This is a genomic window from Pigmentiphaga sp. GD03639, from assembly GCF_029845405.1.
Classification (GTDB): domain Bacteria; phylum Pseudomonadota; class Gammaproteobacteria; order Burkholderiales; family Burkholderiaceae_B; genus Pigmentiphaga; species Pigmentiphaga daeguensis.
The window spans coordinates 54788-110876 of record NZ_JAOCLR010000014.1 but is presented as its reverse complement, the minus strand read 5'-3'; the positions used below and the strand labels follow the sequence as shown (position 1 = coordinate 110876).

Annotated in this window: 49 protein-coding genes and 2 pseudogenes (2 of these 51 cut by a window edge); 27 read left to right on the top strand and 24 right to left on the bottom strand. The window is 68.5% G+C overall.

Translation table 11 applies throughout. The annotated features are described in order from the left end of the window. Positions 1-188 carry the start of a hypothetical protein gene (locus N5K27_RS16345; RefSeq protein WP_279817552.1) on the bottom strand. Its footprint begins 364 nt before the window's first position, so 188 of the gene's 552 nt are visible here — the first part of the coding sequence; it begins with the start codon at positions 186-188; its stop codon lies off the left edge, out of view. 10 nt (positions 189-198) lie between these two features. Further along, positions 199-606, bottom strand: a complete 408-nt coding sequence (locus N5K27_RS16340; RefSeq protein ID WP_132979878.1) for a VOC family protein — start codon at positions 604-606, stop codon at positions 199-201. 466 nt (positions 607-1072) lie between these two features. Between N5K27_RS16340 and N5K27_RS16335 the strand changes: the two genes are divergently transcribed. From N5K27_RS16335 to N5K27_RS16305, 7 genes are all read left to right on the top strand, one after another. Continuing rightward, positions 1073-1519 carry a MaoC/PaaZ C-terminal domain-containing protein gene (locus tag N5K27_RS16335; protein WP_087837828.1) on the top strand — a complete coding sequence of 149 codons (447 nt, stop codon included), beginning with the start codon at positions 1073-1075 and terminating at the stop codon, positions 1517-1519. 30 nt (positions 1520-1549) lie between these two features. Beyond that, complete coding sequence (locus N5K27_RS16330) at positions 1550-2689, top strand: acyl-CoA dehydrogenase family protein (protein WP_087837827.1); 1140 nt, start codon at positions 1550-1552, stop codon at positions 2687-2689. A gap of 67 nt (positions 2690-2756) precedes the next feature. After that, complete coding sequence (locus N5K27_RS16325; protein WP_087837826.1) at positions 2757-3737, top strand: tripartite tricarboxylate transporter substrate binding protein; 981 nt, start codon at positions 2757-2759, stop codon at positions 3735-3737. 153 nt (positions 3738-3890) lie between these two features. Then, complete coding sequence (locus N5K27_RS16320) at positions 3891-4802, top strand: bestrophin family ion channel (protein ID WP_087837825.1); 912 nt, start codon at positions 3891-3893, stop codon at positions 4800-4802. 30 nt (positions 4803-4832) lie between these two features. Continuing rightward, on the top strand, positions 4833-5492 hold the full coding sequence (locus tag N5K27_RS16315; protein ID WP_087837824.1) for a heme-binding beta-barrel domain-containing protein: 660 nt from the start codon (positions 4833-4835) through the stop codon (positions 5490-5492). 176 nt (positions 5493-5668) lie between these two features. Beyond that, a complete protein-coding gene (locus N5K27_RS16310) occupies positions 5669-7975 on the top strand; it encodes a PKD domain-containing protein (protein WP_087837823.1) in 2307 nt (768 codons plus the stop codon). A 1-nt stretch (position 7976) separates the two neighbouring features. Beyond that, the gene (locus N5K27_RS16305; protein WP_087837822.1) at positions 7977-8663 is read left to right on the top strand and encodes a cohesin domain-containing protein; all 687 of its coding nucleotides are present in this window, start codon (positions 7977-7979) and stop codon (positions 8661-8663) included. Positions 8664-8698: 35 nt separating this feature from the next. On the opposite strand, the gene N5K27_RS16300 is transcribed toward N5K27_RS16305, so the two are convergent. Continuing rightward, entirely contained in the window at positions 8699-9004 is a 306-nt protein-coding gene (locus tag N5K27_RS16300) for a hypothetical protein (RefSeq protein WP_087837821.1), read from the bottom strand. 184 nt (positions 9005-9188) lie between these two features. Here N5K27_RS16300 and N5K27_RS16295 point away from each other — a divergent pair, with 184 nt between their 5' ends. Beyond that, a complete protein-coding gene (locus tag N5K27_RS16295; RefSeq protein ID WP_087837820.1) occupies positions 9189-9908 on the top strand; it encodes a hypothetical protein in 720 nt (239 codons plus the stop codon). A gap of 131 nt (positions 9909-10039) precedes the next feature. Here the strand turns inward: N5K27_RS16295 and N5K27_RS16290 are convergent, their stop codons facing one another. Together N5K27_RS16290 and N5K27_RS16285 are read right to left on the bottom strand one after the other, a co-directional pair. Continuing rightward, positions 10040-10936: a hypothetical protein gene (locus tag N5K27_RS16290; RefSeq protein WP_087837819.1), complete on the bottom strand. Its 897-nt coding sequence runs from the start codon at positions 10934-10936 to the stop codon at positions 10040-10042. 100 nt (positions 10937-11036) lie between these two features. After that, the gene (locus N5K27_RS16285; protein ID WP_087837818.1) at positions 11037-11957 is read right to left on the bottom strand and encodes a LysR family transcriptional regulator; all 921 of its coding nucleotides are present in this window, start codon (positions 11955-11957) and stop codon (positions 11037-11039) included. A 130-nt stretch (positions 11958-12087) separates the two neighbouring features. Between N5K27_RS16285 and N5K27_RS16280 the strand changes: the two genes are divergently transcribed. From N5K27_RS16280 to N5K27_RS16265, 4 genes are all read left to right on the top strand, one after another. Beyond that, entirely contained in the window at positions 12088-12789 is a 702-nt protein-coding gene (locus tag N5K27_RS16280) for a pirin family protein (protein WP_087837817.1), read from the top strand. Positions 12790-12825: 36 nt separating this feature from the next. After that, positions 12826-13506, top strand: coding sequence for a hydrolase (locus tag N5K27_RS16275; protein WP_087837816.1), 681 nt, complete (start codon positions 12826-12828; stop codon positions 13504-13506). 68 nt (positions 13507-13574) lie between these two features. Continuing rightward, on the top strand, positions 13575-15461 hold the full coding sequence (locus N5K27_RS16270; protein ID WP_087837815.1) for an amidohydrolase: 1887 nt from the start codon (positions 13575-13577) through the stop codon (positions 15459-15461). Between the two features lie 12 nt (positions 15462-15473). Beyond that, complete coding sequence (locus tag N5K27_RS16265) at positions 15474-17078, top strand: MFS transporter (RefSeq protein WP_087837814.1); 1605 nt, start codon at positions 15474-15476, stop codon at positions 17076-17078. Between the two features lie 80 nt (positions 17079-17158). Here the strand turns inward: N5K27_RS16265 and N5K27_RS16260 are convergent. Further along, positions 17159-18904 (bottom strand): annotated as a pseudogene (locus tag N5K27_RS16260) (penicillin acylase family protein); the annotation flags it as partial. On the opposite strand from N5K27_RS16260, the pseudogene N5K27_RS16255 reads away from it, so the two are divergent. Beyond that, a pseudogene (locus N5K27_RS16255) lies at positions 18900-19361 on the top strand (MFS transporter); the annotation flags it as partial. The pseudogenes N5K27_RS16260 and N5K27_RS16255 sit on opposite strands and share 5 nt — an antisense overlap. A 24-nt stretch (positions 19362-19385) precedes the next feature. Here N5K27_RS16255 and N5K27_RS16250 read toward each other — a convergent pair. Next, positions 19386-21677: an NADP-dependent malic enzyme gene (locus N5K27_RS16250; protein WP_087837812.1), complete on the bottom strand. Its 2292-nt coding sequence runs from the start codon at positions 21675-21677 to the stop codon at positions 19386-19388. A gap of 132 nt (positions 21678-21809) precedes the next feature. Between N5K27_RS16250 and N5K27_RS16245 the strand changes: the two genes are divergently transcribed. Beyond that, a complete protein-coding gene (locus N5K27_RS16245) occupies positions 21810-22808 on the top strand; it encodes a LysR substrate-binding domain-containing protein (RefSeq protein WP_279817546.1) in 999 nt (332 codons plus the stop codon). A 9-nt stretch (positions 22809-22817) separates the two neighbouring features. Here N5K27_RS16245 and N5K27_RS16240 read toward each other — a convergent pair whose 3' ends face one another. The 6 genes from N5K27_RS16240 to N5K27_RS16215 form a co-directional block, all read right to left on the bottom strand. After that, positions 22818-23492: an ankyrin repeat domain-containing protein gene (locus tag N5K27_RS16240; protein WP_087837810.1), complete on the bottom strand. Its 675-nt coding sequence runs from the start codon at positions 23490-23492 to the stop codon at positions 22818-22820. Positions 23493-23585: 93 nt separating this feature from the next. Then, positions 23586-25493: an ATP-binding protein gene (locus N5K27_RS16235; protein ID WP_279817544.1), complete on the bottom strand. Its 1908-nt coding sequence runs from the start codon at positions 25491-25493 to the stop codon at positions 23586-23588. Next, positions 25406-26068 carry a response regulator transcription factor gene (locus N5K27_RS16230; protein ID WP_087837808.1) on the bottom strand — a complete coding sequence of 221 codons (663 nt, stop codon included), beginning with the start codon at positions 26066-26068 and terminating at the stop codon, positions 25406-25408. Before N5K27_RS16230 ends, N5K27_RS16235 begins: the two co-directional genes overlap by 88 nt. A 158-nt stretch (positions 26069-26226) precedes the next feature. Continuing rightward, the gene (locus N5K27_RS16225; RefSeq protein ID WP_087837976.1) at positions 26227-27318 is read right to left on the bottom strand and encodes a 4-oxalomesaconate tautomerase; all 1092 of its coding nucleotides are present in this window, start codon (positions 27316-27318) and stop codon (positions 26227-26229) included. Positions 27319-27320: 2 nt separating this feature from the next. Next, positions 27321-28331, bottom strand: coding sequence for a tripartite tricarboxylate transporter substrate binding protein (locus N5K27_RS16220; RefSeq protein ID WP_279817541.1), 1011 nt, complete (start codon positions 28329-28331; stop codon positions 27321-27323). Between the two features lie 195 nt (positions 28332-28526). Further along, positions 28527-29672 carry a PrpF domain-containing protein gene (locus N5K27_RS16215; protein ID WP_279817540.1) on the bottom strand — a complete coding sequence of 382 codons (1146 nt, stop codon included), beginning with the start codon at positions 29670-29672 and terminating at the stop codon, positions 28527-28529. Between the two features lie 143 nt (positions 29673-29815). Here N5K27_RS16215 and prpR point away from each other — a divergent pair, with 143 nt between their 5' ends. Beyond that, entirely contained in the window at positions 29816-31744 is a 1929-nt protein-coding gene (gene prpR / locus N5K27_RS16210; protein WP_279817539.1) for a propionate catabolism operon regulatory protein PrpR, read from the top strand. 6 nt (positions 31745-31750) lie between these two features. On the opposite strand, the gene N5K27_RS16205 is transcribed toward prpR, so the two are convergent. Then, positions 31751-32662: a LysR family transcriptional regulator gene (locus N5K27_RS16205; RefSeq protein WP_087837804.1), complete on the bottom strand. Its 912-nt coding sequence runs from the start codon at positions 32660-32662 to the stop codon at positions 31751-31753. Between the two features lie 474 nt (positions 32663-33136). On the opposite strand from N5K27_RS16205, the gene N5K27_RS16200 reads away from it, so the two are divergent. From N5K27_RS16200 to N5K27_RS16170, 7 genes are all read left to right on the top strand, one after another. Next, positions 33137-33976 (top strand): porin, encoded by an 840-nt coding sequence (locus N5K27_RS16200; protein WP_279817537.1) that lies wholly within the window; start codon positions 33137-33139, stop codon positions 33974-33976. Continuing rightward, positions 33966-35153, top strand: a complete 1188-nt coding sequence (locus N5K27_RS16195; RefSeq protein WP_279817535.1) for an MFS transporter — start codon at positions 33966-33968, stop codon at positions 35151-35153. The genes N5K27_RS16200 and N5K27_RS16195 overlap by 11 nt, the downstream gene beginning before the upstream one ends. 114 nt (positions 35154-35267) lie before the next feature. Beyond that, positions 35268-36146, top strand: a complete 879-nt coding sequence (locus N5K27_RS16190; protein WP_279817533.1) for an MBL fold metallo-hydrolase — start codon at positions 35268-35270, stop codon at positions 36144-36146. A 14-nt stretch (positions 36147-36160) separates the two neighbouring features. Then, complete coding sequence (locus N5K27_RS16185) at positions 36161-37144, top strand: MBL fold metallo-hydrolase (RefSeq protein ID WP_279817532.1); 984 nt, start codon at positions 36161-36163, stop codon at positions 37142-37144. Positions 37145-37160: 16 nt separating this feature from the next. Beyond that, positions 37161-38396: an amidohydrolase family protein gene (locus tag N5K27_RS16180; protein WP_087837801.1), complete on the top strand. Its 1236-nt coding sequence runs from the start codon at positions 37161-37163 to the stop codon at positions 38394-38396. Beyond that, positions 38393-39379, top strand: a complete 987-nt coding sequence (locus tag N5K27_RS16175; RefSeq protein ID WP_243724532.1) for an alpha/beta hydrolase — start codon at positions 38393-38395, stop codon at positions 39377-39379. Before N5K27_RS16180 ends, N5K27_RS16175 begins: the two co-directional genes overlap by 4 nt. A gap of 112 nt (positions 39380-39491) precedes the next feature. After that, a complete protein-coding gene (locus N5K27_RS16170; protein WP_279817530.1) occupies positions 39492-40421 on the top strand; it encodes a LysR family transcriptional regulator in 930 nt (309 codons plus the stop codon). Between the two features lie 8 nt (positions 40422-40429). On the opposite strand, the gene N5K27_RS16165 is transcribed toward N5K27_RS16170, so the two are convergent. The 5 genes from N5K27_RS16165 to N5K27_RS16145 all read right to left on the bottom strand — a co-directional run bounded on the left by N5K27_RS16165 (position 40430) and on the right by N5K27_RS16145 (position 46111). Continuing rightward, positions 40430-40585 carry a hypothetical protein gene (locus tag N5K27_RS16165; protein WP_165963175.1) on the bottom strand — a complete coding sequence of 52 codons (156 nt, stop codon included), beginning with the start codon at positions 40583-40585 and terminating at the stop codon, positions 40430-40432. Positions 40586-40602: 17 nt separating this feature from the next. Continuing rightward, the gene (locus N5K27_RS16160) at positions 40603-43548 is read right to left on the bottom strand and encodes an EAL domain-containing protein (protein ID WP_279817529.1); all 2946 of its coding nucleotides are present in this window, start codon (positions 43546-43548) and stop codon (positions 40603-40605) included. Between the two features lie 78 nt (positions 43549-43626). Next, entirely contained in the window at positions 43627-44379 is a 753-nt protein-coding gene (locus N5K27_RS16155; protein WP_087837798.1) for a hypothetical protein, read from the bottom strand. A gap of 153 nt (positions 44380-44532) precedes the next feature. After that, positions 44533-45285: a sulfite exporter TauE/SafE family protein gene (locus N5K27_RS16150; RefSeq protein WP_279817527.1), complete on the bottom strand. Its 753-nt coding sequence runs from the start codon at positions 45283-45285 to the stop codon at positions 44533-44535. Positions 45286-45340: 55 nt separating this feature from the next. Continuing rightward, positions 45341-46111, bottom strand: coding sequence for an IclR family transcriptional regulator (locus N5K27_RS16145; protein ID WP_087837796.1), 771 nt, complete (start codon positions 46109-46111; stop codon positions 45341-45343). Between the two features lie 117 nt (positions 46112-46228). Here N5K27_RS16145 and N5K27_RS16140 point away from each other — a divergent pair, with 117 nt between their 5' ends. Beyond that, on the top strand, positions 46229-47200 hold the full coding sequence (locus N5K27_RS16140) for a tripartite tricarboxylate transporter substrate binding protein (RefSeq protein ID WP_279817526.1): 972 nt from the start codon (positions 46229-46231) through the stop codon (positions 47198-47200). A 15-nt stretch (positions 47201-47215) separates the two neighbouring features. On the opposite strand, the gene N5K27_RS16135 is transcribed toward N5K27_RS16140, so the two are convergent. Continuing rightward, positions 47216-48709 (bottom strand): AMP-binding protein, encoded by a 1494-nt coding sequence (locus tag N5K27_RS16135; protein WP_279817524.1) that lies wholly within the window; start codon positions 48707-48709, stop codon positions 47216-47218. Beyond that, positions 48706-49734, bottom strand: coding sequence for an alcohol dehydrogenase catalytic domain-containing protein (locus N5K27_RS16130; protein WP_279817523.1), 1029 nt, complete (start codon positions 49732-49734; stop codon positions 48706-48708). The genes N5K27_RS16135 and N5K27_RS16130 overlap by 4 nt, the downstream gene beginning before the upstream one ends. A 131-nt stretch (positions 49735-49865) precedes the next feature. Between N5K27_RS16130 and N5K27_RS16125 the strand changes: the two genes are divergently transcribed. Next, positions 49866-50615: an enoyl-CoA hydratase/isomerase family protein gene (locus tag N5K27_RS16125; RefSeq protein WP_087837792.1), complete on the top strand. Its 750-nt coding sequence runs from the start codon at positions 49866-49868 to the stop codon at positions 50613-50615. Between the two features lie 7 nt (positions 50616-50622). Here the strand turns inward: N5K27_RS16125 and N5K27_RS16120 are convergent, their stop codons facing one another. Next, a complete protein-coding gene (locus N5K27_RS16120) occupies positions 50623-51549 on the bottom strand; it encodes a LysR substrate-binding domain-containing protein (RefSeq protein ID WP_087837791.1) in 927 nt (308 codons plus the stop codon). 132 nt (positions 51550-51681) lie between these two features. On the opposite strand from N5K27_RS16120, the gene N5K27_RS16115 reads away from it, so the two are divergent. From N5K27_RS16115 to N5K27_RS16105, 3 genes are read left to right on the top strand one after another with little or no spacing between them, the layout of a single operon-like run. Further along, on the top strand, positions 51682-52656 hold the full coding sequence (locus N5K27_RS16115; RefSeq protein ID WP_087837790.1) for a tripartite tricarboxylate transporter substrate binding protein: 975 nt from the start codon (positions 51682-51684) through the stop codon (positions 52654-52656). A gap of 34 nt (positions 52657-52690) precedes the next feature. Then, positions 52691-53317 carry a hypothetical protein gene (locus tag N5K27_RS16110; protein WP_132979894.1) on the top strand — a complete coding sequence of 209 codons (627 nt, stop codon included), beginning with the start codon at positions 52691-52693 and terminating at the stop codon, positions 53315-53317. Then, complete coding sequence (locus N5K27_RS16105; protein ID WP_279817520.1) at positions 53314-54474, top strand: mandelate racemase/muconate lactonizing enzyme family protein; 1161 nt, start codon at positions 53314-53316, stop codon at positions 54472-54474. The genes N5K27_RS16110 and N5K27_RS16105 overlap by 4 nt, the downstream gene beginning before the upstream one ends. 11 nt (positions 54475-54485) lie before the next feature. On the opposite strand, the gene N5K27_RS16100 is transcribed toward N5K27_RS16105, so the two are convergent. Together N5K27_RS16100 and N5K27_RS16095 are read right to left on the bottom strand one after the other, a co-directional pair. Further along, entirely contained in the window at positions 54486-55841 is a 1356-nt protein-coding gene (locus N5K27_RS16100; RefSeq protein WP_279817518.1) for an amidase, read from the bottom strand. A gap of 48 nt (positions 55842-55889) precedes the next feature. Beyond that, positions 55890-56089, bottom strand: partial view of a cupin gene (locus N5K27_RS16095; protein WP_087837786.1) — the 3' portion only. 187 nt of this gene lie beyond the right edge of the window; 200 of the gene's 387 nt are visible here — the last part of the coding sequence; the start codon falls outside the window, past its right edge — the gene reads right to left on this strand; it ends in the stop codon at positions 55890-55892.

Genomic DNA, 56089 nt, shown 5'->3' with positions numbered 1-56089 from the left:
TCGGTATGGACGCGGTACAGCTTGCGTTCGAGCTCCGGCGCGCAGTACTTGTCGACGAATGCCGGCGATTGCAGCAGCCGTTCGAAATCGGCGCAGACGCGCTCCTGGCCGGCGCGGCCGGGATCCTGGCGCAGCGTGGCACGGGTGTTCTCGCAGAATTGCTCGAGCGTGTACGGATGATTCGGCATGGGGTTCTCCTTACACGATCTGCGGCAGGCACCACACGCGTTCGGCGTGCTCGCGCGTGACGATGTCGAACACGATGCCGTTCGGGTCGCGGTACTTGCGCTCGGTGGCCGGGCCCTTGCCCACGCCGTTGATCTGGCCGTGGTACTGGGCGCCGGCGCCCAGTACCCGGTCCGCGGCGTTTTCGATCTCGTCGATCAGGAAGCCCATGTGATGAAGGCCCTCGCGTTCTTCCGCGTTGGGATTCTTGGTCGAGCTGATGATGGCCAGGCTGACCACGCCGTCGGACATCATGACGGCGACGTTGGACTGGCGCACGCGGAACATGCCGAATGCCTGTTCGTAGAAGCGTGCGGTTTCTTCGATGTCCTTCACCGAAAGGGAGATGTGGCGGAGCTTGCCAAGCAGGGGTTGAGTCATGGTGGGGTGGTCCTTGTCATGTGTACCGAGTGCGCCCGCCGGCCCGGCATCGCGTAAATTCCAAATATTGGACCGACTGTTCTAAAATATTAATTGTCTGCTTAGACCAGGGTCAAGCGCGAAAAACTCATGAAGAAGTGCCCGGGCGCGTCCGGGGCGGCGATACAAGGGGGCGTCCATCGGCGCGGGTTCACGGACAGGGACATCGTCATGCCCATGACCTAGGGAAAGTCCTAGCGTGTCGCTCGCGAAGCGGGATTCGACGCGGCGGAAGCGAGATGCTCCGGAGAATTTCCCAGAAATATCAATGGTTTGGTATCGATGACACGCCTCATGTCTGGCCGGAATTGGCTTGCTCCGGACGCTTTTTCACCTGCCGATCAAATAATTAAAATGAAATTAGACTTTTAAAAACGAAATAAGAATCTAGAATTCGGCCATCCGCTCGAATGGAGGCCCGGATTCGATGATTACCCAGCCTTTCGACGAACTGTCCCTGGGCCAGCGCCGCCGCTCCGGCGGCCGCACCATGACCGAGACGGACGTCGTCAATTTCTGCGGCCTGACCGGCAACTGGCTGGCCATCCATGCGGACGCGGAGTTTTCCAAGCGATCTCTTTACGGCCAGCGCGTCGTACAGGGCGGCCTGGTGTTCGTGGTCGTGAATGCGTTGCTCGGTTTCGATTCGAGCGTCGTCGAAGCCTTCTACGGCGTGGACAAGCTGCGTTTCCTCAAGCCTACGTTCATCGGCGACACCCTGCATGCCGAGAGCGAAATCATCAACCTGCGCGACAAAGGCGAGAGGCACGGCATCGCGACGACGAAGCTCGTCGCGGTCAACCAGCGCGACGAAACCGTGCTGAGTTGCGAGTTCAGCCTGCTCGTGCGGCGCCAGCGCCTGCCGGCCCAATGATCATTGCCATCTTTCCATCGAGAGAACGACATGGATTTCCTGAACGAAGAGCAGGTCTTGTGGCGCGACACCGTCGCGCGCGTGATGGAGCAGGAGATCGGCCGCGAGTATGTGCGCAAGTGCGACATTGACCGCGCCTATCCCTACGAAGCCTATGAAAAAGTGGCCAAGCTGGGCTGGCTGCGCCTGCTGATACCCGAGGAGCAGGGCGGCGACGGCGGCACGATCTTCGACTACGCATTGATGTGCGAGGGACTGGCGCGCTATGGCTTCGACTTCGCGACGGCTTTCATGGTCGCGACGTTCACCGGCATGAACATCGTCAAGTTCGGCACCCCGGAGCAGAAAGAGCGCTATCTTCCCGCGTTCATGCGGGGAGACCTGCGTTTCTCGATCTCGATCTCCGAGCCCCAGGCCGGCTCCGACGCGGCGTCGACGCGCACGCGGGCCGAGCCGCGCGACCAGGGCTGGGTGATCCGGGGCCAGAAGCTGTGGTGTTCCGGCGCGGCGGCAAGGAACGTGGTGATCGCGATGCTGGTGCGCACAGACAAGGAAGCGAAGAAGCACAAGGGCCTGTCGGTGCTGCTGGTGCCCAACGACACGAAGGGGCTGGATATCCGGCGCCTGCCGACGATGGCGCGCCGCGCCACCGGTACCACCGAGATATTCGTGGACGACGCATGGGTGCCCGATGCCAACATGTTGGGCGAGCCGGGGGACGGCTGGCGCATCATCACCGATCATCTGGAGCTCGAGCGGATAGCCGTGTCGGCCGCCTACGTCGGCAACGCGCAGCAGGCCGTCAGCGATGCCCTGCGTTATGCGCACGAGCGCATCCAGTTCGACCAGCCGATATACGACTTCCAGGTGATCCGCCACATGCTGGCCGACATGCAGACCGCGGTCGACGCGTCGCGCCTGATGGTGTATCGCGCCGCCGACATGGCCTCGCGGGGCTTGCCTTGCTCGCGGGAAGTCAGCATGGCCAAGCTGATGGCGTCCGAGACCCTGCAGACGGTGACGCGCCAGGGCATGCAGATCCTGGGCGGACACAGCATGCTGCCCGAGTCCGACATGGAGCGCTATTTCCGCGAGGGCATGCAATCGACCATAGGCGGGGGAACTTCCCAGATCCAGCGCAGCATCATCGCCAAGGCGATGCGCATGTGACTGCCGGGATGCGGTCCGGGCGGTCACCCGCCGGACGTGCACGGACGGACACCAAAGGAGACACGACATGAGAACGATCCAGAAATTGCAGGCGCTCGTGCTGGCGGGGCCGCTGGCCCTGGCCGCCTCGCCGCAGGCGCAGGCCCAGGCCGGGAACTTCCCCAGCAAGCCCATCACCATCGTCGTGCCGTTCGGCGCCGGCACGACGACGGACCTGGCTGCCCGCTTCCTCGGCAAGCACATCACCGAGATCACCAAGCAGCCGGTGATCGTCGACAACAAGCCCGGCGCCAGCGGATTCATCGCCTTGCAACACGTCCTGCGCCAGCCCGCGGACGGATACACCATCGTCGTCGGGACGAATACGACGCATGCCGCGAACCTCGCGCTCTTCAAGAAGCTTCCGTACGACCCCGTGGCGGATTTCGTGCCCATCACCGCGATGATCGTGGGTGGCGTGGTACTGACGGTCGCGCCCGGCGCGCCTTACCAGAACGTGCAGGAGCTGATCGCCGCGGCCCGGAAGAATCCCGGCAAGCTGACGTTCGGCTCCGGCAATTCCTCGTCCAGGGCCGGCGGCGAAGTGCTCAAGGAGCTTGCCGGCATCGACATCCTGCATGTGCCGTACAAGACGCTGCCGTTGGCCGTCACGGACGTGATGGGGGGGCAGATCGACATCGTGTTCGGCGACGCGCCGGCGGTGATGCCGCACGTGCGCGCGGGCAAGCTCAAGGCCCTGGGCGTGTCCACGCCCACGCGCATGCCCGGCTATGAGGACATTCCGACGATAGCCGAGCAGGGCGTTCCCGGCTACGAGGCCAGCGGCTGGCTGGCGGTGTTCGCGCCCAAGGGTACCCCGGACGACGTCGCCGACAAGCTCAACGCGCTCATCGTTCCCATCATGCGATCGCAGGAGGCCGCCCGGTACTTCGGCGACAACGCATGGAAGCCGATTGCGGGAACCCGCCAGGAGCTGGCGGAGTTCCAGAAAGTCGAAATCGCCCGATGGACGAAGCTCGTCAAGGCGGCGGGCATCGAGCAGCAGTGACGGGGAGGGGGACCGGCCGCCAGCTGCGGGGGTAGCAAGAGCGGCAGATCGACACGGCAACGGGCGCCTGGGGACGGCCCATGTACGGGCGGGTCTTCCGACCTACGTATAATCCGCCCATTCTGTTCTGTTGATCTTCGACGGCGAGCACGCATGATCATCCGGCCCCGCCCGCACTGGCTGCGCATGCTGTTCATCGTGCGCGGCTCGGTGCTGCCCGGCATCCTGCCGCAACTGGCAGCGGCGACGCTGTTCGCCGTCCTGGTCACCGTGCTGCACGGCCAGGTCTTCGAATGGAAGGTGCAGCTCAATTTCGTGCCGTTCTCGCTGATCGGGTTGACGCTGGCCATTTTTCTCGGCTTTCGCAACAGCACCAGCTACGCGCGTTATTGGGAGGCCCGCAGCCTGTGGGGCACGCTGCTGAACGAGACGCGCTCGCTGGTCCGGCAGGCCCTGACCCTGGCCGACGCGCCGGACAAGGCGCGCGAGTTCGCCATGTGCCTGGCGGCCTTTGTGCACGCCTTGCGTCATCAATTGCGGAACAGCGATGCCGGCGGCGATTTGCGGCGCCTGCTGGGCGACGAGGGCGCGGCCTTCATCGGCCAGGCTCGCTACAAGCCCGCCATGCTGTTGCTACAGGCCGGACGCTGGGTGGGTGAACGGCGCCGCGACGGCTCCCTGGACCCCGTGCTCGTGCCACCGATGGAAGCGTCGCTGCGCAAGCTGAGCGAGGCGCTGGGCGGCTGCGAGCGGATCGCGTCGACGCCCATCCCTTTCACCTACGCGGTGCTGATCCATCGCACCATCTATCTGTATTGCCTGCTGCTGCCGTTCGGCCTGATCGATGCCATCGGCGCCATGACGCCGGTGATCGTGGCCTTCATCGCCTATACGTTCTTCGCGTTGGAAGCCCTGGCGGCCGAGATCGAAGAGCCTTTCGGCCTGGAGCCGAACGACCTCGCCCTGGACGCGATGTCCGGCATGATCGAATCGACCCTGCGCGAGATGCTGGGCGAGAAGCTGCCGCCCGAAGCCGACCGGTCGGACACCATCGTGCTGAGCTGATATCTTTCATCCCCACCCCCTGGACCCACCATGGAAAACTATCCCAAGGACATCTATACCGAGCCGGAACCGGATGTTCACACGCTGGCCAACCTCGGGCCGCTGACCGGCATGGCCGGCATCTGGACGGGCGCGCGCGGGCTGGACATCAACCCCAAGGCGGACGGCCCCGAGAAGCAGGCGTTCATCGAGCACATGGAGCTCCAGCCCATCGATGCGCAGACCAACGGTCCGCAATTGTTCTACGGGTTGCGCTATCACACCCGCATCGTCAAGCCGGATGACGTCGAAACTTTCCACGACCAGGTGGGCTATTGGCTGTGGGAGCCCGCGACGGGGGCGGTGATGCAGACGCTGTCGATCCCGCGAGGGCAGACGGCGATGGCGGTGGGCCAGGCCTCACCCGACGCGCGGCGCTTCACGCTCCATGCCGTGCGGGGTTCGCTGACGAACGGGATCGTGTCGAATCCGTTCCTGGAATACGCATTCAAGACCGAGAGCTACACCATCACGGTCACGATCAACGACGACGGCACCTGGTCCTACGAGCAGGACACGATACTGGTCATCCCCGGCCAGGCGGAGCCGTTCCACCATACCGACCGGAACACGCTGCGCAAGATCGGCGAGCCCACGCCGAATCCCACGGCGCAGGCGGCTGCCAAGCGAGGGCTGGCCGGGGGCGCGTGAGAGAAAGTCTCCTCGATCCTACTTCATTCATGCGTGTTAGCGCTTGCTACCTCTTGTAGCATCTAAATTCAAAGAGTTACGAGAAAGCGGGTACTTTTACGTGCGATGGCAGGGGTATTGCCAGAACACCGAAAACAAACCGCAACACATACCGGGGGGATCCTATGAAGGGATCGATGAGCACCGGCGTTCGCCGTCTATGGTGGACGCTGGCGGGTAGTATCGTGCTGACGCTGGCCGCCTGCGGCGGCGACGGCGCCAAGCCGGGCGGCGAGGAGCCGCCTCCGGCATCAAGCAGCAAGGCCGTGATCGAAGTTCAAGCCGATCGCAGCAATGTGTCGGTGGGCAAGCCGGTAGGCTTCAGTGTCGCCGCCGTGACGGACGGCACGAAGATCGACCAATACCGCTGGACGTTCAGCGATGGACAGCGAGCCACGGGGCAGCGCGTCTCGGCGTCCTTCGGCAAGGCGGGCCCGGTAACGGCCACCGTGCAGGCCATCTCGGGCGGTCAGTCCGTGGCCGAGGCCAGCGCCGCAGTCGTGGTGATGGATGCCGGTAACTCGCCGTATGCCGAATTCGGCATTCCCTCGAAGATCGGCAACATCGCCGGCAATGCGAAGCCCGGCCTGGTCGACGCCATGCGCCTGGGCCAGTACGTCGGGGGCCTGAACACGCTGGACGAGATCCAGGTCGCGCGTGCCGACATCAATCTGGACGGCAAGGTCGACGACGCCGATGTCGCGCTGGCCATGCAGGCGGCCGCCGCCGGCCAGGAACTGCCGTCGGCCCTGCTGAATCCCCAGGCCTATCCGGGAGCCGTGGTGGCGATGGTGTCGCCGGCGCTGTTGGATCCGGAAGCCCAGGTGGCCATCAAGGTGGACGGCGTCGCCTCGCCCCAGGTATTCCGCATGCTGCCGGGCTACGCGTCGTTCCTCGTTCCGGCCGGCCTGGCACGCAACGCGCAGGCGCAGGTCGTCGTGTCGGTCAACGGCGCGGCCAGCGAGACCCTGGCGCTGGACTTGCTGGCGCCGCTCCAGCCGGCGGTGCCTGCGGCCCAGGACGTTCGCGCTTTCTTCGATCGGATCGATCGCCTGATGCAGGCGCAGCACGATGCCATCGTGGCCGAGCCGAGCGGCCTGAGCGCGCAGGACGCCGAGCAGCTGCGCAAGGTCGCGGCCGCCGGCCGCAGCGCCTTCGGCAACGCCAGGCTGGAGCTCGAGCGCGTGCTGGCCGGGCCCAATGGCGACACGCTGGCCAAGGTGTTCCAGAAAGCGCTGCTGGCCAACGGCATGCGCGAGTTCCAGGCCCAGAGCCAGGAGGTGCTGGGCAAGGTGTCCGCGAACGCCGCGGCCGGCCCCATGGCGGCCGCCATCTCGCCGGACCAGATCTGCGACTTCGTGCTGCCCGAGCTTTGCCGGCTGAAGAAGACCGCCGACATGCTGGGCGAGGCCTCGTCGATCGCCAGCGCGGCTTGCAGCGCGGTCACCGCCACCATCTTCATCGCGGGCGCGGTGATCCCCGCCGACGGTCCCGCCATCGAGATCGGCGCCGTGGCGGCGTTCGTGAAGTTCTGCGTGCCGATCAGCGCGACGCTGTCGGTGGCGTCCACCTTGGGCGAGATCGTCAAGCCCATCGATCCCAAGCTGTACCTGACCGTGAGTCCGCTCAGCCTGAAGCCGGGCGAGTCGGCGCTGGTCAAGCCGGAAGTGGCTTTCATCGGACTGCAGCATCTGTGCGGCATGGGTGCCAGCCAGGGGGCGGGGTACCTGGTCAAGCAGATCATCGGCAAGCGCGTGGTCGCGGGCATCCTGCGCAGCAATACGGCGGCTCGCACGCTGGCGGATTTCTTCGCGAAATATGCGGAGGATCTCTACGTGAAGCTGCTGGATGGCCTGGCCGATGCCGCCGGCAATGCGCTGGACGCCGCCGGCGTAATGGGCGCAATCGAGAGTTTCGTGACCAACCGCTGCGCGGTGGTGCCGGCGGGCCGGGCCACGATGCCGGCGAATCGCGTCCTGATGCCGTTGAGCGCGGACAAGGGCAGCTACAGCTTCAACTCGGACGGGACGGCGAACTACAACTGCCCGAGCGCGTCGCCCACGTCGGTCAGCACGGCCACGCTGGAGGCGTCGTGGCCGATGTGCGACGGATTGGGCAAGGCGACCGAGATCGTCGGGTGCAGCACGTCGGACGTCCTGATCACCATGGGAGACAACGGTTCAGCGCTGGACGACATCTTCGAGGTCATCGTCGCCGGCCAGACGGTACTGACCAGCAGTGCGCCGGTGCGCAGCGTTTCCGCTTCGGTGCCGATCCCGGGGGGGCAGACCGAAGTGCTGATGCGCGGCCTGGCCGCGCCGGACGGAGTCGGCACCTATTTCATCACCTTCAGCAGTAATGCGAGGGTGGTGGGCGGGGATTCCCTGTCCGGCAGCGACCTGACCCCGGGCGTGACCAAGCGATTCATCATCGAGGTGCAATGACATGCGTATTCGTTCGTTCATCCTCCGGTCCCTGTTGGCCGGTCTGCCGCTGGCGGCAGCCATGAGTGGCACCGCGCATGCCCAGTTCGTCGGCGATGCCTTCTTCGTCGATCCTTCGGTGACGGCCGTGACCGGCGCCGAAGGCGCCATACAAGTGGCCGTGTTCTCCGGCACCCACGCGGTAGGGGCGGCCCATGCCACGGTTACCTACGATCCGGCGGCGCTGGAGATCCTGGCCATCGATCCCGTCGCGGCCGGCCGCGTCACGCCGGCGGTTCAATGGCGCAAGGACGGCAACGTCCTGCACATCGTGATGGTCAACGGCACGTCGCTCACGCAGCCCATCGGAACCGTGCCGCTGGGCAACATCCGCTTCAAGGTGCTGGGCCCGGCGCGGGCCACGACCACGCTCACGGCCAAGGCGACCGAGATCCTGATGCCGGATGCGACGGCCATTCCACCGGGCCTCAAGAGCTACGACGGCGAAGTGACCTTCGTCGAAGCGGTGGCCTCGCCGATGCCCCGGTTGGCTGGGCTGGCCCAGAAGTCATCGAGTCCCGATCTGGTGGAGCGGGCGCGGCGGATGCGGCCGGCCGGCGGTACGGTGACGCTGCAGGTCCCGAATGGGTCGGGGCAGGCCCAGCCTGTGGAGGTCCGGATACCGGCCGCCACGGTGCCGCGAGAGTAGGACAGAAGGAAGGTCCGAGCCGGCATCCCGCCGGCTCATCCAGCCGCCAGGCTGTCCAGCAACTGGACGGCCAGGTACGCCAGCAGTGTCAGCACGAGGACGGCCTGGAACACAGCCACGAACCAGAACAGCAGGGGCGTTTCCCGGCGCCGGATGGTGCGCGGCGGAATGACGAGTTCCCCCTCGCGCAGCCCTTGCAGGTACAGAGGAAGAAACGCCAGCGGCAGGCATAGCAGGAGGGCCTGCATGAGACTGTCGGGCAGCGCGATCCAGCCTTGCTGCCTGGCCCAGGCGGCAAGCACGATGAGGACGAGCACCCCGCCGAAGATGGCCTGGCGCATGGAACGGCTCCTGGGAAGACCGGAGGATGAGGGAGTCTACCAGTCCCTGGCGGTTGCGCGCTTCGGTTCCCGGCACGGTGATGGTACGCTTGCCCGCGGCCGGAGTCCGACCGTGCGGGGGAGCATGGAAGATCGATGCACGGACTTGCCGGCCATATGCCAACAAGAACTGCGGAGACTTCCCGTGAACGTTTTTCCTCGCATCATCCCGCTAGTCTGTGGCCTGGCCATGGCCGGAGCCAGCCTGGCGGCGGATCCCGACCCATTGGGCATGCTCGAAAGCGCCAATACGCAGACCGCGCAGGTCCAGGCGGCGTTGGACTTCTGCAAGCGGGATGCGGGCCCGGTCGTCCGGGCACTGGACGGATTGATAGGGGCGGCCGGCCTGTCCTCGTCGCAGCGTGACAAACTGCGGCGCGCTTACGAACAGGCGATGCGCGACGAATCGGCCCGCATCGCCGGCATCGCGAACCAGAAAGGTTTTTCCCAGGGGGCCTGCCCGGCGGCGACGCTCGATACGCTGGACAAGCAGGCGCCGGTCATCGTCAAGTCGCTGGACGACATGCGCCGTGGCTGGCGGCCCGCCCCGGTCCAGGCCCCGGCGCAGAGCGCGCCTCCTCCCGCGCAGGCCGCCGACATCGCCCCCGGCAAGTACACCTGCTACACCTTCGATGCCGGTCAGCTGAACTACGCGTATACCGACGTCGTGGTGCAGAAGAGCGGCCAGTACGCGGTGGGTGCCAAGGGCGGCAGTTATCAGTTGAAGGACGGACGCGTCAGCTTCACCGGGCCGCTGTCCAACGCGAGCGGACGCTATGCGGTGAAGCAGACCGGCGTGCCGCAACTGGACCTGGTGTTCAACGGCGACAACCGGGCGTCGATGACCTGTCCGCGCGGGCGCTGAGCGCCGATCCGTGGCCGGTCAGCGTCTCCCCTCGGGCTGGCCGGCCGAGCTTGCCGCAGCCGGAGCCGCCGCGGCCGGTACATCGTTGCGCGCGAGCTCGGACGCCCCGGTTCGTGCCGGGGCGCCGGCAATCAGAACGGCTGCGCCGTGGCCGACGCTTCGATTTCCGCGCCCTGGCCGCTCGAGCAGAACGACGGGTTGTACTGATAGACCCAGTTCGTCTTCGGAATGGCGGTGGGCGCCGTCCAGGAACTCATCTGGGTCATGGTGTTGAAGATGAGCTCGGAGCGCTGGGTGACCTTGTTGGTGAAGTCGCCGCCGCTGGCCTCGACCGTGAACGAGGCTTCGGCCACGACGGGCGTGGTGTCGCTCTCGTTGAGGTACCAGAGCGAGACGGTGAAATCGGCCCCTTGCTGGCCGAGGTCGCTGTCCGGGCCGTCGTAGGTCTTTTCCCAGATCGACAGGCCACCCACGACGACGAGCGGGTCGTCCCGCACGATGTCCAGGCCGGTCGCGACGGGGTAGAGGTCGGTGACGTCCTTCATCTTGTTCAGGTTCTTGCCGCTCGAGAAGTTCTGCTTGGTCGAGCGGGAATAGGCCGTGGCCGAGGCGGTCTTGTCCATCTCGAACTTGGAGTCGGCGCCGGATTCGCTGCCGGTGATGGTGACGCCCGCGGCCGCGGACTGGGAGGTCGAGCGGAACTTCAGCGTGGATTCGCGCTTGTCGCTGACGCGTTCGCGGAAGGAATAGGACTGCGCACGCAGCTGGCAGCTGCCCGGCGAGTCGTAGAAGCGCACGGTGCGCTCCTTGTCCTTGGCGAAGCTGCCGTCGATGCTGCGGTCGAAGCCGGCGGAGGCCAGCGCGGCCTTCAGGTCGGCCAGGTACGCGTTGGATGCGTTCTTGGGGTGGTCCGCGAACAATGCGGGCTTGAGCAACACCTTGTATTCCCGCGATGTCGGGACGTCGGCCTGCGCCGCTCCGACCACCGCCCACGCCGCGCCCAGCGCCGCGATCTTCAGCCATGCCATGGTTTTCTCCTTTGTATGGACCTCGCGCCCGCGGGAATGATCGTCGGCGCGTGTGTCAGGCATGTGTCGGCCGCCTGGGCCGATGACGCGGCGGGCCGGGTCAGTCGATGGCCCGTGCCCACGGTTCGCCGACGAAGTGCGCCGTCAGGTACTCCATCAGCGCCTGCACGCGTGCCGGCCTGCCGCGTCCGGGCGGCGTGACCAGGTGCAGCGCGATGGGGTCCACCTGCCAGTCGTCCATGGCCGTTTCCAGCGCGCCCGACTGCAGGTCCTGCCAGGCCAGGAATTCCGGCTGCAGGGCCAGGCCGGCGCCCGCGCGCAAGGCGGGCGCCAGCGCCTCGGCATTGTTCACCCGCAGCGGCGTGGGCATGGCCTGGGTGAATTCGCCATGACGGGCATGGCGGAAGCGCCAGCTCGATCCGCCGCGCGCGTAGGCGTACTGCAGGGCGCGGTGCCCGGCGAGTTCGCGCGGGTGCCGGGGCCGGCCGTGCTGCTCGAAGTAGGCGGGGGAGCCGACCAGCAGGATGCGCACGGTGCACAGCCGGCGCACCAGCAGGCTGGAGTCGGCCAGCGTGGAGATGCGCAGCGCCAGGTCGAAGCGCTTCTCGATCAGGTCGACCTGTTCGTCGCTGAAGTGCACGTCCAGGGTGACCTCGGGATAGCGCGCCATGAACGCCGGCAGCACCGGCGCCACGTGCGAGATGCCGAAGGACATGGGGGCCGTCATCCGTATCGGTCCGCGCGGGCTGCTGGACTGCTCGGTCACTTCGGATTCGACGGCCTCGCCTTCTTCCAGAATGCGCGAGGCGCGTTCCAGGGCGGCCAGTCCGCTTTCCGTCAGCGAGATGCGACGCGAGGTGCGATGGAACAGCACGGTCTTCATCCGCCCTTCCAGGCGCGAGACGGCCTTGGAGACGGTGGCCTGCGACAGCGACAGTTCGGCCGCGGCCCGGGCGAACGAACCGGTTTCGGCCACCTTGGCGAAGATGGCCCAGGCTTCCAGGTCGGGGAGTCGGCTCATGGATGCGTTTCCGGCGTGTGGATATGTTGACCTAAAAAATGGAAAGTATGGTTTTCAATTAATTCTATTTCAATCATGTCGGCAAGTTTCTATAGTTCTCTTCATCGAAGCAACGAAAGCGGAGAACATCATGATCGAACGTCGTCCCTACGAGAGCCTGGGTGGTGCCAACCACGGATGGCTCGATGCCAAGCACCACTTCTCGTTCGCCGGCTATGCCGACCCGGCCCGCATGAACTGGGGCGCGCTGCGCGTCTGGAACGATGACACCATCGCCCCGGGCACCGGCTTCCCGCCGCATCCGCATGCCGACATGGAAATCATCACCTATGTCCGGGAAGGCGCCATCACCCACCAGGACAGCCTGGGCAGCCGCGGCCGTACCGAGGCGGGCGACGTCCAGGTCATGAGCGCGGGCTCGGGCATCCGGCACTCGGAATACAACCTGGAGCCCGGCGTGACCCGCATCTTCCAGATCTGGATCTTTCCGGACAGCCGTGGCGGCCAGCCGTCTTGGGGTGCCAAGCCGTTTCCCAAGGGCGACCGTTCGGGTCAGTTCGTCGCCCTGGCCAGCGGTATGCAGGGGGACGAGGATGCCCTGCCCATTCGTGCCGATGCGCGGGTTTCCGGCGCCACGCTGAAGGCGGGCGAGACCGCGGAGTACCGCTTGGGAGCCGGCCGCTACGGCTACCTGGTGCCGGCCACGGGCCGCGTGGACGTCAACGGCGTGGAGTTGCGGGCGCGGGACGGCGCCGCGATCCGGGACGAGGACGTGATACGCCTGACCGCCATCGAAGATACCGAACTCGTCCTCGTGGACGTGGCCGGCTGACACATTTCCTGATCGTTTCCCCAACGGAGAACCGCCATGTCTCATTATCTAGACGTCCTGACCCCGCAGAACAGCCAGATCATCTTCATCGACCAGCAGCCGCAGATGGCCTTCGGCGTGCAGTCGATCGACCGCCAGGTCCTGAAGAACAACGTCGTGGCGCTGGCCAAGGCGGCCAGGGTTTTCGATATCCCCACCACCATCACCACGGTGGAAACCGACAGCTTCTCGGGCAACACCTATCCCGAGCTGCTGGCGGTGTTTCCGCAGAACAAGATTCTCGAACGCACCTCGATGAACTCCTGGGACGATCAGAACGTGCGCGACGCGCTGGCCGCCAGCGGGCGCAAGAAGATCGTCGTGTCGGGGCTCTGGACGGAGGTCTGCAACACCACCTTCGCGCTGTGCGCGATGAAGGAGGGCGGCTATGAGATCTACATGGTGGCCGATGCCTCGGGCGGTACGTCGCTGGATGCGCACAAGTACGCGATGGACCGCATGGTGCAGGCGGGTGCGGTGCCGGTGACCTGGCAGCAGGTCATGCTGGAATGGCAGCGCGACTGGGCCCGCAAGGAGACCTATGACGCCGTGACCGGCATCGTGAAGGAACATTCGGGCGCCTACGGCATGGGCATCGACTATGCCATCACCCACGTGCACAATGGCGCGGAGCGCGTCCAGCACGGCGAGCGGATCGGTCCCAACCCGGCCAGGTAAACCTCCGCGCGTGTGCCGGCTCCCGGCCGCGCACGGCGGTCACCCAGGTCCACCACCGAGGAGCAATCATGAGCGCCACCACCGCCGATGTCATCCTGCGGCATGGCCGCATCACCACGCTGGACCGGGCCAATCCGTCGGCTACCGCCGTCGCGGTCAAGGACGGGCGCTTCCTGGCCGTGGGCGACGATCGGGAAGTCATGGCCCTGGCCGGGCCGGCGACCCGCATCATCGACCTGGGCGGCCGGAGCGTGCTGCCCGGGTTGATCGACAACCATACCCACGTGATACGCGGCGGACTGAACTTCAACATGGAACTGCGCTGGGACGGCGTGCGTTCGCTGGCCGACGCGATGGACATGCTGCGTCGGCAGGTCGCGATCACGCCGCCCCCGCAGTGGGTGCGCGTGGTGGGCGGCTTCACCGAGCACCAGTTCGCCGAGAAGCGCCTGCCGACCATCGCCGAGATCAACGCGGCGGCGCCCGACACACCGGTGTTCCTGCTGCACCTGTATGACCGCGCGCTGCTGAACGCCGCGGCGCTGCGCGCGGTGGGCTATACCAAGGATACGCCCGAGCCCCCGGGGGGAGAAATCACCCGCGACGCCCAGGGCAATCCGACGGGGCTGCTGCTGGCCAAGCCGAACGCGCAGATCCTGTATGCCACGCTGGCCAAGGGCCCGACGCTGCCGTTCGACTACCAGGTGAATTCCACGCGGCATTTCATGCGCGAGCTGAACCGCCTGGGGGTGACGGGCGTGATCGACGCCGGCGGTGGTTTCCAGAACTACCCCGACGACTACGCGGTGGTCCGGAAGCTGGCCGACGACGGCGAGTTGACGGTGCGCCTGGCCTACAACCTGTTCACGCAGAAGCCGAAGCACGAAAAGGAGGATTTCCTGAACTGGACCTCCAGCGTGCAGTACAAGCAGGGCGACGACTATTTCCGCCACAACGGCGCGGGCGAGATGCTGGTGTTCTCGGCCGCCGACTTCGAGGATTTCCGCCAGCATCGTCCCGAGATGCCGCCGCAGATGGAAGGCGACCTGGAGGAGGTGGTGCGCATCCTGGCGCAGAATCGCTGGCCCTGGCGCCTGCATGCGACCTACGACGAGACCATCTCGCGCGCGCTGGACGTGTTCGAGAAGGTCGACCGCGAGATCCCGCTGAAGGGATTGAACTGGTTCTTCGATCACGCCGAGACCATCTCGGACCGGTCCATCGACCGCATCGCCGCGCTGGGCGGCGGGATCGCCGTGCAGCATCGCATGGCCTACCAGGGCGAGTATTTCGTCGAACGCTACGGCGCCGCGGCGGCCGAGGCCACGCCGCCCATCGCCCGCATGCTGGAAAAGGGGGTGAAGGTGTCGGCGGGCACCGACGCCACGCGCGTGGCGTCCTACAACCCCTGGGTGTCGCTGGCCTGGATGATCACCGGCAAGACGGTGGGTGGGCTGTCGCTGTATCCCCGGCGCAATTGCCTGGATCGCGAGACGGCGCTGCGCATGTGGACCGAGAAGGTGGCCTGGTTCTCGAACGAGGAAGGGCGGCGGGGCCGCATCGCCCCAGGGCAGTTGGCAGACCTGATCGTGCTCGACAAGGATTTCTTCGCCTGCGCCGAGGACGAGATTTCCTTCCTGACCTCGGAGCTGACCATGGTGGGCGGCCGTGTCGTGTACGGCGCGGGCGGATTCGCCGGCCTGGACGACAATCCCCTGCCGCCGCCGATGCCGGACTGGTCTCCCACTCGCCTGTTCGGCGGCTATGCCGCCTGGGCCGAGCCCGAGGGCGCCGGCCGCCATTCGCTGGGCTACCGCCGGGTGGCCGCGTGCGGCTGCGCGCAAGCCTGCGGCCTGCATGGGCACGAGCATGCCAGGGCCTGGGCATCGAAGCTGCCCGTGTCCGATGCCCGGGGCTTCTTCGGAGCGCTGGGCTGTTCCTGCTGGGCGGTCTGAGGAGGACGCGACGTGAGCGAAGCGGTCAAGAGCACTTCCCGGGGCGGCTTCGGGCCCCTGAAGCAGAAGCTGTTCGCCGTGTTGTGGGGCGCGACGATCATCGGCAACACCGGCAGCTTCATTCGTGACGTGGCCAGTGCCTGGCTGATGACGGACCTGTCGACCTCGCCCACGGCGGTCGCCATGGTGCAGGCCGCCGCCACGCTGCCCATCTTCCTTCTGGCGATCCCGGCCGGCGTGCTGTCCGACATCCTGGACCGGCGCAAATTCCTGATCGCGATCCAGGTTCTGCTGGCCTGCGTCAGTGTCGGCCTGATGCTGCTGACGGCCTGGGGCATGCAGACGATCGGCTCGCTGGTCGCGCTGACCTTCCTCGGCGGCATCGGCGCGGCGCTGATGGGGCCCACGTGGCAGGCCATCGTGCCCGAGCTGGTGGACAAGAAGGACATCAAGAACGGCGTGGCGCTGAACTCGCTCGGCATCAACATCGCGCGCGCCATCGGTCCCGCGCTGGGCGGCCTGATCCTGGCGAGCCTGGGCGGCGCGGTGACCTATGGCGTGGACGTCATCAGCTATGCCTTCGTGATCGCCGCGCTGCTGTGGTGGCGCCGGCCACCCACGCCGCGCGACGAACTGTCGGAGCAGTTCCTGGGCGCGTTCCGGGCGGGATTGCGCTATGCGCGGGCCAGCCGCGAACTGCACGTCGTGCTGGTGCGCGCGTTCTGCTTCTTCGCATTGGCCAGTTCGGTATGGGCCTTGCTGCCGCTGGTGGCGCGCGGGCTGCTGGGCGGCGGGGCGGGGTTCTACGGCATCCTGCTGGGGGCCGTGGGCCTGGGCGCGATAGGCGGCGCCGTGGTCATGCCCATGCTGCGCGACAGGCTGGACGCCGATGGCCTGCTGCTGGCCGCGGCGCTGGTGACGGCGGCCGTCATGGCGGGCCTGTCCTTCGCGCCGCCGCAGTGGCTGGCGGTGGTCGGACTGCTGGTGCTGGGGGCGGCGTGGATCACCGCGCTGACCACGTTGAACGGCACGGCGCAGGCCATCCTGCCGAACTGGGTGCGCGGCCGTTCGCTGGCCGTCTACCTGACCGTGTTCAACGGCGCGATGACCGCGGGCAGCCTGGCCTGGGGCGCCGTGGCGGAATGGGTGGGCGTGCCCGCCGCCCTGCTGGCGGGCGCCGCGGGACTGGTGATCGTGGGCGTGGTGTCGCATCTGCTCAAGCTGCCCAAGGGCGAGGCCGACCTCGTGCCCTCGAACCATTGGCCCGAGCCCTTGACGGCCGCACCGGTGGAGAACGACAGGGGGCCGGTGCTGATCCTGGTCGAATACCGGATCGATCCCGCGGACCGGGCGGCTTTCCTGCGCGCGCTGGAGCGGCTGTCGGCCGAACGGCGGCGCGATGGCGCCTATGCCTGGGGCGTGACCGAGGATGCGGCCCGGCCGGGGCTCATGCTGGAATGGTTCCAGGTGGAGTCATGGGCCGAGCATCTGCGCCAGCACAAGCGGGTTTCGAAGGCCGATGCCGATGTCCAGGAGGAAGCCCTGCGCTTTCACCGGGGACCGGAGCGGCCCTCGGTGCGCCACCTGCTGGCGGTTCACAGCCGCACGGCCTCCTGATGGGATGTGCCGAGGAGTCCGGTTCCTGGCGACGAGGAAAGCCCCGCGGGCGCGGCCGTGGCGGCCGCGCCCCGTGCCGCTCAACGCGCCGGCTGCAGCGTGACGCTCTCCGCCTTCAGGCTCTCGACCTTTTGCCGGCTGAATGCCATGGGGAAGAGCTCCCCCTTGACCCACAGCGGCAGCAGGTTCTTGTAGTAGGGGCTGGAGGGATCCGACGACTGGCCCGGCACGTTCATGGCCAGCGAGTTGTCCCAGTTGCCCACGTCTATGGCTTGCCGGTAGGACGCGCCGTGGATCTTGCGGAAGTCGGCGCCATAGGCGCCCAGGTAGACGGTCTCGATGTTGCCGCTCATCGGATACCGCTCGGTCGCCAGCGCGGCGCGCTGGTCGGCCGGCAGCAGCGCCGCCAGCTGGTGGTCGAACTTGATGTGGAACAGGTCGCCCCACTTCCACCCGGCGGGATCGTTGCCCAGGATCTCCTTCAGATTGGCCAGTCCTTCCTTGAGCGCATCGAGCAGCAGCGTGTCGCGGCCCTTTACCGGTTCGGCGCCGAAGGCCGCGTCCGGTGCCCGTAGCTTGTTCATCACCAGCCGCTTGTCCAGGTCGCCGAACGTGGCCCGGCTGGCGGCCGGCACGTACAGGTCCGAGACCTTGGCGACGATGACGTACTGCCAGAACTCATAGATGGTGGCGGCCACCGAATCGGCCGACATGCGATGGTTCCAGGCCTTGAGCCGCTGCAGCGCGTCGGCCACCTCGGCCTCGGGCGAGGACAACGATGCGGCCAGGCCCATCAGGTCGCGCGCGGGGATGGACAGGTCGTCGTATTGCAGCTTGACGGTGTCCTGCACGGTCAGGCCGCGCGCGCCGCCCAGGACTTCGCCGATACGCTGGACCCGGTTGGGATCGGACCATTCGCGTGCCGACATGTCCTTGCGCGCATAGTCGTCCGGCACGTTGTACTCGTTGGCCGTGGCGTAGAACCCCTTGGCCGGGTTCAGCACGCGCGGCAGCGAGGCGCCCGGCAGGATGCCGTCCCATTCGTAGCTGCCGTCGCCCGGGACGGGCAGGAGTCCCGACCATCCGGCCTTGGGCCGGATGGGGGCGAGCGCGCCGCCGAACCAGCCGATGTTGCCGTCCACGTCGGCATACACCATGTTCTCGCCGGGGGTGTAGTGGCGGGCCATGCCGGCGGTGAACTCGTCCCAGTTGCGCGCCTGGTTCAGGCGCAGGCTGGCCAGGTAGGCGGCGGTGCCGGGAAACTCCAGGTAGGCCGCGCGCATGGCGTAGGCCTTGCCGCGGGCGGCGTCCTCGTGCAGCACGGGGCCGTGGCGAGTGAACTTGATCGTCGCCTTCACGTCGGCCTGGCCCCGCACCTTGATCGTCTCCTCGACCAGGCGCATTTTTTCCCACTTGCCTTGATAGCGGTATTCGTCGCGGTTGGCGGGGTTGGTCTCGTAGACGTACAGGTCTTCCTCGTCGCCGAAGGAAAAGATGGTCAGGCCGAAGGCGATGCGTTCGTTATGGCCGATGGACACGCCGGGCAGCGCCGGCTCGCCCGCGCCGATGACGTTCCAGCCCGGCGAGTTCAGGTGCACCATGTAGCGCAGCGAGGGCATGGACAGGGCCCGGTGCGGATCGTTGGACAGGATGGGCTTGCCCGACGCGGTGCGCGCGCCCGAGATCGTCCAGTTGTTGCTTTCGTAGCGGGTGATGCGGCGCGCGTTGGCCCGGGCCATGCCTTCGGCCGCGCTGCTGGCGGCGGGCGCCTCCCCGGGACCCGACAAGGCCTTGGCCAGCGTGTCGCGGGCCTGTCCGCCCAACGGCCTGTCGGCCATGCTGCTGGGATTCGGCGTGGCCAATTTCGTCGGCACGTCGCTGTCGGGCCTGCTGCTGCAGCGCAGCCTGCGCATGACGCTGCTGCTGATGCCGCTGGCGATGGGCGGCATCGGCCTGGTTCTGGCCGCCACGGGGACGCTGCCCTGGATCGCGGCCGTGCTGGTCGCGCTGTGGGGCATGGCCTTCGGCGCGGTACCGGTGGCCTGGTCCACCTGGTTGACGCGGGTCGTGCCCGACGAGGCCGAGAGCGGCGGCGGGCTGATCGTGGCGGCCGTGCAACTGGCCATCACCGTAGGCGCGGCCGCAGGCGGCGTGGTGTTCGACGCGGGAGGCGCGCACGGCGTCTTTGCGGCCAGCGCGATGCTGCTGCTGGGGGCGGCGCTGGTGGTGTTCAGGGGGTTCTGGCGGCGGCCGGTACTGGCCGCCGCGCCCCTGGCCCGATAAGGCTCCAGGCCCGCGGCCGGTACGCTAGCCCAGGCCGGCGTTGGCGCCCAGCACCGCGAGGGCGGTCATGTTGATGATGCGGCGGACCGTCGCGCTGGACGTCAGGATGTGCACCGGCGCGTTCACGCCCAGCAGGAAGGGCCCCACGGCCACGTTGCCGCCGGCCGCGGTCTTGAGCAGGTTGTAGGCGATGTTGCCCGCGTCCACGTTGGGGCAGACCAGCAGGTTGGCCTCGCCTTTCAGCGTGGAGGACGGCAGGATGCGTAGCCGCAGGGCCTCGTCCAGCGCGCAGTCGCCGTGCATTTCGCCATCGACCTCCAGGTCGGGGGCCTGTTCGCGCAGCAGTTCCAGCGCGCGGCGCATCTTGCCGCCCGAGGCCGAGCTGCCCGAGCCGAAGTTCGAGCGCGACAGCAGCGCGGTCTTGGGGACCAGGTCCAGCCGGCGCATCGCCTCGGCCGCCGCCTGCGTGTATTCGGCGATCTGTTCGGCGCTGGGGTCGTCGTTGACGTGCGTGTCCACCAGCGCGATGGTCCGTTCGTTCAGCAGCAGGATGTTCATCGCGGCGTAGACACCGTGTCCGGGCCGCCGGCCGATGACCTCGTCCACGAAGCGCAGGTGGTCGTGGTAGGCGCCGACGGTACCGCATATCATGCCGTCGGCATCGCCCAGGTGGACCATCATGGCGCCTATGAGCGTCATGCGGCGACGCATCTCCACGCGGGCCATTTCCTTGGTGATGCCGCGGCGGCACATCTTTTCCCAATACGTCGTCCAGTACTGGTGGAAGCGTTCGTCGAACTCGGGGTTGGTCACCTCGACGTCCTGCCCCAGCCGCAGGCGCAGCCCGAATTTCTCGATCCGCGCGAGCAGCACCGCGGGCCGGCCGACGAGGATGGGCCTGGCCAGGCCCTCGTCCACGATTACTTGCACGGCCCGCAGCACGCGTTCGTCCTCGCCCTCGGTGAACACGATGCGTGCCTTGCCGCCGTCGCGCACGAAGCGCTTGGCGTTGGCGAACAGCGGCTTCATGAAGGCGCCGGAGCGGTAGACGAACTGCTGCAGCTGCTCGGCGTACGCGTCCATGTCGGCGATCGGCCGCGTGGCCACGCCGGAGTCCATGGCGGCGCGCGCCACGGCGGGCGCGATGCGAACGATCAGGCGCGGGTCGAAGGGCTTGGGGATCAGGTAGTCGGGGCCGAAGCGCAGGTCGTAGGTGCCGTACGCGGCAGCCACCACCTCGTTCTGTTCTTCCTCGGCCAGGGCGGCGATGGCGTGGACCGCGGCCTTCTCCATCTCGCGCGTGATCGTGGACGCGCCCACGTCCAGCGCGCCCCGGAAGATGTAGGGGAAGCACAGGACGTTGTTGACCTGGTTGGGGAAGTCCGAGCGTCCCGTGGCCATGACCACGTCGTCGCGCACGGCGTGGGCCGCATCGGGCAGGATTTCGGGCGTGGGGTTGGCCAGCGCCAGGATCAACGGCCGGGGGGCCATGGACGCCACCATGCCGGGCTTGAGCACGCCGCCAGCCGACAGTCCGAGGAACACGTCCGCGCCGGCGATGACCTCGGCCAGCGTGCGGGCGTCCGTCCGCTGCGCGAAGGCCGCCTTCTGTTCGTCCATCAGCACCGTGCGCCCTTCGTACACCACGCCTTCGATGTCGGTGACCCAGATGTTCTTGCGCGGCAGGCCCAGGTCCAGCATCAGTTCCAGGCAGGCCAGCGCCGCGGCGCCCGCTCCGGAGGTCACGACCTTGACCTGGGCGATGTCCTTGCCGACCACCTTCAGGCCGTTGATGAACGCGGCGCTGACCGTGATGGCGGTGCCGTGCTGGTCGTCGTGGAAGACCGGGATCGTCATGCGCTCGCGCAGCTTGCGCTCGACGGCGAAGCACTCGGGCGCCTTGATGTCCTCGAGGTTGATGCCGCCGAAGGTCGGACCCAGCGAGGCGATGATGTCCACGAGCTTGTCCGGGTCGGTCTCGTCGATCTCGATGTCGAACACGTCGATGCCGGCGAATTTCTTGAACAGCACGGCCTTGCCTTCCATGACCGGCTTGGAGGCCAGCGGGCCGATGTTGCCCAGGCCCAGCACGGCGGTGCCGTTGGAGATCACGCCCACCAGGTTGCCGCGCGCGGTGTAGCGGAAGGCGTTGGCCGGGTCGGCGACGATTTCCTCGCAGGCGGCGGCGACGCCCGGGGTATAGGCCAGGGCGAGATCGCGCTGCGTGACCAGCGGCTTGGTCGGGTAGACCGACACTTTTCCGGGAACGGGGAACTCGTGATAGTCGAGGGCGGCCTGGCGAATCGTGGTGCTCATCTTCCTGTCCTTCCGTGCCAGCGGGCACAGGGTTGCGTCAAGATCCAGGCATTCTAGGCGGCGGTTATCATTGAAATATTCTGATTGACGATGTATCCATAATGTTTAGCTGATATCTTGGCTGCCGCAGATATGCCGGATTCCGCATTTCCCTCCGATGACGTCGTCCGCCGGCTGGTTTCGCGGCTGAAGATGCGCCACCTGCAACTGATCGTGCAGGTCCACCGGCTCGGCTCCCTGACGCGGGTGGCCGAACTGATGGCGACCAGCCAGCCGGCGGTGACCAACGCCTTGTCGGAACTGGAGTCCATGTTCGGCGTGCCGCTGTTCGTCCGCACGGCGCGGGGCATGGCGCCCACCGACATCGGGCGGGTCGTGGCGGGGCGGGCGCGGGCCATCTTGCAGGACCTGGGGCATCTGGTGCGCGACATGGAAGCGTCCGGCGCGGGCCTGGCCGCCCGCCTGCACGTGGGGGTGACGCCCTTCGTCTCCGGGCGGCTGGTGGCCGAAGCCGTATCCGCCGTCCAGGCGGGGCCGAGGCGGCTGGCCGTGCGTATCCACGACGGCACGAGCGAAAGCCTGCTGCGGGAACTGCGCGATCATGCGCTGGACGTGGTCATCGCGCGGGCGAGCCCCACGCTGGACCTGCAAGGCCTGGTGTTCGAGCCGTTGTACCGCCAGCAGGCCCGACTGATCAGCAACCGGCGCCTGGCGGCGCAACTGGGCCGGGCGCCGCTATCATGGCCGCGGCTGGCCGAACTCGACTGGGTCCTGGGAGAGCCCCGCACCGCGCTGCGCGAGCAGGTCGCCGGCCTGTTCATCCAGGCGGGCGTGACGCCACCCGTGCCTGTCACCGAGGGCTATTCCGCCAAGCTCATCGGCGAGATCATCGCCGCTTCCGAGCGCGCGGTCTCGCTGCTGCCCGCCGACATCGCTGAGGAACTGGTGCACGTGGCGGGCGTGGCCATCGTTCCGTATTCCATCGCCTGGAGCCTGCCGCCCATCGCGGCCATCGTGCGCGAGGACAGCGGCGAGAACGACACGCATGGGCGCTTCCTGGCGGCGGTGCGCCAGGCCAGCGCCGGCATGCGCCGGGACGTGCCGGATCCGGGCCGGCAGACCGAGTTCTGACCGGCGCGGCTAGCGCGCGCCGGCCTGCAGCAGGATGCGTTCGATGGCGGTGAACCCGCGCTGGCGGGCATGCTGCAGCGGGGTGACGCCGTTGCCGTCGGCCAGGTTCACGTCGGCATGCGCATCCACCAGCAGGCGCACGATGTCCGTGTGGCGGGCGCCGCCCGTGCCCAGGATGATGGCTTCGAGCAGCGCGGTCCAGTGCAGGTTGTTGACGTGGTTCACGTCCACGCCCGCCTCGATCAGCGTGCGGACCGTCTCGACGTGGCCGCGCTCGGCGGCGGGGATCAGCGCCGTGCCGCCGTAGCGGTTGGTGCTTTTCAGGTCGGCACCGTGCGCCAGCGTCATTCGCAGGATCTCGTCGTGTCCCCGCGCGCCCGCATACAGATAGGGGCTGTCGTTGATCTTGTCCTTGGCGTTGACGTCGGCGCCCGCTTCGATCAGAGCGCGGGCAGCGTCCACGTTGTTGCGGTGGGTGGCGGCGAGCAGGGGTGTGGCGCCCGCGGCATCGCGCGCTTCGATGTCCGCTCCCTGGCTGATCAGGGCCCGGATCTCGGCGGCGGTTCCGCGTTCGGCGGCGGCGCGCAGCCGGGCATCCAGGCTGGCGCCGTTCGCCGGCGACGAGAGCCAGGCCAGCAGGGCCGCCGCGACCCCGAGATGGATGGATAGGCGCTTCCACAACATGCGCGGGTCTCCTTGGACTGTTGCAGACGTGATGTTAAGAGCGCCGCCGCGGTTTGGAAAATCGTATATGTGAATGGGGCGCAGTGGAAAAAGCTATGGAGCCGCCGCAGGCAGGTGGGCTCGCAGGCGGGTGCCGCCCATGCCCGATTCGACCGCCAGACGCCCACCGATGCGCGCGATGCGCGCCCGCATGCTGCGCAGCCCGATGCCGGCCATCGACCGGTCCGCCAGCTCGACGTCGAATCCCGCGCCGTCGTCTTCGACGCTCAGTTCCAGGGCTCCGTTGCCGGCATCGGCCAGGGTCACGGCGACCGTATTCGCGCGGCTGTGCTTGATCACGTTGGTCAAGGCTTCCTCCAGGAAGCGGGCCAGCGCGAGCAGGCGGGCCGTATCCGGTTCCGCGGGCCATTCCGGGGCGACTCGCCAGACGCACCGGACGCCCTGATCGTCGAAGAGGTCGCCGAAGCGGCGGCGCAACGGCGCGATCCAGTCGGCGGGCGAGGCCGCCGTCGCCGGGACCGCCGCGAAGCTGTGGTCCAGGACCTGTCGCAGGTCGTCCCGCAGGCTTTTCAGGACCGACACGTAGTGCTGCGGCGGCAGCGTGGCGTCGCCCTTTTCCGCCATGACGATGGACCGTACCAGCGAACTGCCCAGGCCGTCGTGGAGGTCGTGGGAAATCCGCAGCCGTTCGCTCAGCCGGGCGTTGGCCACTTCCAGCTCGTGTTGCCGGCCCAGCGTATGGGCGAGTTCCCGCCGGGCTTCCTCGACATGGTCGGCCAGTTCACGATTGAACCGCTCCACGCGCCCGAGGGTGGAGGTGAAGCCCCAGGCCAGGACCAGGGCCATGCCTATCATGATCAGCGGCGCGGTGGCGGCCGTGTAGCCGTGCACGTCGTCGATGATGCGCAGGAAGGCCAGGATGTCGTGGATGGCAGCCACCAGGAAACCCAGCATGCAGGCCGCCAGGAACAGGTGCTCGGGCTGGCGCGTGCGCGCGGCGCGGAACTGGAATTGCACGCAGGTTCCGACGAACACGGCGGCATAGCCCACCGCCACCAGGTAGAACACGGCCTTGGGCTGGGCCGGCCCCAGTGCCAGCAGCGCCGCGCACACCGCTCCCGTGACGGTCCACAGCGCCTTTTCCAGGCGGGGGAAGCGCTGGCCGCCGAACCGCCAGGCGAACATCGAGAAGGCGCTGCAATAGATGGTGAAGACCAGGGTGATCCACGTGGACCAGCCGTGCGTGGTGGCGAACGGCCAGGGGGAGGTGACGGCCGAGTTCAGGCCGAACAGCAGCCAGGCCAGCGACGTCAGCGCATACCATCCGTAGGCCTGCTCGTTGCGCCGCAGGAGCCAGACCATCAGGAAGAAGCAGCCCAGCGTGATCGAAATGATCAGGTTGGCCTGCGGCAGGACGCGCCGCAGCAGCCATTCTCGTTCGTAGCGCGGACGGACCTCGTCGGGCGGGCCGATGTGCACCCCGCCCAGCCCGGAACTGTAGAGGTCGTAGCCCGCCACCCTGATCCACAAGGTGTTGATGCCGGCGCGCAGCGCCGAGGGCGGCAGCAGGGAATAGCGCGGCAGGTTCCAGCTGCGCGTCAGGGGTTCGACCAGGCTGGCGTCTGCCCAGAGCGGGTCGTCGTTGAGCCGTCCCGCGCCCGCCATCGAAAGATATTCGAGGAACAGCGCCACGGGCTGGCCGGGGCAATGCGTCCATTCGACGCGGTACCAGACCGTGCCGTCGTGGCCGGGCCAGCGCGTCGACCAGATGTCGGGCAGGGCGACGGCCTCCCAGCCCGTGGCGGGCGGCGTGTCCGGGGACTCGTTCGCGCGGGCGGCGCTGATGGAGGAAATCGCCGGGCGGCATGCGTCCGCGCGGGCCGTCTCCGGCAGGCACAGCCAGAGCGCCAGGACTACAGCAAGCCAAGCGAACGTGCTTCGTGGATCGCGCGCGTGCGGGACGTGACCGCCAGTTTCCGGTAGATGTTCTTGATGTGGCATGCGGCGGTGTGGGGGGAGACGAACAACTGCTCGGCGATCTCTCGATTGGTGTGGCCCTGGGCGACCAGTTCGAGGATTTCCAGCTCGCGCTTGCTGAGCGTCGCCTCGGCCTGGGCCCGGGGCGGCGACGCGGGGGCAGGCAGCAGCGCCAGCAGGCGCCGGGCGATGAACGGGTCGATGGGCGCGCCGCCCCGCAGCGCGCTGCGCAGGGACATCGCGATTTCCTGGTCGTCGCGTTCCTTGAGGACGTAGCCGGTGGCGCCCAGCTTCAGTGCGGCCAGGATCATGTCTTCGGTGGAGCAGGCCGAGATCACCAGGATCGCGGTCCCATGGCCGCGCGCGTGCAGCGCCTCGATCAGGTCCAGGCCGTTGCCGTCGGGCAGGCCGAGGTCGATCAGCGCGAGCGCGAAGCGGACGTCGCTGTCGAGGTGGAAGCGGGTCTCTGCCAGCGAAGCGCACGAGACCAGCGTGCCGGAGGGGTAGCCGAGCCCGGTCAGGAGACGCAGGATCCGCTGTCGCATCGAGGGCTCGTCTTCGACGACGAGGACCGGTGCGGAAAGGGGAAGATCGGTCATGGTGAAGCGGCGCGGCGTGCCCCGGGCTGCGCGCCGGGGCACGGGCGGTAACACGATGTTGCAGATATGTGGACTGTACCACCACGAAATGAAAACGGCCCCGCCGGCAGGGCCCCGTGGGGACCTTCAGGCGGGGCCGTGCGCGCGGACGCGCGCGGTCAACCGTCCTGCCAGACCTCGGACGGAATCAGCACGCTGCCCTCGAACAGCCGGCGGGCGGTGCGTATCACCGCGGCGCGGCGGATGACCGGCGTGGCGCTGACCAGGTCCACGTCGAGGTCGATGGAGATCGTGCCGGACGGATGCTCGATGCGCACCACGCCTTGCGGCGGTGCGCTGTCCAGGCCCGAGAGCCGGGACGCGATGGTGCCCGGCACGGCGCAGGCCGAGGCCACGCACAAGGCGCCGGTGACGGCGTGCGCGCGGTGGCAGGAATAGGGCACGAAGTAACGCGACGATATCGTGCCGCCGTGCTGCGGTTCGGCCAGCAGCCCGATCTTGGGCACGACCGATCCGCTGACGTCGCCCAGGCCCATCAATTCGCCCGCCTTGCGCCGGATGGCTTCCATCCTGGCGATCAGGGCGGTGTCGGCATCGAGCTCCTCGGCGCTTTCATGGCCGGTCTTGCCCAGTTGCGTCGCCGAGAACAGCACCATGGGCATGGCGACGTCCACGCAGCTGACCTCGATGCCGTCGATCACGTCCAGCGGCCGGCCGGTGGGCAGCAGCTTGCCCGTGATGGAACCGATGGCGCTGCGGAAATTCAGCTTGACCGGGGCGGCGGTGCCGGGCACGCCGTCGATCGCCGCGTCGCCGGAGTAGGTCACCGAGCCGCCCGGCGTCTGTACGATGGCGTGGACTTCGGCCTGGGTGTTGACGTTGAAGATGCGCACCGTCGTCTCGTCGCCCTGCGCCGGCACCAGTCCGGCGTCGATGGCGAACGGGCCGACCGCGCCCAGGATGTTGCCGCAGTTCGGGCGCGTGTCGACCATGCGTTCGTTCACCAGGACCTGGGCGAACAGATAGTCGACGTCTATGCCCGGACGCCGCGAGGGGCTGATGATGGCGACCTTGCTGGTGAACGGCGTGGCGCCGCCGATGCCGTCCACCTGGTAGGAATGCGGCGACCCCATGGCGGCCAGCAGCACCTCGTCGCGCCGCGCCGGATCGGCCGGAAGGTCGGAGGCAAGAAAGAACGGTCCGCGCGAGGTCCCGCCTCGCATCATGACGCACGGTATTTTCGTCTGCATGGTCATTCCACCTGGATCTTGGCATCGGTCACGACGCGTTTCCAGAGGGTCAACTCCTTCTGGATCTGCGCCATCAACTGTTCGGGCTTGCCGACGGCGGGCTCCTCGCCGTTGGCCTTCAACTGCTCCACGGTTTCAGGCAGGGCCAGCGCGATGTTCATTTCCTTGTTCAGCCGTTGCTGGATGTCGGCGGGCAGGCCCTTGGGGGCAATCAGCCCGTACCAGACGATCACTTCATAGCCGGGCACGCCGGCCTCGGCCACGGTGGGGATGGACGGCTCGGCCTGGATGCGCTTGGGCAGCGTCTCGGCCACGACCTTCAGCCGGCCGCTCTTCATGTAGGGAATGGCGGCGCCGGCCGTGCTGAAGAAGACGTCGGTCTGGCCCGCGACGGTGTCGGTCAGGGCTGGAGCCGTGCCGCGATAGGGCACGTGGGTCATCTCGATGCCGGCGGTGCGCTGGAACAGTTCCGTGGCCAGGTGGGAGATGCCGCCCTGGCCGGACGACGCGTAGGTCAGCCCGCCTTTCCTGGTCTTGCCGAGCTGGATCAGGTCGGCCAGGTTGTTGACCGGCAGCGTGGTCGGCACGGAGATCAGGAGCGGGCCGCGCGCGATCATGCCGATGGGCGTGATGTCCTTGATCGGGTCGAACTTGATGGGATAGAGGCTGGGGTTGACCGAATAGCTGTTGGAAATGAGGGTGAGCGTGTAGCCGTCGGGGTCGGCCTTCACGCCGGCTTCCACGCCCAGCTTGCCGCCGGCTCCGGCGCGGTTCTCGATCACCACCGGCTGGCCCAGCGCGTCGCCCAGGCGCCGGCCCAGGGTGCGGGCGATGGCGTCGTTGCCGCCGCCGGGGGCGAAGGGCACGATCAGCTTGATGGGCTTGGTCGGATAGTCGGACGCCTGCGCGGCCTGCCAGGAAGCGGCGGCCAGCGTGCCCACGATCGCGGACAGGAGGGTGCGGCGGAAGGCCTTGAACGCCGAGCCGGCGCGAGGCGTAAGGGGGTACGTCATGGGGGTCTCCGGGGACGGTTCTTGTGTCTGAATGGAGGACTGTCGAGCAAGGTGCGTGCCATGCGGCGGGTGCTATCGCGGATCCCGATCCAAGCCATTGATTCGTATGAGGATTTCCAGGCGCGACCGTCGGGCGGCCGCGCGTCGGAACACTGGTGGTGTTTCAATAATGTAACGCGTTTCTACGAAACGGCGTCACCGTCCGGTGGGGGCATAGACCTCGCCGCGCATCAGCCGGCGCGCGGTGCGCGTGACGGTGGCGCTTTCCACGCGCGGCTGCTGCCCGCCGCCGACGGCGGCGCCCACGGGCAGCGAGCCCGAGGCATGGCCGATGACGATGTCGCGGCCGTCCGTGGGGACGCGGCCCAGTTCGGCGCCCAGGGTGCCGGGCAGGCGCACGCAGGCGGCCAGGCACATCGCGCCCGTCAGCGGCGTTGCCCGGTGCGGCTGGCCCGCCGAGAACATGCGGGCGGTGATGTCCACGTCCTGGGCCCGCAACGAGGCGCCCGACGCAAACGCCACGTTCGCGGGCGGCGACAGCAAGCAGACCAGCGGCAGGTTGCGCAGGCGGGTGCGCGCTTCGTCCTCGGTGGCGAGCCCCATCAGGACGGCGGCCGCGACGCGCAGCTCCTCGCATTGCCGGACCACGTCCGGCCGGGCGTCGATCTGCGCCGCCGACTCCGTGCCGGACAGGCCGAAGTCCGCGGCGCGCGCGAAGACGGTCGGGTTGGAGACGTCGACGCACGAGATCTCGATCGTGCCGACGTCCGGGATCGTCACGGTGTCGCGGGCGGCGCCGGTGGGGAACAGCTTGCCCGTCGTGGCGCCGCCCGGGTCCAGGAAGGACAGCCGGATGGGCGAGCCGGTGCCGGCCACGCCGGGCAGCGCGAAATCGCCGGCGACCGCGGCGCGGCCGTCGCTGAGGGCGAAGTCGGCTACGATGATCTTGCCGGTATTGGTGTTGTGGATGCGGACCGATGCGTGGTCGCCCGATGCCCGCACCAGCCCTTCGTCCACCGCGTAGGGGCCGATGGCCGCCGAGATGTTGCCGCAATTGCCCCGGTACTGGACCAGCGGCGCGTCGATCGCGACCTGGCCGAAGGTGTAGTCCACGTCGGCATCGGCGCGCGAAGGCGCGCCCACCACGGCGATCTTCGACAGCGACGAGATGCCGCCGCCCAGCCCGTCCAGTTGCCGCTTGCCGGGATCGGGGCTGCCCAGCGTGGCGAGGAAGATGCGGTCGCGGGCGTCGCGGCCGGCGGGCAGGTCGCGGTCGTGGAAGACCAGGGCGCGGCTGGTGCCGCCGCGCATGTAGACGGCAGGATAGGCTGCTTGAGGCATCGAAGTCTCCGAGTGGAATGGCCGCTTCTTGCAAGGCGCATGCCAGCGGGCGCGATCGATGGGGGCCGCGGCGCCGCAAGGCGATGGGAGGCGTGTGTTTCACCTGGTGCGTGTTCATGTTTCAATATTGAAAAGGAGTGAACATGAGCATCGCCGCATCCGATGACCGCCGGCCCCTGATCTGGGCCATCAGCGCCCACCGGCTGACCGAGGTCTTCCGCACCGTCAGCCCCGAGCTGGCCGACCGCGCCGCCATCGAGATCATCGACAAAGGCTTCGACGACGCCATCGCCGAGATCGCCCGGCGCAGCGAAAAGCGGGCCTGCGACGTCATCGTCGCGGCGGGCGCCCATGGCGCCTATCTGCGCCAGAACGTCGGCATTCCCGTGGCCTTCGTCAAGGTGGGGGGCTTCGACCTGATGGCGGCGATCTGCAAGGCGCGGCAGTTCTCGGACCGTATCGCCATGGTCATGCACCGGCGCGTGCCGCCCGCGCTGAACCGCTTCGCGACGCTGTTCTCGCTGCCCATGCAGATCCGTGCCTACCAGACCGCCGAGGACGCCCGGCACTGCATCCAGGAACTGGCCGCGGCCGGCATCGAGGTGGTGGTCGGTCCGGGCCTGATCGCCAACCTGGCCGACGAGGCCGGATTGACGGGCATCCTGGTCTATTCGCTGGATTCGGTGCGCGCCGCCTTCGACGACGCGATCGAGATCGCAGCCGCGCAGAAGGCCGAGAAATCGCGCCGCACCCAGCTCGATTCGGTGCTGTATCACCTGAACGACGGCGTCATCGCGGTGGACATGGCCGGCCGCATCGTCGCCGCCAATCCGTCGGTGGACAAGCTGACCGGACGCCGCGTGCGCGAGGCCCTGGGCCAGCCGCTGCGCCAGGTGCTGCCCGACCTCGAGCCGGGGCAGGTCATGACGCGCGGAGCGGGCGAGATCGGGACGGTACAGGAGATGGGCGGCAAGTCGGTCGTGGTCGATCGCGTCCCGCTGCTGGACGAAGGCATGCAGACCGGCGCCATCTTCACGCTGCATGCATCCAGCGAGCTGGAGCGCGCCGTCAGCAAGCTGCGGGCGCATACGCACCGGCGCTCGCGCGTGGCCCGGTACCGGCTGGACGACGTGGTGGCCGAGTCCGCCGCCATGCGCCAGGTGATCGCGCAGTGCCGGGTATTCGCCGAGCACAGCGACGCGGCCGTGCTGATCCACGGCGAAAGCGGCACCGGCAAGGAACTGCTGGCCCAGGGCCTGCACAACGCGAGCCGGCGGCGCCGGCATCCCTTCATCGCCATCAACTGCGGCGCCTTTACCGAGACGCTGCTGGAGAGCGAGCTGTTCGGCTATGACGAGGGCGCCTTCACCGGCGCGCGCAGGCAGGGCAAGCCGGGCCTGTTCGAGTCGGCGAACGAAGGCACGCTGTTCCTGGACGAGATCGGCGAGATGCCGCTGCCGCTGCAGACCCGGCTGCTGCGCGCCTTGCAGGAGAAGGAAATCACGCGCGTGGGCAGCGTCGATACCATTCCGGTGGACGTGCGCATCGTGGCCGCCACCCATCGCGACCTGCTGGCGATGGTCAGGGCGGGCGCCTTCCGCGAGGACTTGTACTACCGCCTGAACATCCTGCAGGTGGTGGTGCCGCCGCTGCGCGACCGGCCCGAGGACATCGAGGCGCTGGCGCGGCGGCTGCTGCCGGCGGCGCTGGGGCGCGCGGGCTTGCAGGAGGCCGTGGCCCCCATGCTGGAGGCGGCGTTGCCGGTGCTCAAGGAAGGCGCATGGCGTGGCAACGTCCGGGAACTGGAAAACGTCTCGGAGCGCCTGACCATGGCCTGCCTGACCGAGGGCCGGCCGCTGTCGCGCCGCGAGGTGCGGGCCATGCTGGCCGACGCGCCGGCCCGGCGCCAGGCGCCCGCGGCGCGCAGCCTGGCGGCGGTGCGCGCCAGCCAGGAGGCCGCCCATGCCCGCGCCGTGCTGGCCGAGTGCGAGGGCAACCACCAGGAAGCCGCGCGGCGGCTGGGCATCAGCCGTACCACGCTGTGGCGCAAGATCAAGGCCGCGCGGGAATAGGGCCGGTCAGTCGCGCAGCGCCGCGCACATCTCGTGGATCGCGCTGCGCAGCCAGCAATTGGCGGGATCCTTGTGGAAGCGCTCGTGCCAGAACTGGTGCACCGTGATGGAAGGGCCGGCGAAAGGCAACTCCACGATGCGCAGGTTCGCATAGCGCGCACAGGTGTGCGCCACGTCGCGGGGCACGACCGCGATCAGGTCCGAGGACTCGAGTATGGGCAGCAGGCTCATGACGTGGTAGACCTCCACCACCACCCGGCGCGGCGTATGCCGCGGCGCGAACATGCGATCGAGTTCCTCGCCGCGTCCGTCCGGCCGGACCAGCGCATGCGGCGCGGACAGGTATTCCTTCAGCGTCATGCGCTGGCCGATGGTGGGATGGTTCTTGCGGACCAGGCAGACGACGGGGATCTCCAGCAGCTTCTGCTGGAAGAAACCGGCCTTGTGCAGGTCGGGGAAATAGCCCAGCGCCAGGTCGGCTTCGCCGGATATCAGCGCCGACGCGGTCTCTACGGCGGGCCGGGCGATCGTGCGCAGGCTGGCGTGGGGAGCGTCGCGCGACATCCTGGCCAGGAGCGGCGGAAGAAAATGCACTTCGCCCACGTCGGGCGTGACGATGGTGAACGTCTTCCGGGTCGTGGCCGGATCGAAGCCGGCGCGCTGGAGGACGTCCGTCGCGATCGAGGCCAGCACGCTTCCGACCGGCCCGGCCAGCTCCAGCGCGCGCGGCGTCGGCCTCATCTCCAGGCCGGATCGCACGAACAGCGGGTCGCCGAACAGGTCCCGCAGCCTCGCCAGCGCCGCGCTCATGGCGGGCTGGCTCAATCCCAGCTTCTCGCCGGCACGCGTCACGCCGCGCTGGTCCAGGATGGCCTGGAATACGACCAGCAGATTCAGGTCTATGGCTTTCCAATCCATTTTTTGGATGCAGTGTATTGGCTGAATAATCTGGAGAAATGGAGAACCCGATCATAAACTGCGTCTCGCAAAAGAAAGCCGGCTCGCAGGATGAGGCCGGCGCCCAGGAGACCCGGATGCCAGCCTGCCCTTCGCACCCAGCGAGCCCCTGAGGGCCCGCCCCGCGCTTCCCGCCTGAGCGGCGGGTATTCCTTCCCCATGTGTTTCATGCGTGTGCCTGTGCCAGGCGCGGCGCGGGATGCGTTCAACCGTGCATGGGGGCGACGCGATGCGCGGGAGAAGCCGGCGTCCATACGAGGAGACGAACGAAGAACATGAAGATGACGACATTGGCTGCCGCCATGATCGGGCTGGGTGGCGCGGTCGGAGCGGCGCCGGCACGGTCGGCGGTGGAGATCTATGGCGTGCTGGATACCGCCGTGGAGCACCTGCGTTCCAGCACGGGACAGCGGCAGCCTGCTGCAGGGTGGCCGCATGTTCGGACGCTCCGCCTATGTGGGCCTGGGCTCGCGGCAATGGGGGGAAGTGCGGCTGGGGCGCCAGCTGTCCCTGATGCAGGGGGCGCTGGCGCCCTACGACCCCGATCATTTCTCGCCGTATTCGCCGGCGCTGGCGATGCAACTATCGGATCTCAGCCAGACATCGCTGGACAACGTGGCCAGCTACTGGTCGCCGACGGTGGGCGGCTTCGCGCTGGCCCTGGCGTTCGCATCGGGCGAGAACGCCCCGGTGGCCCCCAATCCCGGCGCGCCGCAAGTCGTCGGTCCCGGTACCGCCAGGCATACCCGGGCGGCCCTGCTGACCTATCGCCGCGCCGGCCTGTCGGCGGGCGTGGGGTTCCAGGCCGCGGGGCAGCGGCTGGCCGCGGGCGGCAACGCCGACCAGCGGATGTTCTCGGCGGCGGTCAACTACCGTTTCGGGGACTTCGAGTTGGGTGCGGTCTGGTGGACCCATCGCAACGAGCTGCCCGGCGGCGGCGTGCCGCGGACCGACGTCTGGACGGTGGGCGGTGCGTGGTGGGCGCTGCCCAGCCTGCGCCTGGTGGCGCAGGTCGGCCGGGCGCGCGACAACGGCCTGGCATACGCCACGGGCGCGGCCAAGGCGCGCGGGCGCAATACCTATCTGAACATTGGCGCGACCTATGACCTGTCCAAGCGCACCGCCGTCTACGTGCGCCTGGGCCGGGTATCCGACGAACATGCCGGATTCGGCGGGCGGCCGGATCTTGCCTCGACCGCGATGCGCGAGGGGATCGCGGTGCCGGCCAACGGTTCGGTCAAGGGAGGGCTGATCGGTGTGCGCCATGTATTCTGATCCGGCGGCGCCGGTTGGCGGACGCGGCGGCGATGCGTCCGTGTGCGGATGGAGCCGCGCGGCACTGATGGTCGCGCATTGCGCCGGCATGATCGACCTCGTCGCCCTGCCGGTATGGGTCGGGACGCTGATCGGCCGCCATGGCTACGATGCCCAGCAGGCCGGAGGCCTTGCGACGCTGTTCCTGGTGGGCGCGGTGGCGGGCAGCCTGGGCCTGGCGCGGGGTTTCCATCCTCGATGCGCGCGGATCGCCGCCGTCGCGGGCTACGGGCTGGCCGGGCTGGTGTTCGCCGTCATCGCCTGCGCGTCCGGCTATGCGGTGATGGCGGCGCTGCATCTGCTGGCCGGCGCGTGCGCGGCCTGCGGTCTGAGCGCCACGCACGGCACGATAGGGCGCAGTGCTTCGCCGCATCGCCTGTTCGCGGCCGCGGGCTTGGCCCTGGGCGTGTTTTCCATCCTGTTCCTGGGTGTCACGCCCCGGTTGGTCGAGCGGGCCGGTGGTCCTGCCCTGTTCTGGACGTTCGCGGGCGTGATGCTGCTGGCGTCGATCGTCTCGGCGCTGGCCTTTCCCCGCGTGCAGCCGGAGCCGGAACGGCGGGCGGCGCGTTTCGAGGTCGATGCGTCGGCGGTATTCGGCGCCCTGGGCGTGGCCGCCATGGCCCTGGTGCAAGCCATGGTCTTCAGCTTCCTGGAGCGCATGGGCATGGACCGGGGATTCGGCGCCGGCGCGGTGACCGCCGTGTTGATCGCGCTGGGCATCGTGAACCTGTTTCCCGCTCCGCTGGCCGCGGTGCTGGAGCAGCGTTGGCCGGCCCGGGCTGTGCTGTGCTGGGGGCCGCTGGTCCAGGCGTCGCTGGCGTTGCTGATCGCGCAGGGCACGGCGTTCCCGCCCTACGCGGCCGGAGCCCTGTTCTTCTCGGCGGCGATGATCTTCACCCATACCTTTGCCTTCGGCGTGCTGGCCCGGCTGGAACCGAGCGGCCGGCTGGTGGCCGCCACCCCCGCCATGCTGATGACCGGTTCGGCCATCGGGCCTTTCCTGGGCGGCACGCTGGTCAAGTCCGCCGGCTATGGCGCGCTGGGCTGGGCGGCGGTGGGCATCGCCGGCGCGGCGGTGCTCGCCTTCCACCTGGCCTGCCGCCGCCTGCCTTCCGCGCGCACGCTGGCGCGCACCTGAACATTTCCTACGGAGACACCCATCAAATTTCCCTTTGTGTTCTTGCTGGCCGCCGCATTGGCCAGCGGCGCGCCGCAATGGGCGGCTGCCGCCGATGCGCGGGCGGAGCGGCCCATGGCCTGGACGACCCTGGGCACGGCGGGCGGCCCCATCATCCACGCCGACCGTTCGCAGCCCGCCAATCTGCTGACCGCCGGCAAGCGGGTCTGGCTGGTCGATTGCGGAGATGGCGCGCTGGAGCGCCTGGCCGCCGCGGGCTACCAGCCCTCCCGGGTGGGGGCGGTATTCATCAGCCATCTGCATCAGGACCACGTCGGCGGCCTGCAAGGCGTGATCGGCCTGCGCTGGATGCAGGTGGCGCCGGGAACGCTGACCATCTACGGTCCGCCGGGCACGGATGAAGTGGTCGACGGCATCCTGCGCTCCTTGCAGCCGTCCCACCTCGTCAGCGCCGAGGATGTGGGCGGCGGCCGGGGCGCGCGTACGCCGGCCGATACCGTCAGGGTGGTGATTCTGAAGGACGGCAGTGACGTGGACGTGGAGGGCGTGCGCGCGGCGCGCAATTCCCATTTCGACGGCCCGGTGGCCAGGATAGGCACCGAGTCGCTGTCGCTGCGCTTCGACCTGGATGGGCAGGGCATCGGCTACACGGGGGATACCGGCGAGAGCGCCGCGGTCGCTCGGCTGTTCAAGGGGGTAGAGCTGATGGTGAGCGAGGTCATCGACCTGGACGGCATCGTCGCCAACCTCAACGGCCCGGCTTCGCCCATGCCGCCGCAGGTGCGGCCCGCCTTGATCGACCACCTGAAGAAGCATCACCTGACACCGGCGCAGGCCGGCGCCATCGCGGCCGAGGCGGGCGCGCGGCGCCTGGTCTTCACGCACCTGGGCATCGCCGCGGCGTTCCAGCAGTCCGCGCCGGCGCTGGCGGCCGGTGCCCGGACGACCTTCGGCGGCGACGTCTTCGTGGCGCGCGATCTGGATCGTTTCTGAACATGGAGAAAGGGATGAAGATTCTCTGGATGATGGCCGCCGCGATGGTGACCGCGGCCGTGCCTCCCGCCGTCCTGGCCGCGGATGTCGCGCCGGCGGCTGCATTCGTGACGCTGGGGACGGGCGGAGGTCCGGTCATCCGGCGTGAACGCGCGGAACCGGCGAATGCGGTGGTGGTGGGCGACAGCGTCTATCTGTTCGACGTGGGGGCGGGCACCGAGCGCCAGATGGTGGCGGCGGGGCTGTCCATGCACAAGGTCAAGGCCGTTTTCGTTTCCCACCACCATATCGATCACAACGCCGACCTGGGCCAGATCCTCGCCAGCCGCTGGATGTTCAACAGCTACCAGCCGTTGCCGGTGATCGGGCCGCCGGGCACCGCGCGCATGGTGGCCGACCTGGTCGCCGCCGCCCGTACGGTGGAACTGGCGCCCATAGGCGGCGGCCTCGGCGGCAAGCCGCCGCTGGCTTCGACGGTCAAGGCGGCGGACCTGGACGCCGAGATGGACGAGCCGGCCGAGATCTATCGCGACGCCAACCTCCGCGTGCTGGCCGTGACGAACACGCACTATCACTTCCCGCCAGGCAGTCCGCAGGCGGCGTTCTCGCGGTCGTATGCCTTCCGCATCGAGACGCCCGGACGGGTCTATGTCTTCACGGGCGATACCGGCCCGTCCAAGAACGTGGAGCGCCTGGCGCGGGGGGCAGACGTACTGGTGAGCGAAGTGATCAACCTGGACAGCATGGTCGGAATTCTCAAGCGCGCCCCGGACCTGAAACCGGCGATGCTGCCTTCCATGATCAGGCACATGGAGCAGAACCACCTGACGCCCGTCGAGATCGGCAAGCTGGCCGCGGCGGCGGGGGTCAAGGAAGTCGTGCTCACGCACCTGGCCCCGGGCGAGGATGGGGAGCGCGACCTGTCCGGCTATGTCCGCGGCATTCAGCCGGCCTTCATGGGGCCGGTGCGCATCGCCAGCGACCTGCAACGATTCTGAGAAAAGAGAGATCTCCATGAGTGCAACCGTATTCACCGGCGTCCGTGTCTTCGATGGCTCGGGTACGCCGCCATTCCCGGCCGAGGTCCGGGTCGAGGGCGAGCGCATCGTCCAGGTGGCGCGCGAGGCGGCGGTGCCGCGCGAAGGCGCCCGCATCGTCGACGGCCGCGGCGGCGTGCTGATGCCGGGCCTGGTCGAGGCCCACGCCCATCTGTCCTGGCCCACGTCGGTGGAGCGCTTCGTGCCCGGCATGTCCCTGCCGGAACAGGACCTCGTGCTCAATACCGCGCGCAATGCCCGCATCCTGCTCGATCATGGCTTTACCAGCGCCTATTCGGCGGGGGCGTTGGACAGGACCGTGGAAATCACGCTCAAGGCGGCCATCGACGCGGGGGGCATGCCGGGGCCGCGCCTGGTTCCTTCCTCGGTCGAGCGCGAGCCGCCCATCGAGTCGGCGATGATGGACCCGGGCAAGGTGGACGAACACGGGCGAGGGCCCGAGGCGGTCCGTGCCTTCGTGAAGGGCTGCGCGGCGCTGGGCGCGAAATCGCTCAAGTTCCTGTTGTCGGGGGAAAGCGCGCTCAAGCCCGGCGCCTCCATGGAGCTGCTCTACACCGAGGACGAGGCGCGGGCGGCGGGCGAGCAGGCACGCGAGTCGGACGTCTGGCTGACCGCCCACGCGCACGCCGCCGAGGCGGTGAAGATGGGCCTGCGCCATGGCTTTCGCGTGCTGTACCACTGCACCTACGCGGACGAGGAGGCGCTGGACATGATGGAGGCGCGCAAGGACGAGATATTCGTCGCGCCCACGCTGGGCATCGTGCAGGCGACACTGGATGCCGTGCCGCCGCCGCATTTCGACATGCGCCACATGAAGGAGGATGCCGCCATCGTGCTGGAGCGCCAGCGACGGCTGGTGCCGGAGTTGCGGCGGCGCGGCGTGCGGGTGCTGCCGGGAGGCGACTACGGTTTCCCCTTCAATCCCAATGGACGCAACGCGCGCGACCTGGAGCTGTTCGTGCGCCACCTGGGCTATACCCCCGCCGAAGCGTTGTCGGCGGCGACCATGCTTGGCGGGCAGATCATGGGCCTGGACGGCGAACTGGGGATGGTGCGCAAGGGCTTCCTGGCCGACCTGTTGCTGGTCGACGGCGATCCGTGCCAGGATGTGGCGATCCTGCAGGACAAGTCCCGGCTGTCCGCGATCATGAAGGATGGCCGGTTCCACAAATCCCCGGAGGGACGGCAATGAATCGTTTCTGGCAACGCTGGTGGTGCGCGGTGGCTTGCGGCATGCTGCCGCTGGGCGCGGGACCGGTCCTGGCGGCGGAGGGGGGCGTGCCGCCCGAATTGCAGGCCAGGTTGCGGCAGATGGGGCCGGTCATCGACGTGCCGGCGACCAAGGGGCTGTACCAGCCGCTGCTGGCCGCGCAACCGCGCGATGGGGTCAAGGTCGAGGCCGGTCTTCCCTACGGCCCGGACGAGCGGCACAGGCTGGACGTCTACGCGCCGGCCGAGGCCGCCTCGCGCCGGCCCGTCCTGGTGTTCGTCCACGGCGGCGGCTTCGTCCGGGGCGACAAGTCGGACAGCGCCAACCAGGGCTATTTCTATGCGCGCCAGGGCTACGTGGTCGTGGTGCCCAACTACCGGCTCGGGCCCGCCCACCGGTGGCCGGCCGGCGCCCAGGACATCTCGTCCGTACTGGCCTGGGCCAGGACCCACGCGGCCGGGCTCGGCGGCGACCCCGAACGCATCGTGCTGATGGGGGAGTCGGCGGGGGCGGCCCATGCCGCGGCTGCGACGCTGGTCCGGCGGTTCCATCCCGCCGAAGGACTCAGAATCGCCGGCGCGGTGTTCATCTCGGGCGTCTACGATGCACGGCTGGAGGGAATGGCGCGGCGCCAGTTCGGCATCCCGACGCCGGATCCCCGCAACGAGGCGTACTTCGGGCCGGACCGCGCGCAATGGGGTGCCATGTCGACCGTGGACCTGGTCGACGCGGCGCCCTTTCCGGTGCTGATCAGCTACGCCGAGATGGACCCCATGCAGATGCAGGTGCAGGCCGGCGAACTGTTCGCCCGGCTGGTGACCCGGCACGGCTTCGCGCCGGAACTCAATGTCGTGCGGGGGCACAACCACCTGAGCCAGGTCTATTCGGTGAACACCGGCGACGAGTCGCTGAGCGCGCCGGTACTGCGCTTCCTGAAGAGCTTGTTTCCCGGGCAGACCCCGTAGCGGCGAGCCGGCCGCTCGCGCACTGGAAGGGCGGCGGCCTCCGGGTGCAAAATATCGGCAAGCCGCCTGCATGTCCCGTGGCCTGCACGGCGGATCGCCATAGGGAGATTTAGTGAAGCTCACGACCCTGAACGCGCTGGTCGCGGCGGTGGAGGAAGGCAGTCTGCGCGGAGCGGCGAGGCGGGTGGGCACGTCGCAGCCGGCATTGACCAAGATGGTCAGGGAACTGGAGCTCGAACTGGGCGTGACGCTGTTGCAGCGGACCTCGCGCGGCGTCGTGCCCACGGCCCAGGGCCGCGTCCTGTACGAACGCTCGGTCAAGGCACGCCGCGAACTGAACCTGGCGGTGGACGAGATCCGGCAGATGTCCGGCTCCATGGTGGGCGAGCTGCACCTGGGCGCGGTGCCGGTGGCGGTCATGTTGCTGGTGCCCGAGGCGCTGAGGACCTTCGGCCAGGAATTCCCCGGCATCCGGCTGCGCGTGAGCGAAGAGCTCTATGTCGCGCAATTGCAGAAACTGCGGGCCCACGAGGTGGACGTGACCCTGGGGGGGATACCGGAAGACCTGTCGGCGGGCGAGTTCCATATCGAGCCGCTGATCCGCACGACCATGGTACCCACCGCGCGCCGGGGCAGCCCGTGGCTGAAGGCGCGCACGCTGGCCGATCTGCAGGGCGCCCGCTGGGTGTTCACCGGTGCCGACGGGGAATCGGGCTATGCCCGGCCCTTGTTCGAGCAGCACGGGCTCGAACCGCCGGCGGTGGCCGCGGTGGCCAATTCGACCCTGGCGCTGCTGTCCTTGCTGGCGGCGGGCGACTATGTGGGCCTGATGCCGCGCCAGATCGCCATGCAGCCGCTGGCGTCCCAGTTCATGTCGGTGATCGACGTGGAAGAGAAGGGCTACGACCTGACGGTGGGCGCCATGCTGCGCAGCGATTCGCTGCCCTCGCCGCTGATGCGGCACCTGATCACCCACCTGCACCGGGCCGCGCACCACATCGGGCGCGACGATGCCGCGCTCGCGCCGGCCTGGTCGGCCTAGGAACGGTTCTAGCGGTTGACGACCACGCCCGCGTCTATGGTGCCATAGACGCTGATGCCGCTGCCGCCTTGCGCGGAATCGGACGGGGATCGCGGCGCGGGCGTGCAGGCCACGCAGAAGGCCGCCAGCAGCGGCCAGGTCGAGTTGAGCAAGAGTCGGAACATACGGTTTCCTGTCCGCGTCAATGCGGGCCCCAGGCGGACATGCCGTCCGGCAGCCCCGGCTGGGAACCGCCGGCGATGAAGGCCCGGACCTGTTCGTCGGTGATGAAGCTCGCGGCAGAGCTGGCGCGCAGGATGTCCTCGGGCGCCATGGGCTTGGCGATGGCCCAGCCCTGTACATAGTCTACCCCCAGCTCCGCCAGCGCTTCCACCGTGGCATAGTCCTCCACCCATTCGGCGATGCTGCGCATGCCGAGGTTGCGCGCCAGCTCGACGATGGCCTCGACGATGGCATAGTTGGCCGGATGCTCGTGCATGCGCTTGATGAAACCGCCATCGATCTTGAGCGCGTCGGCGGCGAACTCCTTCAGGTACGAGAACGAGGTGTAGCCCGCGCCGAAGTCGTCGAGCGCGATCTTGGCGCCGCAGGACTTGAGCCGGTCGATGAAGCGGCGGGAGTTGGCGATGTCGTGCAGGGCCACGCTTTCGGTGATCTCCATGCACAGGTACTTCACCACCGGTCCGAAGCGCGAGAGGATGCGGAAGGTGTCCTCGATGAAAGCCTCGTCGTTCAGCGACGCGCCGCTCAGGTTGACGCAGACGAAGCGCGTGTTGGGCAGGCGCGGCAGGTTCTCGGTCAGCCACACCAGCGTCGAGGTCAGCACCCACTTGTCCAGTTCACCGATGGTGCCGTTGGCCTCGGCCGCCGCGATGATCTTGCCGGCCGGCACCATCGCGCCGGACGAGTCCTGCATGCGGATCAGCACTTCGAAATCCAGCGAGGCCTCGGGCGCGCGCAGCGACATGATGGGCTGCATGACCAGCGACAGGCCGGTGGGCGTGAAGGTGCTGCCGAGTTCCTCGATCAGCCGCAGCTCTTCGGCGCGTTCCTGGAAGGCCGGCGCGTTTTCCTTGTAGATGACCAGGTGGCCGTGCTTGCCCTTCTTGGCTTCGCGGCAGGCGCGGTCGGCCGCCGAGACGGCATCCTGGACGCGCATCTCGGGCGTGATCTCGATCAGCCCGATGGATACCTTGACCTGGAACGAACGCCGGCGCAACTGGAAGGGCATGTCGCAGATGTCGCTGATGATGCGGCGGCACAGGTCGGTGGCCGGCAGCATGGCGGTGTCGCGCAGTACGAGGATGAACTCGTCCCCGCCGATGCGCCCGATGTGGTGGTGGTCTCCCAGCGACCACTTGACCCGCTGGCAGACCTGCTTGAGGACTTCGTCGCCGGTCTGGTGGCCGTACAGGTCGTTGATCAGCTTGAAGCGGTCCAGGTCCAGGTAGGCCAGGGCGATGGGATGGGCCGAATCGAAGTGCTTCAGCGAGGTTTCGAGGATGTGTTCGATGCCGCGGCGGTTCAGCGCGCCGGTCAGGGTGTCGTTGTTGGCCAGGAAGCGCAGCCGTTCCGTGGCCTTGCGCCGTTCGGTGATGTCCTGCAGCGAGCCCTCGATGCGGGTGTGGGCCAGCGTGGCCTTGGCCAGGTACCAGCGCGGCTCCATGCCGCCTATGGGCTGGGCCTGGATTTCGGCCTCGCCGCCGCGGTCGGCGATCTCCTTGAGCCGGGCCAGCGCGCCCGGCTCGAAGTAGTTCTGCCAGCGCAATTCGTGCAGCGGCCGGCCTTCCAGGCCGAGCTTCTCCTGCATGGCGGTATTGGCGCGCACGAAGCGTCCGTCGGGTTCCAGCGTGAACAGCCCCACGGGCGTGACTTCGTAGGCGCGTTGCAGTTCGGCCTCGGCATGTTCGCGCTCGACCCGTTCCACGCGTATCTGCTCGGCGAACGCGAACGCGGCCACCAGGCTGGACGCCAGGGCGGCGGTGACGCTGTTGAGGGCGCCGACCAGGGCCTTGAAGTCGAACGCCGCGGCGATGACCTCGGAGAAGGTGGAGAACAGCACGATGCCCAGCGCCGCGGCGTACCAGAGCGCGACGCGCGAACGCGTGACGATGACGATGCGGGCGAGGAAGAAGATGACGACGAAGATGCCGAACGAGGCCACCACCCACATGGCGGGGAGGAAGGCGGCGAAGCTCAGGAAGAGGGCCAGGACCAGCAGCACCAGGCCGGCGCGCGCGCCGGCGCGCAGCAGCCAGGCATAGCCCACGCGGCTGAGCTCGGTGCGCATGAACTGGGCGAACAGCGTGTAGGTGACGATGTAGTAGGCGGCAATGGTCAGCTTGCGGGTCATCGCCATCCATTCGTTGGGGATGGCGCGCTCCAGCCATTGGGTGTCGAACCCCATGGTGATGCCGCCCAGGCGCAGGTTGCCGACCAGCCAGATCGCGAACAAGAGGTAGCGCGCGTCGCGGTTGATCAGCGCCGTCATCAGCGTCAGGACGGCCAGGGTCAGCAGCCCGCCCTCGAGCACGCCGGTGGCGTGGTGATAGGCGAGATGCGACAGGGCCAGCTCGGATTCCGGCCAGGCCTCGACGGTGATGCGGGCGGGGCCCGAGAAGTGGGCGCGGCACAGCAGGTCGCGGGGTTGGGCGTGCACGCCCAGGTCCAGCGCGAAACCGGACTTCACCGATTGCAGGATGCCCGACGTGCCGCTGCGCGTGGCCGCGCCCACGGGGGCCAGCCCGGCGGCGTTCCAGCACGAGATTTCCTGCGCATGGCGAGAGGGGAGCTCGACGCTTTGCGGCGTGTTCGAAGGGGGAACGGTGAAGCGGAACCAGAACGGCGTCTCGGCCAGGCGGGTGTCGTGGAACCGGACCGCGGGCGCGGACGCAAGGGCGGCCAGCGCTTCGGAAGGGGTCTGGCCGTTCTTGTCGGCGACCACCGCGAAGGGCAGGGTGCGATTGTCGTTGGTGTCGTAGATGCTGTGTTCCAGCGTGAGCGCCACCAGCGAGAAGACGAAGATCGCGGCCGGTACGAGGTAGTACGAGAAGTTGCTTAAGAACCAGTCGATCTTGGCTGTAACCCAGGCTATGCGGGTAGAGGGTTCCGCCGAAGGGGGCTGCATGTTCGCCTTGTGAAGGAGGGGGGGCTTGTCGGTCCGCGGGCGGCCCGCCCCCCCGGATGGGCCGCTGATCGTGCCGTATCAGGCCTGCGGTTGGAGGAGTTCTTCCCGTTCCCGCGAAGCGCTGCGCAGCGCGTCAATGTTAATCAAATTCCCATCGATGCGAATGTCCGGATGATGGGTCTTGAACACAAACTGATACAAAGGATGGCTGCCCTCGCGCCACCGCTTTTCCGCCGTCGCGATCTCGAAGGCCAGCACGCGGTGGGGAATGTTGCCGGCGTGCCGCATCGGCATGAAACCTTGGCCGGGGAACACTTCGCGGAACATCAGCGCCTCGTACTGGCGGTCGAGCGGGGACCGTCCGGCAATGACCATCCAGTCTATGCCAGCCTGCACGCAAAAGAGGAAATAGGCCTTGAAAAGGGCGGTTTTCGCCACGCGGCCCATGCGTTCGCTGGCCACGCCCAGCCGGGTGGCCTCGGCCAGCGCATAGCCCGAGAGCCAATCGGGCAGCGTGACCGACTGTTCCAGCCACAGCGGGCCGCACATGTTGGTCTGGACGCGCATGGTGCCCAGCGGCGCGCCATCGAACTTGGATTCGGCCAGCAGCACGACCGAGCCGGGATCGGTGTCGTGCAGTTCCGGCTCGCCCAGGTTGCGGGCGATTTCCGGCACGTGGCGGCCATAGGCCGACTGGCGCATGGTGATGGCTTTTTCCATCGCCTCGCCGTCCCGCGCGATGCGGACGGTGAAGGGCAGGTTCTCCGGGGTTTGCTCGGAAAGCGGCAGCAGCAGGCCGGACCGGGTGGACAAAGTGTTGTCGTAAGACATTTGGACTTCCTTGTAAGAGTGGGACGGTATGGCCGTTGCGGATATCGCAGCGGTGACACCAGATTCGCACGTCTGGACGGGAAGTTGCTTACAACTGAGGGGAAAAAGGGGGTTAAGGCCCGATTTTTGTTGTGCGTTGCACAATGGGCGGTTTCAACCGCCCAGGCTGGCCCATATCAGGCTGGCGCCCGCCAGCATGAGCAGCCCGCAGACCAGCCATTCGATGGCGCGCCGGGAAATAGGAGGCGGATGGCGGGCCTGCCACCACGACACGCCCGCGACGACGGGAACGGCGCAGACGCCCAGCAGCAGCGAGCTCCATTCGAAATGGCCGCTGGCGGCCACCAGTACCAGGCGCAGGGCGGCGCTGGCGGCGAACATCATGAACAGGCATTCGCGCACCAGGTTGCGATCCAGGGGCTGCCGGTACAGGTGATAGACCATGGGCGGTCCCGACGTGGAGAAGAGCCCGCCGAGCAGGCCCGACAGCACGCCGAAGAACCACAGCGCCGGCTTGCCCGACGGCTGGGCGCGGGGCGCCCTCTGCACCAGTAGCAGGACGGAACAGCCGATGATGGCCACCCCCAGCAGCAGCCGCAGCGTCGTCACCGCATTCGTGCTGAGCCAGGCCAGCAGCGCGACGCCGCCCAGCACGCCCAGGAGACTGCTGGTCAATATGGGCCGCAGCAGCGTCCAGTCGAAGGTGACCCGGTTGTAGCGCCAGTAGGCCCAGGCGTTGGCCAGGCTCAGGACGCTGGCGACGTTGGCCGCCTCGGGAATGGGCATGAGGCCGAAGGCGCCGACCATGCCGAGCAGCAGCAGGGCGAAGGCAAAGCCGGTGAGGTTCTGGCAGTAGGCCGACAGGCCCACGCAGGCGAGGAATAGCAGAAAGGTCAGTACGGTCATGAGCCCGAAATACTAACCCGAAAAGGAGGGGCTTTCCCGGCAGGACGTTGCGCGGTCAGCTCGCGCGCAGCACGGCCGAGATGCTGGCCGCGCTGCGCAGCGCGTGCTGGGCCAGCGGGGCTTCCGGATCCAGTTCTTCTTCCAGCGCCAGCCCGGCCACGATCAGCGCGGCCACGGCTTCGCCGCCACGGCCGAACACCGGGCAGGCGAGCGTGCCCACCCCCGGCCGCATCTCGCTCAGGCCGAACGACAGGCCCCGGGCCGCGCGTATCGCTTCCAGCCGTTCCGAGACGGCCGCGTAGCGTTCCTCGCCCACGTGCGCGATGCCCTGTTCGCGCGGCCATGCGGCCAGGATGGCGCGCCCGCTCACGCTGGCGTCCAGCGGGAAATGGGTACCGATGTCGGTGATGATGTTCAGCGGCACCGACGGAGCCCAGATGCGTTCGATGATGACCACCTCGTCCAGCGCCGGCACGGAGATGGAGACGATCGCGCGGCGCTTGCCCACGCCTTTTTCCTGGAGCTCGATCGCATGCGGCAGGGCGGCGCGCCGTATGCCGAGCCGGTCGTGCTGGGCCGTTCCCAGCACCAGGCACTTGGGTCCCAGCGCATAGACCCCTTCCCGTGCCTGCACCATGCCCCAGAAGGCCAGGGTGCGGAGCACGCGATGGACCGTGGTGCGGTCCAGTTCCGTCGCCTGTGCCAGTTCGAGCGCCGTCGCGCCTCGCGGCATCCGCATCAGCACGTCGAGCAGGAGCATGGCCCGGTCGATGACCTGCACCCGATTGCCGGGCGGAGCTGCGGAAGGGATGGACGGGCGGGGCATGGACAAGGTCGCGGGAATCGTTGACGTCGCGACATGGTATCGCTAATCTCCAAGTGCGTATTACAAGCTTTATGTGCGTAATATGCACATAACCAACGGTCATGAGAGGTTGTCGCCATGTCGTCCCTGCGTGTTTCCTGGTTTGCGTCGTTTCTCCTGCTGGCTACGGCCTCCGCCGCCGCGGCGGATGGATATCCCTCCCGGCCGGTCAGGCTGGTCGTGCCCTTCGCGGCCGGCGGCGCGGTGGACGCGGTCGCGCGTACGCTGGCGCTCCGGCTGTCCGAACAGTTCTCGCAGAAGGTGGTGGTCGAGAACCGCGCCGGCGCCTCGGGCAACATCGGCGCCGAGGCGGTGGTCAGGGCACCGGCCGACGGCTACACGCTGCTGTTCACGGCTTCGACCCTGGTCGTCAATCCGCTGATCATGAAGGACAAGCCGCCTTTCGATCCGGCCAGGGACCTGACGCATCTGGCGCTGGTCGCGTCCGGACCGCTGCTGTTCGTCACGCCCGCGTCCGCGCCGGCCGAATCGGTCCAGGATTTCGTGGCCAAGGTCAAGGCAACGCCCGACCGGTTCAGCTTCGCGGTAGGCGGTTTCGGCGCGGCGGGCCACCTGGCGGTGGAGTCCTTCAAGTACCGGGCCGGCCTGGCCGTGCCCACCGTGCTCTACAAGGGCACCGGGCCGGCGCTGGTCGACCTGATGGGCGGCCAGGTCAGCGGCATGATCGATCCGCTGCTGTCGTCGCTGCCGCCGGTCAAGGCCGGCAAGCTCAAGGCGCTGGCCATCACGGGGAACAAGCGCAGCGCGCTGGCTCCCGACGTGCCGACGTTCGCCGAAGCGGGCTATCCCGAGGTCAACTTCTCGACCTGGTATGGCTTGTGGGGCCCGGCGGGATTGCCGGCCTCGGTGGTGGACAAGCTGGAGGCCGCCGTCAAGCGCTTCGTGGCGGAGCCCGACACGCGCGCCTGGTTCGAGCGCCAGGGGCTCGAGCCTTCGGGCGTGTCGGGCGCCCGCTTCCGGGCCTTCATCGACCAGGAAACGGCCAAGTCGCGCGAGGTCGTGAAGCTGGCCAACATCGCCGAGCAGTGACGGGAAGTCCGGCTCTCAGGCTGGCTCCGCGAGCAAGGCCCGTACCTTGGCCCGCTGCACCTTGCCGTAGTGGGACTTGGGGATGGCCGGAGCGAAGCGGATCACGCGCGGCTTCTTGAAGCCCGAGAGCGACCGGCGGCAGTGTTCCATCAGTTCCTCGGCCGTGGCCGCCGCGCCCGCGCGCAGCACGACGGCGGCGCCGACGATCTCGCCCCACTCGGGATCGGGCAGGCCGGCGGCGGCCGCTTCGGCCACGGCCGGGTGGCTGCACAGCGCGCGCTCCACCTCGTCCGGCAGAATGGACTTGCCGCCGCTGCGTATCACTTCCTTCAGGCGGCCGGTGATGCGCAGCACGCCCGAGGCATCCAGGATGCCGAGATCCCCGGTGCGGAACCAGCCGTCGCGGAAGACCCCGGCGGTCAGTTCCGGTTGCCGCCAGTAGCCCGCCGCGACGTGGGCGCCGCGTATCAGCACTTCGCCTTCGGTGCCTGCCGGCGCGGTTTCCCCCTCGCTTTCGATGCGGATTTCGCAGCCGAACAGCGGACGGCCCACGCTGCGTATGGCCTGGGCCCGGGTGGCCGGATCGGCCAGCGCCTGTGGCGGCTGGTAGCAGCTCCACGAGGCTTCGGTCAGCCCGTACAGAATGCCGAAGCGAGGTCCGAACGCCTGGATGGCGGCCAGGAAGGTATCGGGCGCAATGGCGGCGGCGCCTACGTCCATGCTGCGCAGCGCGCCCAGGTCGTGGTCGGCGGGCCGGGTTTCCTTCAGCAGCCGCACCAGGTGCGTGGGGACCAGGGACGTGGACGTGGCGCGGTAGTGCGCCAGCAGTTCCAGGAAGCGCGTCGGCTCGAAGCGGCCGGCCAGCACGACGGTGCCCCCCGCGGCCAGCTGGGCCAGCACGATGATGGCGGCGATCGGCCACAGTGGCCGCATGTTGAGCATGACGTCGCCGGGGTGCTGGCCTCGGGCCAAGACGATGTTCTGCAAGGCGGAGGTAAGGCTGCCATGGGTGATGACCACCGCTTTCGGCGTCCCGGTACTGCCGCCCGTGTAGTTGAGCGAGGCCATGGCCTGGGCGGCGGGGGTGGCCGCCGGGGTCTCGCGGCTGCCGGCGTCGGTCTCCAACGGGCGCAGCCGCAGGCCCGGCACGCGGGCGGCCAGTTCGCGCGCGCGATCGGCATATTCGGCCCCGTGGGCCAGCATGAGGGCCTGGGCGTCGATCAGTTGCGCGGCTTGTTCATCGGCGCTGAGCGCCGGATCGAGCGGCACGCGGACCAGTCCCGCCGACATCGCGCCGTAGTCCCACAAGAGGTAGGCGGGCGTGTTGTCCCCCAGGATGGCGACGCGGTCGCCGTCGCCGAGCCCGTCCGCGCGCAGCGCGTGGCCCAGTCCGAACACGCGCGCGGCGAATGCGCGGAAGTCCAGGACGCCGCCGTCGCGCGCGTCCACGATCGCGGGCCGGCCGGGCCAGTGCTGCGCGCACCGTTGAAGCAGGGCACCGATGTTCATAGCCAGCCCTGCATGATCACGCGGCCCTCCACGGCCTTGGTGTCGAGTAGCTCGTGCGCGCGGCGGATCTCGTCGAAGGGCAGGGTAGCGGAAATGACGGGGCGGATCTGGCCGCAAGCCAGCATCGCCAGCGCCTGGCGGATGTCCTCCAGCGTGCCGCTGCCCGATCCCATGACGCGTATCCGCCGGCCGATCAACAGGCCGGGCAGCACGTCCACCGCCTGGCCGTCGATGTTGCCCAGCACCACCACCGTGCCGCCCTGGGCCATGCTGCGCAGGGTCTCGGGCAGGGACAGGCCCAGGTTGTCGATGGCGATGTCCACGCCCTGCTTGCCGGTGAGCTGCCAGGCCTGGGCGCTGAATTTCAGGTCGGGCGACACGATCACTTCGTCCGCTCCGAGCGATTTCAGGTGCGCGGCCTTGGCCGGACTCGAGGTGACGGCGATGGAGCGGGCACCCAGGGCGCGCACGATCTGGATCTGATGCATGCCCAGGCCGCCGCTGGCGCCGGTGATGAGGACCGTGTCGCCGGGACTGGTGCCGGCCAGGGTGCGCAGCGCGCGCAGGCTGGTGCCTATCGGGCAGCACGACAGCGCCGCGGCCTCCCAGGGCAGGCCGCGCGGCACGGGAATGGCCATGGGCGCGGGCACGCAGACATATTCGGCGTAGCCGCCCACGGTATCGACCGCCGGCAGGCCCAGGGCACGGCACATGTCCTGCCGGCCGCGCAGGCAGTTGCGGCACAGGCCGCAAAACTGGCGCTGGTAGATGACCACGGGGTCGCCTACGCGATGCGTGATCACGCCGTCTCCTACCGCGACGACTTCGCCCGCGGTCTCGTGGCCCAGGACGACGCCGGCGCGCGCGCCCGGCAGCTTGCCGGCGCGGTGCAGGACGTCGTGGTGACAGATGCCGGCTGCCCTGACCTGGACCAGCACTTCGCCGGCCGCGGGGGAGGGGGTGGGAACCTCGCGGATTTCCAGGGTATCGGGTGCGCCGAAGGCGGAAAGGATGACGGCTTTCATGAGTAGGTGTGTCCTGTGTTTGTGCATTATATGCACATAATGTTTACTATTTACACATCTGCGGTATAGTTTGCATAGCCGGCACCGGCCTGTCAACGTGTAGCCGGCGTCATTCAACGGAAGAGGCCTGCATGGGTATCGACTATCGTCCGCTCGAGGGCGGCATCCACGAGATCGTCATCAACCGCCCGGAGCGCATGAACGCGCTGGACGTGCCCGCGAAGCGGGAACTGGGCCGCATCTGGCGCGACGCGGCGCAGGACCCCGCCGTATCGGTACTGGTGCTGCGCGGAGCCGGCGAGAAGGCCTTCTGCGCCGGCTCGGACATCAAGGAGATGCAGGCGACCGGCACCATGGTCGACACGCCGACGCTGATGGACGCGATTCCCGGCATAGGCGTGGAGCTGCACAAGCCGGTCGTGGCGGCGCTGCACGGCTTCACCATCGGCATGGGGCTGACCCTGGCGATCCATGCCGATTTCCGCATCGCCGCCGAGACCGGCAAGCTGGGATTCCCCGAAGTCCAGCACGGCATGCTCTCGGGCGTCAGCGCCGTCACGCTGCCGGGGCTGGTGGGCGAACCGCGCGCGCTGGACCTGATGCTGACGGCCCGGCTGATCGAACCGCGGGAAGCGCTGCGCATCGGGCTGGTGGACGAGGTCGTGCCCGACAGCCTCGCGGCCGCGATGGCGCTTGCGCGGCGCATCGCGTCGAATTCCGCGGCGGCGGTGGCGCAGACCAAGCGACTGATCCTGCTGGAGCGCCGGCGCCGCGCCCGCGAGCATGCCGCCGCCATCGACGACGCGCGGCTGGCCATACTCGAATCGAAAGAGTTCGGCGACGTGGTGGCCCACAAACCCGGGGCGGGACGCATCCGCTAGGGCATGCCTATCCGTTGATGCGCCGCCCGGCGTCCAGCAGGCGGCCGATGTCCTGTGCCGCCAGCAGTTCCACCGTTCCCTGCGCGAGCTGCGACAGCGGCCGCTCGCGGGCGGTGGCCAATACGAGGTTGTTGCGCATGCGGGGCGAGCCGATGGCGGAGATCCTGAACGGGCCGCCTTCGACCGTGCTGGCGATGGGCGCCGCGCTGCGCGGCACGATGGCATAGCCCTGTCCGCTCAGCGCGAGCTTGAGCAGGGTATGCACCGCGTCGACCTCGGCCACGACGTTCAGCTTGATGCCATGGGGCCGGCAGCCGGCCTCGATCACGTTGCGCACGGCGTTCGGAATGCTGGGCACCAGGACCGGATAGCGCTCCAGCTCCCGTGCCGCCAGCCGCGCCGGCAGCGGAAAGGCGGGCTTGGGGCGGCCGCACAGCACCATGTCTTCGCGATACAGGCTGCGGTATTCGAGCCGGGGGCTGGGCGGAGGATCGAACAGCAGCGCGATCTCGATCTTGCCCAGTATCAGGTCCTCGCGCAGCGCGACGCTCAGGCCCTCGGAAACGGAAATCGATGCCTCGGGATAGCGCTGGCGGAATTGCTTGACGAGTTCCGGCGTCAGCACATGCGCGATGCGCGGAGGCAGGCCCACGGTCAGCCTGCCGGTGGGCTGTTCGCGCAGCGCCTGGATGTCGGCGCGGGCCTGCCGTGTCAGCTTCAGGATGGCGTTGCCGTAGGAAAGCAGGCACTTGCCGGATTCGGTCAGTTCCACGCCGCGGCCGGTGCGGACCAGCAGATGGGATTTCAGCTCGAGTTCCAGCAGGCGGATGTGGCGGCTGAGCGTGGGCTGGGAGACGCCCGCCACCAGCGCGGCGCGGGTCAGGCTGCCCAGTTCGGCCACGCGCACGAAGGATTCCAGCTGCTGCAGGTCCATGGTATTTGATTTATGGATATCAGATGTAGAAGCTATTTTATTGATGAAAATGGCACGCGTGCGCACAATGCCGCCTCTTGACTAAACGCCGCCAGCGGGATTCCGCCAAGGCGGCATGCACGAGGAGACCCCATGCAGATGTCCCGCAAGTTCCTGGTCCCGGCCGTTGCCCTGGCGCTGGCTTCCACGCTCGGCGCCGCGCGCGCCGAGGACTACCCCGCCCGGCCGGTGCGCATCGTGATCCCGTTCGCGCCCGGTGGCAGCAATGACATCGTCGGCCGCCTGATCGGCGAGGAGCTGACCAAGCGCCTGGGGCAGCCGTTCATCGTCGACAACCGGGGCGGAGCGGGCGGCACCATCGGCACCGAAGTGGTGGCCAAGTCCCGTCCGGACGGCTATACGCTGTTGCTGATCTCGACGCCGCACACGGCGAATTCGACGCTGTACAAGAAGCTGCCCTACGATCCGGCCAAGGACTTCTCGCCCGTTGCCCGGCTGGCGACCGCGCCGCTGTTGATCTCGGTCTATCCGGGCCTGCCCGTGAAGACGCTGTCGGACCTGATCGCCTACGCCAAGGCCAATCCCGGCAAGCTCAACTACGTGTCGTCCGGCGTGGGCAGCTCGCAGCACCTGGTCAGCGAACTGTTCGAGATCCGGGCCGGCATCTCGATGACGCACGTGCCCTACAAGGGCGCCGGCGCCGCCCTGACCGACGTTGCCGCGGGCCATGCCCAGGTGTCCGTCGGCACCGTGCTGCAGGCCCTGCCGCACGTCAAGGCCAACCGCCTGCGGCCGCTGGCCGTCAGCGGTTCCAAGCGCCAACCCGTGCTGCCCGAGGTGCCCACGGTCCAGGAAGCGGGCCTGGCCGGCTACGACGGCGACAACTGGTGGGGCATCCTGGCGCCGGCCGGCACGCCGCCGGCCATCGTCGACAAGCTGAGCAAGGCCATCGGCGACATCCTGGCCGAGCCGGACATGCGCCAGCGCCTGGAGGCCGAGAGCGCGTCGGTGGCCTATCTGTCGCCGGAGCCCTTCGGCAAGTTCATGGCCGGCGAGACGACCAAGTGGGCGGAGCTGATCAAGCGGCTGGGCATCCAGGCCGATTGACGCGTCCGGCAGGCAATTTCTGGAAGATGCATCTATGAGCAGACCCGCCGCGGTGTTATTGCGGTATTCCCCGGTGCCCGCCGACCTGGCGGCCATCGAACGACTGGCGGCCGAGGTGGTGGCCGCCCACCCCGGATGCTTCGAGCGCGTGGACGCGAACCGTGCGCTGGATGGCTCCCATCTGTACCTGTACTTCTGGTCGGCGCGGCCCGGCGGCCTGGAACTGGCCGGCGCTATCGCCGAGCGGGCCGGCAGGCTGCTGCCCGGCCAGGCGCCTGACGTCCTGCTTCTGTCGCCGGTGCAGGACCTGCCCGGCGTCTCGCAGGGCCAGCCGGTCACGCACCACTACGTGGTCGAGACCGACGTGCGTCCCGATGTGGCCGAGGATCTGTCGAACTGGTATGGGCAGGAACACCTGCCCGGGCTGGCCGCCGTGACGGGCAACGTGCGCGCGCGCCGGCTGGTGGCGGACAATCCCGACGGCAGCCAGCGCTCGCTGGCCTGCTACGACCTGACCACGCCCGCCATCCAGCAGGATCCCGCCTGGCTGGCGGTGCGCGCGACCGGCTGGAGCAGCCGCGTGCGCCCGCATTTCCAGAACACGCGCCGGGTCATGTGCGAACGGATCTACGTACTCGAACCCGGCCTAGGAGCGATATGACTTCCGCAATCAGACAAGGCGGCGTGCCTGCCCTGGTGGACGCCCGCATCACCCGCATCGAGACCATTCCGCTGAGGGTGGAGCTGGAGCGGCCGGCCACGGGTTCGACCCTGAAGCTGACCCATCGCTGCACCATCGTCACGCGCGTGCACACCGACGCCGGCGTGGTGGGCGAGTGCTTCAACGGCAACGACGACGAACTTCAGCCGGCCATCATCCGGCTGATCCACGATGAACTGGAGCCCTTGCTCAAGGGCCGCCGCGTGGCGGCCATCGACGACGCCTGGGCCGCCACGCGGCGCGCGACCGAGCCTTTCCTGCGCGACCGCCGGGTGGCGCTGCGGGCCCAGGCCTGCGTGGACAGCGCGCTGCACGATGCCGTGGGCAAGCTGGCCGGCCTGCCGCTGCACCTGTTGTGGGGCGGCGCGCGCGAGCGGGTGCCGGTGGTCGCGCTGGGCGGGTACTACCGCCAGAGCGGCGACCTGGAGGCCCTGGCGGACGAAGTGGCCGAACTGAAGGCCTTCGGCATCCATGGCCTGAAGCTCAAGCTGGGGGGCAAGACGCCCGCCGAGGACGCCCTGCGCGCCCAGACCGTGCGCCGGGCCGGCGGCGATGGCTTCGTGCTGGCCTGCGACGCCAACCAGGGATGGAGCCGCGAAGAGGCGCTGGAGTTCGTGCGCCGGACGCGCGACCTGAACCTGGCCTGGTTCGAGGAGCCCTGCCGCTGGGACAACGACCGCGCCGACATGGCCGTGGTGCGGACCGTGGGAGGCGTGCCGGTGGCCGCGGGGCAGAGCGAACTGTCGCGCTTCGGTTGCCGCGACCTGCTGACGGCGGGCGCCATCGACATTTGCAACTTCGATGCGAGCTGGGGCGGCGGTCCGACCGAGTGGCGGCGCGTGGCGATGCTGGCCTCGGCCTTCAACGTCGCGGTCATGCAGCACCTGGAGCCGCAGATCGGCCTGATGATGTCGGCGGGCGTGGTCAACGGCCGCTATGCCGAAGTCATGCTTCCCTGGCGCGATCCGTTCTTCTACAAGCTGATCGCGAACCAGCCGGCCCGGCCGTTCGTCGATGGGTTCTACACGCTGCCGACCGCGCCGGGCTGGGGCATGAGCTTCGACCCGGAGTACCTGGAGTTCGCGCGGCGCAAGTAGCGGCCGCCGGCTCAGCGCGCCGCGAGCAGGGCCTCGACGGCGCGCGCCACCGCCAGCAGGCGGCGGTCCTGGCCGCCCGGCGCGGCCAGCATGAGGCCGACCGGCGCCGTGCCCGGTGCGTGGCAGGGCAGCGAAATGGCGCACCCGTCCAGGAAGTTGATGAAGGTCGGGTTGCGCAGCACCAGCAGGTTGGTCCGGCCATAGGCCTCGTCGTCGGCCAGTTCACCCAGCACCGGCGCGATCACGGGCACCGTGGGGCAGGCGATGGCGTCCAGCGTCTCGAAGTGGCGGCTCGTGCGCCGTATCCAGTCGGCGCGGCGGGCGTGCAGTTCGGCGAGGTCCTGCGCGGTCAGCTGCGCGCCTTTCTCGATGCGCACCTTGACGCGCGGGTCGTACAGGTCGCCGTGGCGGGCCATCATGTCCCGGTGCAGCGGATAGGACTCGGCGGCCGTGTAGCCGCCCTTGGCATTGATGGCGGCCAGTTCCGCGAACTCCGCGAAGGGCACGTCCACGATGGCCGCGCCGGCTTGCGACAGCCGCCGCAGCGCGTCCTGGAAGGCCGAGGCCACGTCATGGTCCATGCCGTCCAGCACCAGGGTCTGCGGCACGCCCATGCGCAGCCCGTCCAGGGACGCACGCTCGTTCGGGTACACCGGATCGCCGGACAGGATGGCGTCGACGATGGCGCAGCAATTCACCGTGCGGCCGATGCCGCCTATGCTGTCCAGCGTGGTCGACAGCGGGAAGGCGCCGGTGGCGGGTACGCGCGCGGCGGTGGGTTTGAAGCCGGTCAGGCCGGTCAGCGCGGCGGGGATGCGGCACGAGCCTCCGGTGTCGGTGCCCAGGCCCACGGCCGCCATCCCGTCCGTGACCGACACCGCCGCGCCCGAGGACGAACCGCCGGGAATCCGGCCGGTCTTGCGGTCGTAGGGGTTGAGCGGCGTGCCGTGGTGGGGATTGAGTCCCAGCCCCGAATAGGCGAACTCCGTCATGTTCGTGCGGCCCATGACGACGAAGCCCGCCTCGCGCAGGCGGGCGACCGCCTCGGCGTCGCGCGCGGCGGGCGGGGCCTCGGCCAGCACGCGCGAGCCCGCCGTCGTGACCTGGCCTTCGATGTCGAACAAGTCCTTGATCGAGATGGGAATACCCGCCAGGCGCCGGGTGCTTTCCCCTCGCGCGCGCGCCGCGTCGATCGCGTCGGCGGCCCGCCGCGCGCCATCGGCGTCCACCAGGGTATAGACGCGCGCGCCTTCGCCGGAGGGGTCGGCGATGCGCGCCAGGCAGTCTTCCACCAGCGCGCGGCTGGTGACGCGGCCGGCGTCCAGCTCGGCGCTCAGGTGTTCTAGGGACTTGTCGGGCGGAGTCATATCAATCATCCATGCGTGCTGGGCGCCCGAAGGGCGTAGGGGTGGGCCTCAGGCAGGGTCGTAGTAGTGTATTTCCAGAAGGAGACAGCCGCCGTTGGACTTGAACGGGCCGTGCCAGGCGCCGGGCGGGCGCACCGCGTAGGTGTAGCCGGAGAACGGCGTGCCGCCGTTGCCGTCGGCGTCGTTGCCCACCGTGAGGTCGCCGGAGACCAGGAAGACTTCCTCCCAATGGTCATGGACGATGGCCT

What these genes read in the sequence shown, in the direction of transcription:
- N5K27_RS16150 (WP_279817527.1), bottom strand. Translation starts at nt 45,285, where the DNA reads ATGACCGTACTGACCTTTCTGCTATTCCTCGCCTGCGTGGGCCTGTCG.
- N5K27_RS16220 (WP_279817541.1), bottom strand. Translation starts at nt 28,331, where the DNA reads ATGACGTACCCCCTTACGCCTCGCGCCGGCTCGGCGTTCAAGGCCTTC.
- N5K27_RS16330 (WP_087837827.1), top strand. Translation starts at nt 1,550, where the DNA reads ATGGATTTCCTGAACGAAGAGCAGGTCTTGTGGCGCGACACCGTCGCG.
- N5K27_RS16195 (WP_279817535.1), top strand. Translation starts at nt 33,966, where the DNA reads ATGTATTCTGATCCGGCGGCGCCGGTTGGCGGACGCGGCGGCGATGCG.
- N5K27_RS16125 (WP_087837792.1), top strand. Translation starts at nt 49,866, where the DNA reads ATGGGTATCGACTATCGTCCGCTCGAGGGCGGCATCCACGAGATCGTC.
- N5K27_RS16190 (WP_279817533.1), top strand. Translation starts at nt 35,268, where the DNA reads ATGGCCTGGACGACCCTGGGCACGGCGGGCGGCCCCATCATCCACGCC.
- N5K27_RS16275 (WP_087837816.1), top strand. Translation starts at nt 12,826, where the DNA reads ATGTCTCATTATCTAGACGTCCTGACCCCGCAGAACAGCCAGATCATC.
- N5K27_RS16325 (WP_087837826.1), top strand. Translation starts at nt 2,757, where the DNA reads ATGAGAACGATCCAGAAATTGCAGGCGCTCGTGCTGGCGGGGCCGCTG.
- N5K27_RS16100 (WP_279817518.1), bottom strand. Translation starts at nt 55,841, where the DNA reads ATGACTCCGCCCGACAAGTCCCTAGAACACCTGAGCGCCGAGCTGGAC.
- N5K27_RS16175 (WP_243724532.1), top strand. Translation starts at nt 38,393, where the DNA reads ATGAATCGTTTCTGGCAACGCTGGTGGTGCGCGGTGGCTTGCGGCATG.
- N5K27_RS16320 (WP_087837825.1), top strand. Translation starts at nt 3,891, where the DNA reads ATGATCATCCGGCCCCGCCCGCACTGGCTGCGCATGCTGTTCATCGTG.
- N5K27_RS16315 (WP_087837824.1), top strand. Translation starts at nt 4,833, where the DNA reads ATGGAAAACTATCCCAAGGACATCTATACCGAGCCGGAACCGGATGTT.
- N5K27_RS16215 (WP_279817540.1), bottom strand. Translation starts at nt 29,672, where the DNA reads ATGCCTCAAGCAGCCTATCCTGCCGTCTACATGCGCGGCGGCACCAGC.
- N5K27_RS16240 (WP_087837810.1), bottom strand. Translation starts at nt 23,492, where the DNA reads ATGTTGTGGAAGCGCCTATCCATCCATCTCGGGGTCGCGGCGGCCCTG.
- N5K27_RS16135 (WP_279817524.1), bottom strand. Translation starts at nt 48,709, where the DNA reads ATGAACATCGGTGCCCTGCTTCAACGGTGCGCGCAGCACTGGCCCGGC.
- N5K27_RS16115 (WP_087837790.1), top strand. Translation starts at nt 51,682, where the DNA reads ATGCAGATGTCCCGCAAGTTCCTGGTCCCGGCCGTTGCCCTGGCGCTG.
- N5K27_RS16110 (WP_132979894.1), top strand. Translation starts at nt 52,691, where the DNA reads ATGAGCAGACCCGCCGCGGTGTTATTGCGGTATTCCCCGGTGCCCGCC.
- N5K27_RS16290 (WP_087837819.1), bottom strand. Translation starts at nt 10,936, where the DNA reads ATGGCATGGCTGAAGATCGCGGCGCTGGGCGCGGCGTGGGCGGTGGTC.
- N5K27_RS16160 (WP_279817529.1), bottom strand. Translation starts at nt 43,548, where the DNA reads ATGCAGCCCCCTTCGGCGGAACCCTCTACCCGCATAGCCTGGGTTACA.
- N5K27_RS16270 (WP_087837815.1), top strand. Translation starts at nt 13,575, where the DNA reads ATGAGCGCCACCACCGCCGATGTCATCCTGCGGCATGGCCGCATCACC.
- N5K27_RS16185 (WP_279817532.1), top strand. Translation starts at nt 36,161, where the DNA reads ATGAAGATTCTCTGGATGATGGCCGCCGCGATGGTGACCGCGGCCGTG.
- N5K27_RS16310 (WP_087837823.1), top strand. Translation starts at nt 5,669, where the DNA reads ATGAGCACCGGCGTTCGCCGTCTATGGTGGACGCTGGCGGGTAGTATC.
- N5K27_RS16120 (WP_087837791.1), bottom strand. Translation starts at nt 51,549, where the DNA reads ATGGACCTGCAGCAGCTGGAATCCTTCGTGCGCGTGGCCGAACTGGGC.
- N5K27_RS16205 (WP_087837804.1), bottom strand. Translation starts at nt 32,662, where the DNA reads ATGGATTGGAAAGCCATAGACCTGAATCTGCTGGTCGTATTCCAGGCC.
- prpR (WP_279817539.1), top strand. Translation starts at nt 29,816, where the DNA reads ATGAGCATCGCCGCATCCGATGACCGCCGGCCCCTGATCTGGGCCATC.
- N5K27_RS16105 (WP_279817520.1), top strand. Translation starts at nt 53,314, where the DNA reads ATGACTTCCGCAATCAGACAAGGCGGCGTGCCTGCCCTGGTGGACGCC.
- N5K27_RS16340 (WP_132979878.1), bottom strand. Translation starts at nt 606, where the DNA reads ATGACTCAACCCCTGCTTGGCAAGCTCCGCCACATCTCCCTTTCGGTG.
- N5K27_RS16230 (WP_087837808.1), bottom strand. Translation starts at nt 26,068, where the DNA reads ATGACCGATCTTCCCCTTTCCGCACCGGTCCTCGTCGTCGAAGACGAG.
- N5K27_RS16200 (WP_279817537.1), top strand. Translation starts at nt 33,137, where the DNA reads ATGTTCGGACGCTCCGCCTATGTGGGCCTGGGCTCGCGGCAATGGGGG.
- N5K27_RS16300 (WP_087837821.1), bottom strand. Translation starts at nt 9,004, where the DNA reads ATGCGCCAGGCCATCTTCGGCGGGGTGCTCGTCCTCATCGTGCTTGCC.
- N5K27_RS16250 (WP_087837812.1), bottom strand. Translation starts at nt 21,677, where the DNA reads ATGAGCACCACGATTCGCCAGGCCGCCCTCGACTATCACGAGTTCCCC.
- N5K27_RS16225 (WP_087837976.1), bottom strand. Translation starts at nt 27,318, where the DNA reads ATGCAGACGAAAATACCGTGCGTCATGATGCGAGGCGGGACCTCGCGC.
- N5K27_RS16145 (WP_087837796.1), bottom strand. Translation starts at nt 46,111, where the DNA reads ATGCCCCGCCCGTCCATCCCTTCCGCAGCTCCGCCCGGCAATCGGGTG.
- N5K27_RS16235 (WP_279817544.1), bottom strand. Translation starts at nt 25,493, where the DNA reads ATGCCACATCAAGAACATCTACCGGAAACTGGCGGTCACGTCCCGCAC.
- N5K27_RS16305 (WP_087837822.1), top strand. Translation starts at nt 7,977, where the DNA reads ATGCGTATTCGTTCGTTCATCCTCCGGTCCCTGTTGGCCGGTCTGCCG.
- N5K27_RS16280 (WP_087837817.1), top strand. Translation starts at nt 12,088, where the DNA reads ATGATCGAACGTCGTCCCTACGAGAGCCTGGGTGGTGCCAACCACGGA.
- N5K27_RS16130 (WP_279817523.1), bottom strand. Translation starts at nt 49,734, where the DNA reads ATGAAAGCCGTCATCCTTTCCGCCTTCGGCGCACCCGATACCCTGGAA.
- N5K27_RS16245 (WP_279817546.1), top strand. Translation starts at nt 21,810, where the DNA reads ATGCCGGATTCCGCATTTCCCTCCGATGACGTCGTCCGCCGGCTGGTT.
- N5K27_RS16140 (WP_279817526.1), top strand. Translation starts at nt 46,229, where the DNA reads ATGTCGTCCCTGCGTGTTTCCTGGTTTGCGTCGTTTCTCCTGCTGGCT.
- N5K27_RS16180 (WP_087837801.1), top strand. Translation starts at nt 37,161, where the DNA reads ATGAGTGCAACCGTATTCACCGGCGTCCGTGTCTTCGATGGCTCGGGT.
- N5K27_RS16285 (WP_087837818.1), bottom strand. Translation starts at nt 11,957, where the DNA reads ATGAGCCGACTCCCCGACCTGGAAGCCTGGGCCATCTTCGCCAAGGTG.
- N5K27_RS16155 (WP_087837798.1), bottom strand. Translation starts at nt 44,379, where the DNA reads ATGTCTTACGACAACACTTTGTCCACCCGGTCCGGCCTGCTGCTGCCG.
- N5K27_RS16165 (WP_165963175.1), bottom strand. Translation starts at nt 40,585, where the DNA reads ATGTTCCGACTCTTGCTCAACTCGACCTGGCCGCTGCTGGCGGCCTTC.
- N5K27_RS16335 (WP_087837828.1), top strand. Translation starts at nt 1,073, where the DNA reads ATGATTACCCAGCCTTTCGACGAACTGTCCCTGGGCCAGCGCCGCCGC.